Here is a 55,934-nt window from a genome sequence, read left to right on the forward strand (position 1 = left end):
ATCCACTGTGCCCTGGATGTCGGCATCGGCCTGGCGGCCTTGGATGACGCGGTAGCGTGGGCACGCACTGGATCGCGACCGGTGCGCGAAAGTGGCGTGGACCAGGCGCGCCACGACCCGTACATCCTGCACACCCTCGGCGATCTGGCCGCACGCATCCATGGCGCCGAAGCGCTGGTGGAGAAAGCCGCCGGGGCGGTCGACCTGGCCGCACGCACGCAGTTGCAGGGGCTGGCGCAGGGTGAGGAACTGGAAGCCATTTTGGTGAAGTCCTCGATTGCCGTGGCCGAAGCCAAGATCGCCTCAACCCGCGCCGCCCTCTTCGTGTGCGAGCGCCTGTATGAAGTCGGCGGCGCAGCCACCACCCAGTCGCGCTACAACTTCGACCGCCACTGGCGTAACGCACGCACCCACACCACCCATGACGCCCTGGCGTACAAGTACAAGGCAATTGGCGATTATTTGCTGAACGCGAAAGCACCGCCGATTGCGTTTACTTATTGAGCCCTGGATATGTTGAAGCTACCGATTTCCCTGCTGCTGCTGTCCGGCTCCGTGTCGGCCGCCGAGCCTTGGGACGACCTGGACGCGCAGATCAGCCAGGCATTGCCCGGCGTGATAGAGCTGCGCCACGCGATTCACCAACAACCCGAGCTGGGCAATCGCGAGTTCCACACCGCCGAGCGCATCGCCCAACGCCTACGGGAACTGGGGCTGGAGGTGCAGACCGGCATCGCGCATACCGGTGTCATTGGCATTTTGCGTGGTGGCAAACCTGGCCCGGTGGTCGCGATTCGCGCCGAACTGGATGCGCTGCCGCTTACCGAGGAAACCGGCCTGCCGTTCGCGTCGACAGTGCGCAGCAAAGATGAAGGCGCTGACTTTCGCAGCCGTGGCAAGGACGTCGGGGTGATGCACGCTTGCGGTCACGATGCGCATATGGCGATGGCGCTAGGGGTTGCCGAGGTGTTGGCGGCCCATCGCGAGCAGTTGCCGGGCACCCTCAAGCTGATCTTCCAACCGGCCGAAGAAGGGCCGCCGCTCGGTGAACAAGGCGGCGCGCAATTGATGATCAAGGACGGCGCGCTGCAAAATCCCGCGCCGGCGGTGATCTTCGGCATCCACGTAACTGCGGGTACGGCGGGGACTTTCACGCTCAGCCGGCAACGCACCACGGCGGCAGCCGACACCTTTGTCGCGCGCATCATCGGCCGCCAGACCCATGCGGCCTTCCCGTGGACCGGCATCGACCCTGTGCCCGTCGCCGCCCAGGTGATCCTGGCCTGGCAGACCATCCCCAGTCGCCAATCCAACCTCAGCCTGTTGCCGGCACCGGTGATTTCCGTGGGCCGTATCGAAGCCGGGGACCGCCACAACATCATCCCCGCAGAAGTGCGCCTGGAAGGTTCGATTCGCACCGTCAGCGATGAACAGCGCGAGGACGTGTTGCAGCGCATGACCCGCACCGCCGAGCACATCGCCGAAGCCTCGGGGGCCACCGCCAAGGTGGACTACCTGCCGGGGAATTACCGCGCCGGCTACAACAACACTGCATTGGTCGACCAGTTGATGCCGGTGCTGCAACAGGTGTCGACCACGCCAGTACGGATCGACAACGGCACTTACGGTGCCGATGACTTCGCTGAATACGCCCGCCAGGTTCCAGGGATTTTCATGCGTATGGGCGTGACACCGCCTGCGCTGGAGGGCAAAAACGTATGGCCTACCCATTCGCCGGGCTTCCAGGTGGATGATCCGAGCCTGGCGGTGGGGATCCGGGCACTGAGTCGGATGACGTTGAGCTACATGATTGACGCTCCTCGGTTGTCGCCCTAGGGTCCAGAACGTCGTATTCAGACCGCGCGCTGCGGTTATATCCATAGCAACAAAGGATATTGGTATATACCAGATCACTCCCTTATAAATCGCTTCCATCAAAAGACGTTGGACTGGAGTGGCAAGCGATGGTGTCGGTAAAGGTAATGCTCGAGTACTTCCATCCCTGGCCGAATTCGGCGGGTTTGTACCTGGCGCGGGAGCGCGGCTGGTATGAAGAGCTGGGCCTGGATGTGGAATTGGTGGTGCACGACCCCTACCGTGGCGACACCCTGCAGCACCTGCTGGCGGGTGCGGCGGATTTTGGCGTATTTCCCAGCAACCGCCTGCTGGTGCGCCGTGCCTTGGGCCAACCGTTGCAAGGCATCGCGGCGATCAACCATGCGGGCCTGGAGTCGATCCAGACCCTCACCGATTCGGGCATCCGTCGCCCGCGAGACCTGGTCGGCAAGCGCCTGGCCCTCAACCCGACACCACGTGGCCTGGCCATGGTGCACCACTTGGTGAGCCGCGACGGAGGTGACTTCGACGCGGTGATCCTGGTGGACAGCGGTGTGCGCGAACTGCGCCCCGAGCAGCTCGCCGAAGGTATCGCCGACGCCAGTTTTGGCGGTTACTGGGCCTGGGAAGCGTTGATGCACAGTCCCATCGAAGCGGCGCGGCGCGTGGTGTTGCCGGTGGACGACATCGGCGCACCGGCCTATCACAGCTACCTGCTCGGCACCCACGAACGCACCCTCGCCGACAAACCTGAAGTGGTGCGTGACTTCCTCGCGGCCACCGCCCGCGGTTACCTGGCCGTGGCGCAGGATCCGGCGATTGCCCTCGCCGCCTACGAACACACCACGCCGTATTTCCCGGCCGAATTGCTAAGTGCCTCGCTGCATAAAATCGCCCCGACCTGGCTGCATGAAGGCCGCTGGGGCGAGCAACGCCAGGCGCTGCTGGCACCCTACGCCGAATGGCTGCACGAGCATGCGGTGCTCGACGATCCGCAGGTGTGGCAAGGCGCAACCAGCAACGCTTATCTGCCCGAGGTGAGCGCATGAATCCCCAACGCACCGCTCACGGCCTGGGGCTGGAGCCGGTTGCCGCCGACTGGCCGGCCCTGCACGAAACCGACATCGCACACCTGCTGCGGGAGTACCCGCAACTGGGTCCGCTGCATAGACTGCATTGGCATAGCCCACGGCCGTTTTCCGCCGCCGGATTGATCACCACCGGTAACGCGACGCTGTTCGTCAAACGACATCACCAACGGGTGCGCCAAGCCGCGTGGCTGCAAGAAGAACATCAACTGATCGCCCACCTGCATCGTCGGGGCGCCCCGGTGGCGGCGGTAGTGCCGAATCGACATGGCGCGACGGCCACGGTGCAAGGTGAGTGGACCTATGAAGTGCACCACGTTGCCGAGGGCCTGGACCTGTACCGCGATGCGCTGTCGTGGTCGCCGTTCCAGAATCTTCAGCATGCCTTCGCCGCCGGCCAGGCGTTGGCCCGTTTGCATCAGGCCGCCGAACACCACGACGCGCCCCGACGCCAGACCCATGTGCTTCTGGCCAACGCACGGCTGATCGAACAGTCTGCGCCCCTGGAAGCCATCGCCAACATCGCCAGCCCTTACCTGGCAGGCAAGGATTGGCGAGCCCAACTCAGCGAACTGTTGTTGCCGTGGCACAACGCGTTGCACCCGTTGCTACGTGAACAACCACCGTTGTGGACTCACAACGACTGGCACGCCTCCAACCTGTTATGGAATGCTGACGGTAGCGTTTCGAGCGTGCTGGATTTCGGCCTGGCCGACCGCACCTTCGCCCTCTTCGACCTGGCCACGGCCATCGAACGCAACGCCGTACCGTGGCTGGAACTGGACACTGGCGGTGCGGCTCGCGCCGATCTCGACAGCGTCGATGCCCTGCTTACCGGTTATCACCAGGTGCGCCCACTGGGCGCGAAGGATTTACATACCCTCAGCGCCTTGCTGCCGTTGGTGCATGTAGATTTCGCGCTGTCCGAAGTGACGTATTACCAGGATGTGGTGGGCTCCACGGCCAGTGCAGATGTGGCGTACTACACCTATCTGCTGGGCCATTTGCGCTGGTTTGCCGGGCTGCAAGGGCAACGTCTGCTCGGCCATATCCGACGGAAAACCGTATGAGTATTCTGGTTGATCGCCAATGGCTGCAGGCGCATCTGGACGACCCTGGAGTAGTGGTGCTGGATGCCACCGTCGTGCTGCCCTCACCCGAGTTCGATGGCGATTACCGCGTCGATAGCGGTTACGACGGCTGGTTGCAGGCACATATCCCAGGCTCGCGGCATGCCGACCTCTTGACTGAACTGGCGGACACCCAGGCCAGTTTCAGCTTTGCCCTGCCGCGCCCCGAGGCACTGGTGAACGCCCTGGCAAACCTTGGCGCAGGCGAGGAAAAAGCCGTGGTCATCTATGACAGTGCCGACGGCTTCTGGGCCGCACGGTTGTGGTGGATGCTGCGTGGAGCAGGTATCGACGCCAGGGTGCTGGATGGCGGTTTCAACGCCTGGCGTGAAGCCGGTCTGCCAGAACACAGCGGCCCTGCCAAGCCGATAACGCCTGTGCACCCCTGGTCAATCAACCCACGCCCAGAGCTGTGGATTGACCGCGACGGCGTAGAAGCAATCGTCGCTGGCAACGCACCGGGACAACTGATCTGCGCCCTCGGCGCGGCCCTTTTTGAAGGTACCGCTGCCACCCGCTACGCCCGACGCGGGCATATCCCCGGCAGCCTTAACCTGCCGGCCCGCCTGCTGTTCGACGCCCACGGCCGCTACCTGCCCAAGGATGCCCTGGCCCTGGCGATTGGCCCCACGCTGCTGCACAGCGAAGGCCCTTTGATCCTGTATTGCGGCGGCGGTATCTCCGCGGCTGCCAACGCGCTGGCCCTGACCCTGCTGGGTCGCCAGGACATCGCGATCTACGACGGCTCCTTGCAGGAATGGGCCGCCGACGCACGTTTACCAATGACTACCGGAGCAGCTCCGGCCTGACGCCACTTTCGGCGAATTCGGCTTTTTCATCACGAACTGGCAACCCGTCCGTTGCGCAGCGCTGGGCCCCTTTGCGCCCGATAAAGGCGTACGGCAATGGCCGGCAGACCTTTGGAGCGCTCTTTATATGGCTACACCTTACCTTCACACGCTGCTTGCCCTGAGCATCACCCTCGCCGCTGCGGCGGCCCATGCCCAGGATGCGACGCTGGACACCGTTACCGTCGTCGGCCAGGAAACCACCGACTATCAGGCAAAAAAAGCCGCCGTGGCCGGCTTCGATAACGCGCCGTTGCTGGACACCCCGGCGTCCGTCGCCGTGATCACCGAAGCGCGCCTGAAAGACCAGCAGGCACGCCTGCTCAGTGAGGTGTTGAAGAATGACGCATCGGTGGGCGACAGCTATGCGCCGGTCGGCTACTACGAGAATTTCGTGATCCGTGGCTTCGCCCTCAACCCGGCCAGCAGCTACAAGATCAACGGTCGCACCATCACCGGCGAGCAGAACGTGGCGCTGGAGAACAAGCAGCAAGTGGAAGTGCTCAAGGGCCTGGCCGGTTTGCAAAGTGGCGTCTCCGAGCCCGGCGGACTGGTCAACTACGTGAGCAAGCGCCCGGAAAATGTGCGCTCGGTGACGGTGTCGACCAACGAACAGGGCGAGCGTTACCTGGCCACCGACATCGGTGGCTGGCTCGGCACCGAGCAGCAGGTGGGCGTACGCATCAACCTGGCCCACGAAGACATTCGCTCCTACGTCGACCACGCCGACGGCAAGCGCGACTTCGCCTCCTTGGCGCTGGACTGGAACATCAGCCCCAACGCCCTGCTGCAACTCAACGCCGAGTACCAGGACCGCGAGCAGCGCTCGGTGCCAGGCTATCAATTGCTCGGCGGCACCGACGTGCCGCATCACGTTTCGCCCAAGGACCTGCTGGCGTACCAGAGCTGGTCGAACCCGGTGGGCATCCGTTCCGTGAACCTCGACGGGTTGTTCGAATACCGCTTCAACGACGCCTGGAAGGCCAGCTTCAGCGCCTCTCGCAGCCGCGTGGTAATCGACGACTACAGCACCTTCGCCTGGGGTTGCTACGGTGCCGCCAGTTGCGCCAATACCGCTGTGCCCAACCACTTCAGCGCCGAGGGCGACTATGACATCTCCGACTACCGCAGCCCCGACGACACCCGCCGCAACGAAGAAGCACAGGCTGCACTCAATGGCCAGTTCGACACCGGTTTCCTCAAGCATGACCTGACCTTCGGCACCACTGCGTTCCGTCGCCTGGTGGACCGGCGCACGTCAGTCAACGAATACATCGGCGAAGGCAATATCTACCAGCCATCACCGGTACTGGAACCCTACGATGGCCCGCTTGGCCACACCTACCGGCGCCTGGACAGCCGCCAGTACGGCCTGTTCGCCAGCGACCGCATCAGCTTCAACGAGCAGTGGCAGACCATCCTCGGCGGGCGCCAGGTACGCCTCGATGAAGAGACTTACAACCAGGCCGGCGCCACCACTCGGCACACCCAGCGCAGCGTGTTCCTGCCCCAGGTGGCGCTGATCTATAAACCGCGCCCGGACACCTCGTTGTACGCCAGCTACAGCAAGGGCCTGTCCCTGGGTGGCGAGGCCGCGTGGTTCAGCAGCAACGCCGACGAGGTGCTGCCGCCGACCACCTCGCGCCAGCTGGAGGTGGGGGTCAAGCGTGACTTCCAGCGCCTGAGCCTGACCGCGGCGCTGTTCCAGATCACCCAGGATTTGCAATACAACCGACCGAACGACGACGGCACCACCACCTTCGTGCAGCAAGGCAAGCAGAAAAATGTGGGCCTCGAATTGTCCGCCAACGGCCACGTGACGTCCGACCTGCAAGTGTCAGCCAGCGTTGCAGCGATCCGCGCCCGGGTCAGTGGCAGCGGCACCGACGATTACGACGGCCACCAGGCAATCAACGTGCCCAAGCTGCGCGCCAGCCTGCACGGCGACTACAGCATTCCCGGCGTCCCTGGCCTGGCCTTGCTCGGCGGGGTGCAATACAGCGCGAGCAAATACGCCAACCGCGAAGCCACGGTGAAGGTCGACGACTACGCGGTGTTCGATGTCGGCGGTCGCTACAGCACCAAGGTGGGCGATTACGCCACTGTGCTGCGCCTGACTGTCGACAACCTGTTCGACAAACGCTACTGGCGCGATGTGGGTGAATCCGCAGGCGACGGCTACCTGTTCCTGGGTGCGCCGCGCACGGCGCGATTGTCCGCCACCGTCAATTTTTAAGGCCGAGCGTTACCCTGGCCGACCAGCTCAAGCAACAGGCGTTGCACCTGGAAAATTGGTTTTTGAGAGAACCCTATGTCGCCACTCGAAATCGTCGCCGTACTCTTCAACATCGCCGGGGTCTGGCTCACCGCACAACGGGTGCGCTGGTGCTGGCCCGTCAGCGTGGTCGCGGTGTTGTTGTATGCCTGGATCTTCTTCGATGTGAAGCTGTATTCGGACATGCTCCTGCAACTGGTCTTTGCCGTGCTGCAAGGCTATGGATGGTGGCGCTGGAGCACCGGCCGCGTTAACGCCGGCAAGGTGCGGGTGGAACGCCTGCCGCTTCAGGAAGCGTGGCGGCACGTGCTCGCGGGCATGATCGGAGCCGTGGCTCTGGGTACGGTGATGCACCACTTCACCGACGCCGCCCTGCCCTGGCTGGATTCGCTGCTCACTGCCTTCAGCCTGGTCGCCAGCCTATGGGCGGCGCGCAAGTACGTGGTCAGTTGGTGGCTGTGGATCGTGCTGGACGCGGCCTATGTGGGCTTGTTCCTGTACAAGGACCTGCAACTGACCGCTGCGCTGTATGCCGGTTTTGTGCTGCTGGCCGCCTACGGTTTGCGTGCCTGGCAACGTGACCTGCAGCAGCAGGAGCATATAACCAAAGTGTCGGTTCACAGCGTTTAATATCATTAAACACAAAGCGTTTATCACGTTTAAATATAAACAAACGCCCGGCTGTTCTTAGGCAGCAGACCCGCCCCCCGCGTGTCCCCCAACCTTTTTGCCCGCAGGAAGCACCATGTCCGATCCCACCCCGCTGTTATTCGGCCTTTATGAACAAGCCAGTGTCGGCTGCGGCGGCGCGCCCAGCCTGTGGACCCACCCGGCCGATGAACGGCTGAACATCAACACCCTCAAATACTGGTCGAACCTGGCCCGCACGGCGGATGAAGCTAACCTGGACTTGATGTTCTTCGGCGATGTGCTGGGCTTTTACGACGTATTTGGCGGCTCTGAAGCGATGGCATTGAAATGGGCCGTCGAAGCCCCCGCCAACGACCCGCTGACGATCATTCCGGCGCTGGTGGCCCTCACCGAAAAACTCGCGTTTGGCGTCACCGTCACCACCAGTTACGAGCACCCGTTCACCCACGCCCGACGCTTCAGTACGCTGGATCATTTGTCCGATGGGCGCATCGGCTGGAACATCGTCACCTCGTACCTGTCCAGCGCCGCGCGCAATTTCGGCCTGGAGCAGATGATCAAGCACGATGACCGCTACGAGCGCGCCGAAGAATTCCTGGAGGTGGTCTACAAGCTCTGGGAAGGCAGCTGGGCGGATGACGCCGTGGTTGCCGACAAACTCTCGCAGACCTACGCCAATGGCGCGCGGGTGCGCCCGATCCAGCACGCGGGTGAACATTACCGCGTGGCCGGCCCGCACCTCAGCTCGCCATCGCCACAGCGTACGCCGTTGCTGATCCAGGCCGGCTGGTCGGCACGCGGCCGGGAGTTCGCGGCCAAGCACGCGGAACTGGTGTTTATCGCCAAGTCCAACCCGCTGGATATCCGCCAGGGTCTTGAAGATATCTGGCGCCAGGCCGAGGCCCGTGGACGTCAGGCGGCCGATGTGAAGTCACTGACCGTGCTGCGTATCGTCACCGCTCCCACCGCCATCGAGGCACAGAAAAAATACGACACCCTGCAAAGCAACTATCACCTGCAAGCACAGTTGGTGAGCTATGCCGGCGACACCGGTATCGACATCAACCGCTACACCGACAACGAAGCGCTGTCGACCCACACCGAAGGCATGACCTCTTACGTGATGCGACCCGATGGCAGCGGCAAACCGTTGACCGCAGGCGAGGTGCGTCAACGCTTTGCAAATGTCACCCGTGGCAGCGACCTGATACTGGTGGGCACCCCGGAGCAAATCGCAGAAAAGATCGAGGAGCACGCACGAATCTCCGGTACCAGCGGCTACATGCTCAACCCGCTGATCAGCCCAGGTTCGTTGAATAACTTCGTAGAACTGGTGATCCCGGCCCTGCAAAAACGCGGGCTGTACCGCACCAACGCGCAAAGCGGCACACTGCGCTCGCGCCTCAGCGCTGATGGCAGCGATCGCCTGCCAAGCTCGGCCCATGGTGCTTCGTTCCGCTTTGCCTGAAGCCTGCGTGGGACCAGGTGACCTGCGCTAACAGGAACGGTAGAGTCCCCCCACGTCATGCCTGCACACGGAACCCCAGGATGCCTTTCGACCCAATTTCCCCGCACTACCAGCGTATCCGCGAACAGATCGCCAACGACATCGCCGCAGGTAGGCCCCAGGCCGACGAGAAATTCCCCTCTGAACGAGACATGATCGAACGCTTCGGCTGCACTCGCGTGACCTTGCGCCAGGCTTTGCAGCAACTGGAGGCCGAGGGCCTGGTATATAGGGAAAATCGCCGGGGCTGGTTTGTCAGCCCGCAGCGCATCCGTTACGACCCGACGCGCATCAGCGGTTTTATGGATTACGTCAGTGCCCAGGGTCGCACACCGCGCACCGAGTGCCTGCACGCCGAACTGCGCCCGGCTGGCCCGTGGCTGGCCAAGCGCATGGGTTTGGCTTCGGTGGACGAACCGGTGTTTTTCCTGCAACGCCGCCGCTGGATCGATCGTCGCCCGGTGCTGCTGGAATTCAACGCGCTGCTCGCCAGTTGGTGCCCAGGCCTGCTGGAAGCCGACCTCAATACCTCGCTGACCCAACTGCTGCGCGAGCGCTTTGCACGAGTGCAATCGCGTTGCGAGCTGGAGATGCACATCGGCACAGTGAATGAAGAACAGGCCGAACTGCTACAACTGTCGCCGGGTTCTACCAGTGTGTACCTGGAGCGTTTGAATTTCGGTGAGGACAACCGGCCGGTGGAATTCGACCAGGAATTCTGGCGCCCGGATGCGTTGTCGATTGTGATGGAAACTCGGTATCCGGGAACTCACTGAGACGTCAACACAGACGCCGCTGACAAGTCCCGTGTAGGGACCAGGTCGTGTGCACGCACAAGCTCTCATCAATCCTGTGCTGCACGTTCATGCATGGGGACTCTGCGCACAATCAACATTGCGATGAACAGCACACCGACTATCCCCACCGAGATCATCAATCCGTGCTCGCTGACATAGGACACTGTGGCGCCCGTGGCAATGGGACCTAATACGCTGCCCAAGGTGTAGAACATCGCAATGGCCGTCATGGCGGTGGACACTTGCTGTTCGCCGACCCGGTCTCCCGCCTCGATCACAGCCAGGGTGTTCATGCCACCAATGGCGCCGCCCCAGAGGAATACGACAATCGTCGCCAGCCAAGGAAGCGGCTGGCTGAACGGAATGGCCAGGGTGCCCAGCAACAGTATCAAGCCGCAGACTAATTGGCCGACTTTGTACGAAGTGCGGTCGGCCATCCAGCCGACCGGCAGTTGCAGGAGGGTGCCGCCAATTCCGAACGTCGATATCAGCAGGGTGGCGGCGGTCAACAGATAACCAGCCGAGAGGCTGTAGCCTGCAAGGAACGATACGGATGAGGTTTCCGAAAAGCCTGCGATAAACGCGCCACACAGTGCCGTTGGAATGATGCTGAACAACTTGCCATGGCGTTTTTCTGCCGGGGTTTGCGGTCGCGTATCGTAGTCCCTGAGGGTTAAGGCCAGCGCGCCGGACAACACCACGATCACGGCACAGGCGTAGTAAGGCGCGGCGCTCCCGACGCCGAATACAACCAACAGCAGCGGGCCGACAGCAATACCCAGGCCCATCAAGGTCTCATGTACGCCGATCGCCCGACCGCGCTCGTCTTTCGAGGCAACCGCGACAATCCACGTATCGCAGGCGATCCAGCGCAGGATCAAGCCGATACCGAGCACGAAGTTCAGCGAAAAAATCAGTGCCAAATGGGTTGTCAGGGTCATACCGATCAGCGCAGCAATCGTCAGCGTTGCGCTGAGGATATTCGTCTTGACCAGCCCCAGATGGGCCAGCAGACGCGGAACCCATTTGTAGAGCAGCAAGATCGCCAACCACGAGGCGCTGACAATCACCCCGATCTTTGCCGGTTCGACCCCTTGCTGCTCAAGCGAAAGCGACAGCAACGGAGTGACTGTACCGATCTGCACGATCTGCGACAGGGCCGAGAGGGTGTTTATCTTGGTGAGCGCAAACCAGCGTTGCTTGTCAGTGTACTCAATACTCGGATCTTCCATTCGTGAGCGACCTTGGTTGGACAGCGGTGAAGTGTTTGAACTGCCACGAGCAACGTTCACCTTCAGGCTTGTGAAGCAAGGCATAAATGATGTTTGAGTACACGCCGGCGGCCACTTGCAGACTGGTGGCCGTGTTGAATGGGGCAATCTGCCGCGCCTCGTCGAGACTAACGAACGAAACGTCCCAATAGGCCCCCATACGAACCAGTTTGTCAGATATAAACCTTAAACCATGTGTCCGAAAGTAAAATGGCATAATATGCCAATGCTCGAAAGATTCTGTTTGCCGAAAGCTGGAGCTCATTATGGCGACGCGAAACGTTGTGCTCACCCCTCACCAGGAACAGGTTATCCAGGACCTGGTGCAGTCCGGCCGTTATCAGAATGCCAGCGAAGTGATGCGAGAAGGTTTGCGGCTATTGGAGCAACGCGTCGCCGAAGATACCGCCAAAATTGAGGCCCTGCGTCAGGCGACCTCTATCGGCATCATGGACCTTGAGCAAGGGCGCTTTACTCAGTTGAACGAAGGGGATCTGGAGCACTACCTCGAGGGCTTGAGCCTGGAGGCAACCCTCCCCGCGCGCGAGAAACACTGAGCATGCCGCAGTATCGGATTTCCAACGCGGCGCGCGCCGACATTGTCGACATCCTCAGGCTCTCCCAGACGCAATTCGGCGATCAAGCACGCCAGCGGTATCAGGCGCTAATCCTCGCGGCGCTGCAAGCGATCGCCGACACGCCTTATCGCATTGGCAGCTACGAACGCGATGAGCTGGCACCGGGCCTTCGCAGCTATCACCTCATTTATTCACGCCAGCAAGCCAAACAGCCCCATGGGGCGGTCAAAAGCCCACGCCATATCGTGTTTTACCGTGTAGCAAATAAGGAGGTGATCGAGGTCGTCCGACTCCTTCATGACGCCATGGACGTGCAGTTGCACTTGCCTGATGACTGATCAGCGATCCGAGACACAGACATGACTGGCCAGGAACAACGAAGTTGAGACGCTCCCTCTGGCCCGCCCCACTCTGCCAGCCAACTTATTTCAGGACAGGTGCTGAAAGATAGCCCGGGCAACTTCGAATAAGGATATCGACTCATCGAACCACCAAGGATTTGCCGGATTCGGATTGGTCATCCGGTATACGGGGGTGCACTGAATGCCAGCCATGGCCACCGAGGTTCGCGTCAGAAATCGCAAATCGCGATCGCTTGCACACTCAGCGCAACTGGGGGCATGACTGGGGGCATAAATCGATTTTTTCAAGCTGAAAGTACTGTCCTAGAGCCCTGTCAAAATGTTTTTCGGCGACCCTGAGAGTCTTTAGGCGTCGTCTGGCAGGCTGTTCGGCTGATCATTTCTGCCTTTCCACAAACCATGAAGTTCCATTCACTTCCAGTGGATCGCTACACTGGGGGCACATCTGAGGGCATGCTTTGGATGGTTTGAAAAGGATGCCCCCAGCCTGAGGTCCAACAGTTCCCTTCTCGACTCATCATTTGCACGACAAAATAAAATCCATGCTGGCGTGACCTCACTTCAATTCAGGGCCGCCAAGCACTGTCGCACTTGAACTTATTTCCACCCCTTAAAATCCCTTCGATTACCCCCGCACAAACCGACTAATTCTTTCGAGCTCCTAGCGCGTTGGGATTTTACTGCTAGCTTCAAACGACATGTCCTACAAGAAATAGCGAATAAGGACAGCCTGTCAACCTGCAAAAGCGCGCTATCAGGTCCATCACCAGGGAGTTGGGGGAGTTGTCATGTTCAGGTCATTCTGTATTCCTACATTCGCGCTAGTGTCATCCGTAGTGCCGATGTTTGTGGCCCACGCCGAGAAGGCCAACAAGAGCAACAACCCTCTTAACCTCGCGCCGGGCGCGAATTTGCAGGGTTACTACACCCTCAAACTTTTCGACAGCAACGCCCACACCAATGACCTGCTGCTGCGAGGCACAAGGATGTTTTATGCACGCTCTGATTCGTAGTACCGGTTTCTGCCTATTCACTCTGGCCGCCGGCATACAGGCTCAGACTCTGGATACGCGCATCGGCCCGATCAGCATGGACGGTGAGCTGCCCGCCCATAGCGACATCGTCAAACTGTATGGCGAGCTGGATTTCCAGCAGGCCACCCAGAGTTTTCTCTGGGCCTTGCCGCTGGTGTCCTACGCCCAATGGCAGGATGAATTCAGCACCAAGCTTGGCGCGCGCAGCGGTGACCTGATGGTGCTGACCACCTACGAAGACAAGCTCGGTGTTATCACTGCCAACGCCACCACGCCTTACATTCTCGGCTTTGTTGACCTCAACGAGACCGGCCCGCTAGTGATCGAGCTACCGCCGGGCCCAACAGCCGGCGGCATTGGCGACTTCTGGCAACGGGCGATCATCGATATGGGCCAGACCGGCCCCGACCAGGGCAAAGGCGGCAAGTACCTGGTACTGCCTCCAGGCCAGCAGCCACCCGCCGATGCCGGCAAGTATTACGTAGCCAAGTCAGAAACCATGAATGTGTTGGTGGGCTTTCGCGTACTGGATCCGGACCCGGCCAAGGGCAAGGCATTGGTTGAGCAATTCAAGATGTACCCCTACGCCCAACGCGCTAACCCGGCCAAAACCCGCTTGCTCTCCCCTGGCGGCAAACCCTGGTACGGCACCCAGCCACAGGGCATGGCCTATTGGGAGCGTCTGCACGGAATTATCCAGAAGGAGCCGGTCAACGAACGTGACCGCTTCTATATGGCGATGCTCTCCAGCCTGGGTATCGAAAAGGACAAACCGTTCAACCCCAATGATCAACAGCGCCAGGCGCTGGAGCAAGGTGCGCAGATGGGCGAGTTGATCGCCAAGGCCAACGCATTCGCCAAGCGTTTCCCCCAGGCCCAGTACTGGAAAGACCGGCAATGGGACACAGTGCTAAACATTACTGAGCCTTCCCAGCGAGTGGCTTACTACGATCAGCTCTGGGAACGCAGCGCCTGGTTCTATGAGGCGGTGACCAACACCAAGGGCATGGTCTCCAAGACCCCGGGCCTGGGCCAGACTTATCTGGGCGCCTATACCGACAACAAGGGCCAATGGCTCGACGGCGGCCAGTCCTACACGCTGCACGTGCCAGCCAACCCACCGGCCAAACAGTTCTGGTCATTGACCGTGTATGACATTGCTAGCCGGTGCCTGATCGACAACCCGCAGCGTAAAGCGGACCTGTCGTCACGCCAGGACCTGAAGAAAAATGCCGACGGATCGGTAGATCTCTACTTTGGCCCTCACGCGCCAAAAGACTTCGAGAGCAACTGGGTGCAAACCCTGCCCGGCAAACACTGGTTCAGCTATTTCCGACTGTATGCCCCCACCGAGGCCTACTTCGATAAAAGCTGGAAACTCGATGACATCAGCCTGATTCAGTAAGGACGCAACAACATGATTCGAACACCGACGCGACTGCTGTTGGCGAGCCTCTCGATTCTCATGAGTACCTGCACCTGGGCCGACTTCACCGCAACCCCGAGTGAAGCCCGGGCCATCGCCAAGGAAGCCTACCTCTATGGCTTCCCGGTGGTAGAGATGTACAAGACCCTCTACACCCAGGCCGTCGACAAGACCGGACCGAACTTCAAGGCGCCGTTCAACCATATCGGCAATACCGCGCAGGTGTTCACGCCGAAAGACACTGCATTCGTCACGCCGAACTCCGACACGCCCTACTCCTTCGTCTGGCTGGACCTGCGCGCCGAGCCGGTGGTGCTGACTCTGCCGAAGATTGAGGATAACCGCTACTACTCGGTGCAGTTGATCGACCTCTACACGCAGAACTTCGGCTACCTGGGTACCCGCAGCACTGGCAACAACGGTGGCCACTACCTGATCGCCGGTCCCAACTGGACAGGTCAGCAGCCCAGCGAGATAGACCGTGTGGTGCACAGCGAAAGCAACATCGCCTACGCGCTGTACCGCACGCAATTGTTCGATGACAAGGACCTGGGCAAGGTCAAGCTGGTCCAAAGCGGCTACAAAGTCCAGACCCTCAGCCACTATGTGAACCAACCAAAACCCACTAAGCCGCCGAGGATTGCCTGGCCCAGGCCAACACCCAATATGAGCGACAGCATCCACTTGTTCCGCTACCTGAACTTCATGCTGGGTTACGCAGCCCCTCAGGACAGTGAGAAAGACGTGCTGGCGCGTTTTGCCAAGATCGGCGTCAAGGCGGGCAAACCGTTTGACCTCAAGGCCCTGACGGTTGAGCAACGCAAAGCCCTGGAAGATGGGATTGCCGACGGCAAGGCCGAGTTTGCCGCGTTCAAGAAAGACAAGGTCGACACCCATCAGGTGCCGAGCGGTGAATTGTTCGGCAGCCGCGATCACCTGCAGAACAATTACCTATACCGCTACGCTGGCGCCAACATGGGCATTTTCGGCAACTCCACCGATGAAGCTGCCTACCTCGGTTATTTCGTCGACAGTGAAGGCAAACCGGTCAACGGTGCACGTCACAGTTACACCCTGCACTTCGCCAAGGATCAGTTGCCACCCGCCGACGCGTTCTGGTCACTGACCATGTACGACGCCAAGACCAAGCTGCTGGTGCCCAACCTGAAGAAACGCTACCTGCTCAATTCGCGGATGTTACCCAACTTCAAGCTCGACGCGGATGGCGGCCTCACGCTGCTGGTCGCGCACCACGAGCCACCGAAAGCCGAACAAAGCAATTGGCTGCCAGCACCACCCGGTCCGTTCTACGCCATATTGCGCATTTACCTGCCTAAGCCTGAAGTAGGTAGCGGGCAATGGAAGCTACCACCGCTCACACCGATCAAATAGCGCCTGATCACATAGCACACCTGACATCAGGTATTTACAAGGAGTAGAGCCATGGTTTCACGTCGTCAACTGAGTGCGATTACCGCTGCCACGCTGGCACTGATGCCTGGGATAGGGTCTGCCGACAATGCCAGGGATTGGCAAAACACCCCGACGGATCTGAACATGGTCTTCGGCTACTACAACCGGCTGGATACCAACACACCGATCGACACCTCGCTGCCGATCACCGGCCTGTCGTTGAATGCCGATCTCTATCTGTTTCGTTACGCCCGTTCATTTGGCATTGACGGGCGAAACAGCGCGATCCAGTTCATCCAACCCTACGCCGATATTTCGGCGTCGTTCGACAACGCGCAATTCTTCAGCGGCACCAAGCACAACGGCGGTATGGGTGATACCCAGGTCGTGTTTGCCCACAACTTCTTCGGCGGTCCCGCCTTGACCGCCGCGGAATTTGCCAACTGGACGCCCGAGACATTCCTCACCGGCGCCGTCTGGCTGACGATGCCTACCGGCGATTACGACAAGGACCGCATCATCAACATCGGCTCCAATCGCTGGGTGTTCAAGCCAGAAATCGGCTTTGGTACTCCCATTGGCCCAACCTGGCTGGAAATCAACACCTACGTGTCGTTGTTCGGCGACAACAAGGATTACCACGGCGACAGCAAGCTGGAACAAAAGCCCCTGTATGCCATTGAAGGCCACTACAGCTACACCATCAACCGCGCACTCTGGGTCTCGCTGGACGCTACCTACAATCGTGGCGGCGAAAGCAGGATCGACGGCGACTGGCAGGACAACAAGCAGGAAAACGGCCTGCTGGGCACCAGCCTTGGCTTTATGCTGACGCCGCAGTTCGGGGGGCTGCTTGCCTACTCCGACACTGTTTCCGAGCGCACCGGCTCACCCGACGTGAACACCTGGACCTTCCGCCTGCAGTACGTCTGGTGAACACGCGCGTTTGTGCGTCCCTGTGCGCCGGCTTGCTCGGCAGCGTTGGCGTGAGCCTTAACAATATCCTCATGCTTTGAACGAGGTGCGCCATGCGCAGTTTTCATTGCACACGCGTTTTGTTGATCGGACTGATATTCGGTGCCCATACTGCGGCCTGGGCCGACGAACTTGAACCCAAGGCCGTGACAGCCCTGGAGCAGATGGGCGGCTACCTGCGCAGCCTGCAGCAGTTTCGCATCGACGCCCACAGCCATACCGACCAGGTGCTGGATAACGGTCAGACCATCGAATTCAGCCACCAGACCCGTCTCGCGGCGATGCAGCCGGACAAACTGCAAGTCTCGGTGGAAAGCGACGGTTCGCGCCGCAGTCTGTTCTACAACGGCAAGAGTTTCACGCTGTACGACAGCCGCAGCGGCTATTTCGCCAACCAGGCGGCCCCAGCAAACATCGGCGCGCTGCTCGATCAGTTGAGCGAACGCTACGGCATCGAGTTGCCCCTGTCGGACCTATTCCGCTGGAATCCCGGCACCGCCAAGGAGGTGGGCATCAGCAACGCCGTGCTGATCGGCAGCGAAACCATCGACGGCCAGGCCTGCACTCATTACGCCTACCGCCAGCCGGACATCGACTGGCAGTTGTGGATTCGCCAAGGCTCGCAGCCGCTGCCGTGCCGACTGGTGATCAGCCGCCGCGACACCGCCGAACATCCGCGGCACACCGTCAATTACCAGTGGCAGCTCAACAGGCCGGCCAAGCCTGCCGACTTTGAATTCACCCCACCGGCCGGCGCCCGTGCGGTCCCCCTGCAACAGTTGGAGCCTCAGGGAGAACAGCCATGAAAAGCACAGCGGCGGTGCTGACCGCGAGTTTGCTGCTGACGCTGTTCGACCCGTTGGCCGCCCAAGCGTGGCAACTGCGGGGCGGTGGCGGCGCGAGGACGTTTGTGGTGCCCCATGGCGGCGGCGGTTACCGGCCGCCGATGCCTGCACCGCACCCGATGCCCGCGCCCCGGCCGATGCCGCCATACCCGGAGCCGCATCCGCAGCCCCATCCTCAGCCAGGCCCGCACCCTGAACCAAGTCCACATCCATATCCAGAACCTGGCCCACATCCCTATCCGGGACCCGGGCCACAACCGGGGCCGAATCCTTACCCGATGCCGCCACCACCTCCGCCACCCCACGGGGATGACTGGTACCACCCGTGGGCCACCGCCGCCGTGATCGGCGCGACCACGGCGACCATCCTCGCCATCGGCACCCGCGTTGCCACGGTTCCGGTGGATTGCGTCTCGGTGATCGCCAATGGCGTGGCTTACCAGCACTGCGGGTCCACGTGGTACCAGCCGCAATACGTCGGCAGCTCCGTGCAGTACATCGTGGTCGCAGCGCCCTGGTGACCCACCGTTTCAAGGATGATTGTGATGACAGCGCTCGAAGATTTAACCGCCCTGCAAGCCAGCATCGCTGAAAGCGTACTCGGCCAGGACCAAGTGATCCGGCAGATCCTGATCGGCCTGCTGGCCAACGGTCACTTGCTGCTGGAAAGCCTGCCAGGGCTGGCCAAGACCCGCACCGTCAAGGCCCTGGCCCGGCACCTGGATGCGAAGATGAGCCGTATCCAGTTCACCCCCGACCTGTTGCCCTCAGACATCACCGGCGCCGAGGTGCTGCACCAAGTGGACGGCCAGAACCAGATCCGCTTCCAGCCGGGCCCCTTGTTCGGCAACCTGATTCTTGCCGATGAAATCAACCGTGCCCCGGCCAAAGTCCAGGCCGCCCTGCTCGAAGCCATGGAGGAACGCCAGATCACTGTGGCCGGCGCCAGCCATCCGCTGCCCGAGCTGTTTATCGTGGTCGCCACCCAAAACCCCATCGAACAGGAAGGCACCTACCCACTGCCCGAAGCACAGATGGATCGGTTCCTGATGAAGGTCCTGCTGGATTACCCCAGCGCCGAAAACGAAAGCCAGGTGCTGCGCCTGCTGCGCGAAGAAGAACAACACGTCGCCACGGCGACGACCCAGGGCTTCACCCTCTCGCCCGAGGTGATCTTCGCTGCCCGCAAGGAGGTCAGCGCGATCCAGGTGTCCCCCGCCATCGACCGCTACCTGATCGACCTGATCAACGCCACTCGCCATCCCGCCGATTACGACGCCGACCTGGCGCGCTGGATCAGCCTCGGCGCCAGCCCCCGTGGCGGCATCGGCCTGGACCGCGCCGCCCGCGCAGATGCCTGGCTGCAAGGCCAGGCCTTCGTCACCCCGGACAACGTACGCACAGTGGCGCATCCGGTGCTGCGCCATCGCCTGCAATTGAGCTACGACGCGGTGGCAGATGGCGTCACCGCCGATCAGGTGCTGGACCGCGTGCTGAATAAAGTGGCGATCCCGGCATGAACGCCGACGGCCTGGTCTACGTGTCCCTCGGCCAGTTGATGGCCTTGCAGTTCCAGACCCGTGGCCTGAGTTTTGTCGCGCGCCAGCCCCAAGGCAGCATCCTTGCCGGCAACCATGCCTCGAGGTTGCGTGGGCGCGGCTTGAATTTCGACGAACTGCGTCGCTACCAGCCCGGTGATGATCTACGTCATCTGGACTGGCGCGCGTCGCTGCGCACCGGAAAACCAGTGGTCCGAACCTTTACGGAGGAGCGCGACCGCCCGGCGCTGGTCGTGGTCGACCAGCGCATGTCGATGTTTTTTGGCTCGGTGCGTAGCTTCAAATCAGCCGTCGCGGCTGAGTTGGGTGCGTTGGCGGCGTGGATGGTGTTCAACGCTGGTGACCGGGTCGGCGGCCTGGTATTCAACGATGAGCGCATCGACAGTGTGGCGCCATTGCGCAGCCGCAAACGGGTCGAAACGCTCTGCAGCCGGATCGTAGAGCAGAACACCGCGCTGAGTGCCAGTAACCCGGACCATGAGGCCGACGGCAAACTCAACAAGGTGCTGCAACAATGCCTGACTCTGGCCGGGCATGATCACCTGATCTGCATCGTCAGTGACTTCGCCGGCGCCGATGACCGCACCCTGCAATTGATGAGGCAACTGTCGGCCCACAACGATGTGATCGCCCTGCAAGTCTACGACCCATTGGCGCTGAACGTGCCCGACACCGGGCACCTGATGGTCACCCAAGGCCAATTGCAGGTCGAGTTGGCCGTACAGAAACGCCAGGTACGCCAGCCCTTGGGCGACTTTCTCGGTGGTCGGCTCAAGGACGTCGCCAGCCTACTGCTACGCAGCCAGGTGCCGCTGTTGATGATCAGCACCGCGCTGCCTGCCATTGACCAACTGCGCGATGAATTGGGCCGACGCAAAGGAGCCCGGCGATGAACCCCAATGTGCCAAGTATCGAACAACTCAAGGAGATGGGTTTGCCTGCGCCGGTCAGTTACTGGCCGCATACCTGGGGCTGGTGGGCACTGCTAGGGTTGCTCGCGATTGCCCTGCTGGTGCTGGGCACCCGCGCCTGGCTGCGCTGGCGGCGCAATGCCTATCGCCGTGAAGCACTGGCGCGCCTTAAGGTGATCGAAGACCTGCGGGAATTGCCGGAACTGCTCAAGCGCGTGGCCCTGTCGATGCCGCTTGCGCCTAAAGCGCATCAACGCGTGCCGACCTTGAGTGGTACCGACTGGCAGGCATTCCTGCAGCGCCATGGTGGTGCGCCTGTGCCGGAGGATTTCAGCCGTCAGCTGGCGAGCCTGGCGTATGGCTCCGCTGATGTGTCCAGTGCACAGCGTGAAGAGCTGTTGGCCCAGTGCAAAGCCTGGGTGGAGCATCACCATGTGGCAGCTTGATTACCCCTGGCTGTTGCTCCTGCTGCCGCTGCCGTGGCTGGCGTACCGTTACCTGCCGGAATACCGCGAAGCCCGCAGCGCCGTGCGCGTACCCTTTTTTGCCAGCCTCAGTCGGGCCGTGGGCCAGACGCCGTCGGCCAGCGGCATTCGCAGCAATCGCCTGCAATTGCTGCTCAACCTGCTGGTCTGGGCCTTGCTGGTGCTGGCCACGGCCCGTCCGGTATGGATCGAAAAACCCATTGAACGCCAACAGCCGGTACGCGACTTGATGCTGGCCATCGACATCTCGCAGTCCATGGAAACCCAGGATTTTACCGACGCCAACGGTCAGAAAATCGACCGGCTGGCGGCGGTCAAGCAAGTGGTGCACGGCTTCATCCAGCGCCGCACCGATGACCGCATCGGCCTGATCCTGTTTGGCAGCGGCGCCTACCCCCAGGCACCGCTGACCCTGGACCACGCCAGCCTGTCGCTGCTGCTGGATGACAGCGGCATCGGCATGGCCGGGCCCAACACCGCGATTGGCGATGCCATCGGCCTGAGCCTGAAACTGCTGGACCAGGCCCATGAGCAAGAGAAAGTGCTGATCCTGCTCACCGACGGCAATGACACCAGTAGCGCGATCCCGCCCGACCACGCGGCGTCGATGGCGGCGGCCAAGGGTGTGGTAATTCATACGATCGGCATTGGCGATCCGGGCGCTTCAGGTGAGTCCAAGGTCAACCTGAGCGCCCTGCAACAGATTGCCGAAGCCACCGGCGGGCGGTATTTCCGTGCCGAAAACCGCGACACCCTGGACCAGGTCTACGCCACCCTGGACAAGATCACCCCTCACCAGGTGAAAACCCTGAGTCACCAGCCCAAACGTGACCTGTTCTGGATGCCACTGGCGGCGGCCATCGGGCTGCTCTCGCTGTATCACCTGATCGCCGCGTTGTGGCCACACCTGGGACTGCGCCATCGGGAGGTCCGCGATGGCGTTCAACCTCAGTGACTTCCACTTCCTGCGCCCGGCCTGGCTGCTGCTGGCGTTGCTTGGCCTGTTGCTGCCGCTGCTGTGGCGCCGCAGCAAGGACCTGCAACGACGCCTGCGGGGCAATATCGCACCGCACCTGTTGCCGCATTTACTGCTGACACCCACAGACCCTCATCGTCTGCGCCCAGTCCATCTGGTCAGCTCACTGCTGATTCTCGGCGCACTGGCCAGTGCCGGGCCTACTTGGGAACAGGACCGTCCCGACTTCCTGGAAAACCGCGCGCCGCTGATCATCGCCCTCGACCTTTCAACGTCCATGGACACCGCCGACGTGCCGCCCACCCGGTTTCAAGCTGCCAAGCACAAGTTGCAAGACCTGGTGCAGCGCCGTCAGGGTGCACGAACCGCGTTGATCGTATACGCCGGCAGCGCGCATCTGGTATTGCCGCCGACTGACGACCCGGCGCTGCTGGATAGCTTTATCCAGGCGCTCGCTACGGACCTGATCAGCAAGCCCGGGCGGGATGTCGCCGGAGTGATCGATCAGGCCAAGCGTTTGCTGGCGGCCGAAAAGGCCCCGGGTAGCCTGTTGCTGATCACCGACGGCGCTGACTTGGCGCAATTGCCGCAGCTCAAACAACACCTGACGGACAGCCCATTGCAGGTACTGGTACTGGCGGTTGGCGTGACCTTCGATGCCGGCGCCTTGAAGCAACTGGCCTCCGCCACCGATGCGCCGTTGGGCAGCCTTACCCTCAACGATGACGACTTGGACTGGGTCGAACTGCACGCCCAACAACATTTCCAGAACGCCGATGAACAACAGCGCAACCTGCAATGGAAAGACGCTGGTTACTGGCTGTGTTGGCCGCTATTGCTGTTGGCATTTTTCAGTGTGCGCCGGGGCTGGAGCCTGAACTGGATGGCAGTGCTAGTGCTGGGGGTGTTCCTGCAGCCTGCGCCCGCCGAAGCCAATGCCTTGACCGACGCGTTCTTCACCCGCGACCAACAAGGCCGCTGGGCCTTTGAACACCATCACTATCCCGACGCTGCAGCGCTGTTTGTCGACCCGTACTGGAAAGGTATCGCCGCCTACAACGCTGCTGACTACGACCTGGCCATGGCGACTTTTGCCCAACTCGACACCGCGCAAGCTGCGTTTTACCGGGGCAATATCCACGTACGCCGCTTCAAGTTCGACGACGCCATCGCAGCCTATCAACAGGCGCTGCAACAACAGCCGCAGTTCCCCGAAGCGAGTGCCAACTTGGCCCTGGCGTTGGCGCTGAAAAAGGACACCGAAAACGCCTCGGACAATGCCCCGGAGGTCAAGCCCGATGCGGTCAAGTTCGACAAGGCCGCCGGCAAGGGCAAGAGCAAGGCGGTCCAAACTGAACAGGCAAGCAACGATGCCTTGTGGTTGCAGAACCTGACGACTTCGCCGGCGAACTTCTTGCGGCGCAAATTCAGCCTGCAAGATCAGGGAGACCAGCCATGAACAGGCTTTGCTGGCTGTTGCTCGTTATCGCAGGCCCGTTGTGGGCTGCCGAACCGCAACTTAGGGTGCAAGCGCAACTGGTGCCCGGCAATAACGTGGTGGTGGGCGAGCAAGTGCAATTGCAGGTCGATGTGTTGACCGACAGCTGGTTCACCGCCGCCGCCAGCCTACCGCCGCTGCAACTGGCCGGCGCAAGGGTGCAGGCACCGGACAGTGAGTCGGAGCACGTGAACCAGGTGATTGAGGGCAAGACCTTCAATGGCATGCGTTACCGCTACCGCATCACGCCCGCCGTGGCCCAGGCCTTTAACATTCCGGCCCTGACTGTACAGTCCCAGCCCGGTCAGGCAAGCGCACTTTTGAGTGCGCAAACTGCACCGCTGTCATTCCAGGCCACTCAGCCGCCGGGGTTCGAACCCGGAGAAACTGTGTTGGTGGCCGATGGTTTGCGCCTGACCCAGGCGGTCTCCACAACACCGCTCAAGATCGGCGACACCTTCACCCGTACGCTCACCCTGCAAGCTGACAATACACCCGGTCTTTCCTTGCCACCGCCTGACCAGGCACAGGTAATAGGCCTGCGTTGTTACCCACAGTCACCGGTTATCAGCAATCTGGATGACGGACGCGGCAACATCAGCGGAGGCCAACGCATCGACCGGCATGTGTATCGCGTCGAGCAAGCCGGTCATTTCCAACTGCCCGCCATCAGCGTGAAATGGTGGGACAGCCGCAACCATCGCCTGCAAATAACGCGAGTGCCAGAGATCAACATCGAGGCACGAGCAGCTAACGCCTACACCCCGACGTTTTCCATCGCCGAAGACCTCAAGCAACTCGGCCAGCACAGCCGCTGGCAGTTGTCGCGGCACGGGCTGGCCTGGAGCGCAGGCTTCGTATTATTGGTGCTGGCGGCATACCTCGCACATGGCATTTGGCCACGCATTCTGCCGCTGTGGCGACGTGGCTGCGAGGCATTGCGTTGGCTGTTTCGTCGACTACGCTTGCTACCACTGAACCCCCGTCGCGAAAAGGATTTCCCATGACGTCCCTCCGTTCTGTCTTGCCACTTCTCCTGCTGTTCAGCCTGCCTGCCTTGGCGGCCGATCCGCTGCCCTCGTGGAACGAAGGCCCAAGCAAAAAGCACATAATTGAATTCGTCCAAGCGGTGACTACCGAAGGCTCCAAGGACTACGTAAAACCCGCTGAGCGCATCGCTGTATTCGATAACGACGGCACGCTATGGACCGAACAGCCAGCCTACTTTGAGGTGCTGTTTGCCTTCGACGAAATCAAGCGCCTGGCCCCCCAGCATCCCGAGTGGAAAACCACCCAGCCGTTCAAGGCCGTGATCGAAAACGATCATCAGGCTCTGGCCCAAAGCGGCATGGAAGGCCTGCTGAAAATCATCGGCGCAACCCACACCGGCATCACCACCGACGCGTTTATCGACAACGCCAAAACCTGGCTCACCCAGGCCCGTCACCCGAAAACCGGCAAGCCCTACACCGAGATGATCTACCAGCCGATGCTGGAGATGCTCGACTACCTGCGCAGCCAGCAATTCAAGACCTACATCGTCTCCGGAGGCGACACCGCCTTCATGCGCGCCTTCGCCGAGGTGGTCTACGGCGTGCCGCCGGAGCAGGTGATCGGCTCCAACTTTGTCACCGCGTTCCAGCTCAAGGACGGTGCTCCGCAGGTGCTACGCACCGCCAAGCTCGCCCATAACGACGATGGGCCGGGCAAACCGGAAAGCATCGACTCGATCATTGGTCGCCGGCCGATCCTGGCCTTCGGCAACTCCGACGGCGACCTGCAAATGCTCCAGTGGACGGCCGCAGGCACGGGCAAACGCTTCATGGGCCTGGTGCACCACACCGACGCCAAGCGCGAGTGGGCCTATGACCGCAATTCTCAGGTCGGGCGCCTGGACAAGGCGCTGGATGAAGCAAAGACAAAAGGCTGGAACGTGGTGGACATAGCAACCGAGTGGAACCGTATCTACCCTTTCGAGCCTGCTGTGCAAAAGCAGGTGCAATAAGAAAAGACGTCGCGATGGACTGTAATAAACGTTGGTCGCAGGCAATGCGACTCAAGCCGAGAAAGGAGCAAGTCAGATGACTCGCATACGCAAGTGGCTGCCGAAACTCGCCCTGGTGGCGGTATCGGTGATGGGGGTCTCGGCATCAGCCTGGGCCGCCGATAAGCCGAATATCCTGGTGATATTCGGCGATGACATTGGGCAAACCAACATCAGCGCCTATTCCATGGGCGTGGTGGGTTACAAGACGCCCAACATCGACCGTATTGCCAAAGAAGGCATGATGTTTACCGATTATTACGCGGAAAACAGCTGCACAGCCGGGCGCTCGTCCTTCATTACAGGCCAGACGCCGTTGCGCACTGGTTTGTCGAAGGTGGGCGCGCCAGGTGCCTCCGTTGGCTTGCAAAAACGTGATATCACCATTGCTCAGGCACTCAAATCACTTGGGTATGCGACTGGCCAGTTCGGCAAGAACCACCTCGGTGACAAAGACGAATACCTGCCGACCAATCATGGTTTTGACGAGTTTTTCGGCAACCTCTATCACCTCAATGCTGAAGAAGAGCCCGAGCGTCCGTATTGGCCTAAGGACGACGCTGAGTTCGTCAAGGCCAACTCACCACGCGGCGTGATCCACAGCTTTGCCGACGGCAAGATCGAAGACACCGGCGCCCTGACCACCAAACGCATGGAGACCATCGACGACGAAACCACCGCCGCCGCTCAGGCATTCATCAAAAAACAGGCCGAAGCCAACAAACCGTTCTTTGTGTGGATGAACACCACGCGGATGCACTTGTTCACGCACGTGCGCGAATCGATGAAGGGCCAGAGCGGTATGCCTGGCAATGAGTATGCCGATGGCATGCTTGAGCACGACGGCGACGTCGGCAAATTGCTACAAACCCTCGACGACTTGAAAATTGCCGATAACACCATTGTGGTTTACACCACCGATAACGGGCCGAACCAGTTCTCCTGGCCGGACGCGGCAACTACGCCGTTCCGGAATGAGAAAAACTCCAACTGGGAAGGCGCCTATCGCGTGCCAGCGATGATCCGCTGGCCGGGTAAAATCAAGCCTGCCGAGGTTTCCAACGAAATGTTTTCAGGTATGGACTGGTTCCCGACCTTGTTGGCGGCTGCGGGCGACACGGGGGTCAAAGACAAGTTGCTCAAAGGATGGGCACCGGTTGCGGGTGGCAACAACTTCAAGGTGCATCTGGATGGTTTCAACCAGCTCCCTTACCTGACCGGCCAGCAACCGAAAGGCGCGCGCGACGAGTTCTATTACTTCAACGACGACGGGGTGCTGGTGTCCGCGCGCTTCGGTAATTGGAAAGCCGTGTACTGCGAACAACGCGCGCCCGGAGGTTTCAAGGTATGGAGCGAGCCATTCGTGTGTCTACGGGTACCGAAAATTCTGAACTTGCGCATGGACCCGTATGAACGCGCAGACATAGTCTCCGATCAGTATTACGACTGGACCACCAAAAACGTCTATCTCGTAGCAGTGGCGGTGACCAAGTCGGCGAAGTTCCTCGAGACCTTTATCGAGTACCCGCCGAGCCAGAAACCGGCCAGCTTCAGCATCGATCAAATCCGCGCAGGCGTGGATGCGAAGATTGCCGAGAAGATGAAGGCTAACCCGGCGCAATAAAGTCGGGATCTGTTGGGAGGGAGTCAGCTCCCCCCAACACTTTTATCTGTATTTACTACAAGGCTCTACGCAATGTCGTCACGCACCGTCAGCAAACCTGCTGCACTGGCTCACACCTCCACCACCCTGATCCCCACTTTGCTGCTCTTCATCTCCGGCATGGCCGCGCTGGTGTACCAGGTGCTGTGGATCAAGCAACTGTCGCTGGTCGTGGGTGTGGAGGTGTACGCCATCACCACCGGCATCAGCGCATTTTTTGCCGGGCTGGCGTTGGGTGGCTTGCTGTTCGGACGCTGGGCGGATCGCCTGTCACGACCGTTGCTGCTGTACGCAATCCTCGAAATTCTTGTCGCCGTGCTCGGCGTGGGCGCCACTGTCGCCCTGAGCATGGCTGCCAGCCCGTTTGCCTGGCTGGAACAACAGATCGGCCTGCTGGCCTGGGTACTGCCGTTCGTACTGGTAGGCATACCGGCACTGCTGATGGGCGGCACCTTACCGGTGCTGGTGCGCTCGCTGGACATCGACCCAAAGGCTCTGGGCCAAGCCGGTGGCCGCTTGTATGCCGCCAACACCGCAGGTGCGATTGCCGGTACTTTGCTCACCGCCTTTGTGCTGATCGCCACGTTTGGCGTACGCGGCAGTGCCCTGGTGGCTGCGATGCTCAACCTACTGGCCGCCGTAGGTGCGCTGTTGTATGTGCGGCATCACACACCTGCGCCGCTGCCCCACACCCACACCGCCAAACCGGCGCGCCTGGCGCTGGTGCTGTATGCCATCGCCGGTGGCGTGGCCCTGGGGTACGAGGTGGTGTGGTCGCAATCCATCGTGCAATTCATGAGCACCCGAACCTATGCATTCGCCGTCGTACTAGCCACCTATCTGGCCGGGCTGTTTATCGGCAGCCAGTGGATGGCGCGCCGGGTAGCACGCATTCGTGACCCATGGGGCGTGTTCGGCCTGCTGATAGCCGGTGCCGGGCTGGTGGCCTTGCTGGAAATCGCCCTGCTGGGCCGCTGGCTGGTACTACTGCAAACCCAGGCCGAAGCCCTGGTGTTGAGCTTGGGCGGCGCCGAACTGCCGGGCATGAGCGCGCGTTTTGCGGTGGCCGCTCTGTGCATCGTGTTTGTGCCAACCCTGTTGCTTGGCGCGGCCTTTCCCCTGGCCCTGCGATTGAGCGTGGGCGGCGAGCATGTGGGCAGGGACGTCGGCGCTGTGGTGGCGTTCAACACCCTGGGCGGGATTATCGGGGTGATACTGTGTGGTTTTGTGCTGATTCCCTGGCTCGGGCTGGTACGTACCCTGGGCCTGCTCGCGGTGATCGCCGGTGTCGTGGGCTATATGGCCGTGCGCCGTGGTCACGGGGTTAAGAAAGGCCGGCGTCAGGCAGTGGTTGCCCTCGGCTTGCTGTCACTGGCGGTGGCACTGCTGACCCCGGTGGATCGCCTGGCCAAGCTGCTGCCCGGGGCACGTAATGCGAGCCTAGCGTTTTACCAGGAAGGTCGTGGCGCCACTGTCGCCGTGGTCACCCAGGGCGAGGGCGCCCGCAGCTTTCAGCGCCTGTACATTCAGGGCGTATCCAACACTGGCGACGCGATGCCGTCCCTACGCTACATGCGGATCCAGGCGCTGTTGCCGCTGCTGATCCATAACGGCGAGCCCCGTTCGGCGCTGGTGATCGGCTTTGGCACCGGGATTACCGCCGGGGCTTTGCTGCGTTATCCCGGGCTGGAACACCGTGTGGTCGCCGAGTTGCTGCCGTCGGTGATCCAGGCGGCGCCGCTGTTCAAGGGCAACTTCAATGCCGCCACTGATCCGGGCGTCGACGTGCGCCTGCGGGACGGTCGCCAGGAGCTGCTGCGCAACCCGCAGGCGTACGACCTGATCACCCTAGAACCGCCACCACCGTCGGCGGCTGGGGTGGTCAATTTGTATTCCCGCGACTTCTACCAGCTGGCCGCCCGGCGCCTGGAGAAAAACGGCCTGGTGGCCCAATGGCTGCCGCTTCCGACACAAAACATCGAGGACTCGCGGTCGCTGGTACGCAGTTTCCTCGACGTGTTCCCGTACGCGACGCTGTGGACCAGCGAGTTCCACGAGATGCTGCTGGTGGGCTCCAAGGAGCCCATCGAACTGGATGCCACACGGATTCGCCAGCGTTTTGAGCAACCGACCGTCAGCAGTGCGTTAGGTGACGTGGGCATTGATTCGGCAGCAACCCTGCTGGCCACTTGGGTCACCGATCGCCAAGGCCTGGAGCGCTTTGCCGGGAATGCACTGCCGGTTACCGACGACCAGCCGCGCATCGAATACGCACCATGGGTACGCAGCAAGGAGATCGCCCGGGTGCTCCCGGCATTGCTGGATTTACGGGTGCCGGCGCCGTTACTAAATGCCGCCCCGGCGTTTTCCCGCACCCTGGCCAGCGAACAACAACGCTTGATGCAGTTCTATCGCGCCAGTTTGCATGCCTATGACGGCGACCGCACTGCCTGGGGCCGGGACATTCAGGCGGTGTTGCAACAAGACAATGCCAACCCTTACTACCGTTGGTTTATTGGCCAATAACCAAGCAACGTCGCAGCAACTGGGTGACGACGACTCCCTGCCACCCACCGCTACGACGTGTTTGAGGCTTAGCGCTTTTTAAGCTTCAGATATGACTGATGCAGGTCCGATGCCCAGCCGTCGATGACGCTTTTCACGTCGTCCGCTTTCATTACCTGGGAGTCATTTGCCAACGGCTTGCCGGTGCCTTTACGCACGACCTGGGCGATCACCTTGCCACTGTCGCCATCTAGGAATTGGGCTTCGGTGCCCAGGGTGGTTTCCTGGTCACGAATCCCGGTACCGGTGCTCACCGCAGCGGCCACCAGCGCGACAGGAATGTACTCATACGGCTTGAGGCTCTCGGTCTTGCTGCTGACCGCAGTGATGGCCGCCCGCACCACAATCACGCCCGGGCCAGGCCCGTTGGCCAGTGGCAGCGACTTTTCCAGTTCCCGCTTGAGCGCCTGGTTGTAGCAGTTGTTGATGCCATGCAAGGTACTTTCAGGAATCTTGGTGGTGGCTTGCGGCTTGGGGTAGAACTGGGTGGGTTCGATGTACACCGAGGTATAGCGGCTCAGGTTCAGTTTAGGGTCCACCCAACGCATCACTTCCGCACCCGATGGCGACTTGGCTTCCTGCAGGTGGCTGTAGTCGGAGAGAAAACCGGAGTATTCGTCCGGCTGCGTAACCTTGCTGGAACACCCCACCACCCCGATTGAGGCGATGCACACCGTGCCGATCATTAGTCCTAGCTTCATCGTGGAACTCCCTGGCTGTCATCGAAGGAACGCTGAGCTGTAGGTATAGCCAACTCTGGAAAAATAACCCGCCGGGCGTTGCACGTTGCGGGGAATTTCACAGCATGGATTTGACAGGCAAGCGCCTAACGTCAAAGCTGCACGGAGCTTAAGCGCGCCATCAGAGCGTCAATGCATCGGACATCGGAAGTCGTAATGCCCAAGCCTGAAAATAAAGCCGTACCTCGCCGTGATTCGTCCAGCCGTTACCTGTATCCCGTAGTAATCGCTCTTTTGCTGTTGGCCATGGCCGGGATCTGGTTTTTCCTGCAGGCCAGTACGCCCAGGCTGCCGGTGCCGGCACCTGCGCCCGTGGTCAAACCGGTGGCGGTGGTGCCGCCTGCAAAAATGGTCGATGAGCAGCAGTGCCAAGGCTGCCACCAGGCCCAGGTCAAGGACTGGCAAGGCTCGCACCACCAACTGGCAATGCAGGCTGCCGCACCGGAGACTGTACCGGCTGACTTCAACGATGTGTCCTTCAGCAGCGAAGGCGAGACCACCCGATTCTCGCGCCGGGGCGACGAGTTCTGGGTCAACACACCTGGCGCCGATGGCAAGGCCGGAGACTTCAAGGTCGCCTATACCTTCGGCATCGCACCATTGCAGCAGTACCTGATTGAGGTCGGTGACGGGCGCTTGCAGGCCCTGGGCGTGGCCTGGGACACGCAAAAAAACCGCTGGTTTCACCTCTACCCCGGCCAGGGCGTGAACTTCAAGAACCCGCTGCACTGGAGCAAACCCAGCCAAAACGCCAACTTCATGTGCGTGGAGTGCCATACCACCGGTTACAAGCGCAATTTCGATGCGGCCAAGAACAGCTTCAACAGCCAATGGAACAGCCTGGGCGTCGGCTGCCAGGCGTGCCATGGCCCGGCGTCGAACCATGTGGCGTGGGCGGCGAAAAAAGGTGACCTGCTGCACGCAGGTTTCGCCGTGGACCTGAAAGACAAGGACGCCACGGTCGAGATCGAAACCTGCGCCCGCTGCCACGCCCGCCGTGCGCCGTTGGGTGACGGCTATACCGTCGGCAAACGCCTGATGGACGACTACCTGCCCAGCGTGCTGACCCGCGAGCTGTATGCACTGGATGGCAAGATCAAGGATGAAGTGTTCGAACACGGTTCGTTCGCGCAAAGCAAAATGGCCGACAAGGGCGTGCGCTGCAGCGACTGCCACAACCCCCACAGCGCCGAACTCAAGGCACCGGGCAATGGCGTGTGCCTGCAATGCCACAACACCGCGGGCAAAACTGCTGTGGCCACAGTGGACGGTCGCGGGCTGCAGGCCAAGAATTACGACTCCCCCGAACACACTCGCCACGCTGTCGGTGAGCCGGGTTCGTTCTGCGTCGATTGCCATATGCCCGGCAAGTTCTACATGGGCAACGACTTTCGCCATGACCACAGCTTCAGCATCCCCCGGCCCGGCGATAAGGTCAGTGAACAGTTCAAGCTTTGGAACAGCACTGTAGCCGAGCATGCACCGCGTTACGAAGAGAGCATGGCCTTGATCCGCGGTGGCCAGCCTGGCGCGGCGCAGGCGCTGTATGACCAGTTGGCACGCAACAACCTGCCGGCGATCCAGCGCGCGACATTGCTGGCTGAACTGTCCAACTACCCAAGTGAGCAAGCCCTGAAACTGGCCACCAGGGACCTCGCCAACCCGGCGTCGCAAGTGCGTGAGAGCGCGGTACGGGCGATCAGTGCGTTCCTGCCCCCGGCTGAACGGGTTGCGCTGTATGGGCCGCTGCTCCAGGACCCGGTGCTGGCGGTTCGAATCATCGCCGCGCGAGACCTGTTGAGTGTCTCTGCACAAGGCGTGGGGCCGGCCTGGGACAAGGCGATCGTGGAATACGAAAATGTGCAGTTGAGTTTGCTTGAGCGGGCCGAAGCCAATCTCAATCTGGCAATGCTGTATCAGGCCAGTGATCGGGGCGACAAGGTTGAAGCACAGTTGCGTGCGGCGTTGCTGCGCGACCCGGATTTCTTCCCGGCGCTGGTGACCCTGGCGCAATGGCTGGAGGCCAATGGACGTGCCCAGGAGGCGCGCACGCTGATATCGGACAACCTCAAGCAGCACCCAGAAGCGGCACTGTTGCAGCACACTCAAGGGCTGATGCTGATTCGGGCCGGGGACACGGCCAAAGCCATGCCGCATCTGCGTGAAGCGGTACGCCTGGAGCCGGCGAATCCTCAGTACAGCTATGTGCTGGCAGTCGCGCTGCATGACAGTGGGCGGGTGGATCAGGCCTGTGAGCAACTGGAAAAGCTGCTCACGCTGCAACCGTATAACCGCAATGCGCGGCTGTCGTTGATTCAGTATTACCTGGAGAACGGCAAAGAGCCCAAGGCGCAGGTGGTGATGCAGGCCTGGAAGAAACTTAACCCCGCAGATCCGGCATTGAAATGAACTTGGCACCTTATGCACGTGAATTCCGTACTCTTGGAACTGATTTTATTATCTCCAGAGTTCTGCGTTAGGGTCGGACGAATACTGGGCGATCTTTGTTCTGAATGCGTGTTTTGGCTGTCATCTTTGCCACGGCGTGCATAGCCACTGGCGGCAGGACAGCTCCGGCACTGCTGTCCGACAGGGTAACCAAGCAACCCGGTAACGCCCTGCTGCAATTTACTCAGGGGCTCGCCTTAGTGCGGGGCAATCAGCCGGATACCGCTCACTTCACTGAAATGCATCGATGGCCATACTGGAGCGCAGTCAGAGGCTCCCATCTCGATTATCAGCACATCACCTGCGAATGGGGGCAAAAGTGGGGGCAAACTAAAACTCTAACGGCGCAAAAATACCGCCCTAGAGCCCAGTCAAAATGTTCTTCGGAAGCTCTGAAAACAGGTGACGTGGCGAGCTGCAGCTTTCGGACGATTCTGTTGAAAACAGTCGGATTTTCCGCCCTCCTGAACTCACTCAACCTATCCAGGTTTTTTTCGGACCTTCATTGACCTTTATTACTCAGTTAGGGGCTTAGCGTGAGGTTTTTTGTTTATTGCAGGCGCACCTATCCTACGACCGGTGGCCCCTGAGGGGTAAACTTGGCCAGCCAGCGCCGTTACACCGAAGCGGCCAGCGTGAATTCATTGGTCGCACCGCTCATGCCACGTGGTCACTTCGGTTGAGTCCTTAACTCACCTCATTCAGCGCCTTGATCAGTTCTATCTTACGCATAGTCGAACGCCCGGCTATTCGGTGTTTACGAGCTCGCTCCATAAGCTCATTTTTGCTCATATCCTCTAATCGCTGATCAGTTCGCGGGGCACCCTGTCGTGTTGCTGCAGCTCGCCGGGCTGATGATTCTCGGGCTTTAGCCTTTTTTGCTTCGGTGGTTTTCTGCCCAGACCCACCCTTCAGTTCGCCGCCACCTGACTGTTTATTAACTGTTCCCCAAGCACGACGTGCTGCTTCATCTTCGGGAACCCCTTTAGCCTCGTAGCTATCTTCGATATGTTTCGCTTTGCGTTTTTGGTTATCGGTGTACTTGTCTTTATCCCCGCGCGGCATGATCGCATCCTCTTAGTGGCTGAGCACATTGCCTACATTTGTGGAGCATCCAACCCAACATTTTATTGTCGTCAAAGGGTTTTGGCCCAGCGGTTCATAACGGCCTGGGCCATCAATTATCGCTTACTGTCGTCCGACTTTCCTTCCTGCATCTGTACAGAGGACTTGGTACCGCTGGAGTTGTCTTTGGTTGCATTATCGGCGCTGTCAAAGCATCCATGAAGCATGAATACGCTGCAAAAGCCCAAGCACATACTCAACTTTTTCATGATCGTTTACCTACTAGCGAATTTGGCTGTTCATTTTATGCTGCTGGCTTGAGTACGACCTTCGTCCAGCCATCGTCACGTGCGTCGAAGTGCTTATAGGCATTTGGGCCCTCGGCGAGCTTGAGGCGATGAGAAATAATCTGAGAAGGTTTTGCGCGACCATGATGGATGAGCTCGGCCAAGCGACGGTTGTAGACTTTGACGTTAGCCTGCCCAGTTCGAATCTGCTGCCCCTTGAACCAGAAAGCGCCGAAATCGAAGGCCATCTTGCCTTCTTTGGCGAGTTCATTTTTAGCGCCGGGATCCTGAGGTACGAACACACCAACGACTCCGATACCCCCCGTCGCTTTTGTCGAGGCAACAAGGTTATTCATAGTGAGGTGATTGGCTTCATGACCGTGGCGGTCGCAGCATTGATAACCAACACACTCACAGCCTCGATCGGTGCCTTTGCCGTGAGTCAGATTTAAGATTTGGGCCACTGCCTCTTTCTCAAGCGAGTTGATGGGCGTAGCACCCATCTGAGCGGCGAGCTTTAAACGGTCGGGATGATTGTCGACCACGAACACCTGAGAGGCGCCCTTGATCATTGCTGAGTGGGCGGCCATTAAACCCACCGGGCCGGCGCCATAGATGGCAATGCTCTCCCCAGGAAGGAGGCCCGCCAGCTCGGTTGCATGCCAGCCCGTTGGGAAGATATCCGACAGCATGACGTAATCTTCTTCACGCTCTTGCGCGTCGTCGGGCAGCACCAGGCAATTGAAGTCGGCATACGGCACCCGTAGCAGCTCTGCCTGCCCGCCCTGATATGGCCCCATATCAGCAAATCCGTAGGCCGCGCCCGCACTACCTGGGTTAGCGGTCAGGCAGAATCCGGTCAGGCCTTTTTCACAGTTTTCGCAAAAACCGCAGCCGATGTTAAATGGCAGACATACGCGGTCTCCTACCTTGACTCGATCTACGCCGGCGCCTACTTCAACGACCTCGCCCAGATTCTCATGGCCAAAGACTCTGCCGGTTTCGAAAGAGGTTCGGCCTTCATACATATGCAGATCAGATCCGCAGATATTGGTGGCCGTCACCCGCACCAGAACGTCCGTAGGTTTTTCTATTTTGGCATCCGGCACATTTTGCACACTGACGTCACGGGGGCCGTTGTAAACGATGGCTTTCATTGCGTTCTCCCAGAGGCAAGACGAAAGGGATTTTTCGTCAGCACATGTTTAATCTGTCCGAGAGAGCAAATCGTATGTTCAAGAAATTCGAGGCATGTCTGACGAGCGGTACATTCTCAAAATCGCTCAAAAAATCTGAATTATTCGCCCTCGTATCCCTCTCTTTTTTATCGATAGAGATTGAGAGGTTGGCTTGAGTTATCTGGATTGGGTTCAGTGGCCCGCCATGGCAGTGACAGTGATCGCCGCGTGGCTTATCGGGTCTCAACGCCCCGCGAGAAGAATGGCCGGGTTCTTCTGTTTTATTTTGAGTAATGTCCTATGGGTCATTTGGGGGGCTTATGCGGAGGCCTACGCACTGATCGTGCTGCAGATCTGTCTTTGCTCGATGAACCTACGTGGGTTTAAAAAGAACTTTCAGAATCAGTAGGCGCGATTCATTCGGAGGCCTGGCGACCGCGCTGATTTTTCCTGAACCCACGAACATTCATGCCAAGCAAAATGCACTCGAGCACAATCAATCCGAAAGCATTTGTGTGCCATCCCCAGATAACCCATAGCGCGTTGCTGAGGATAAACCCCCAAAAGGCAATCATGCGCCGGCGCGGTTGTTGAGAACCGATATACCAAGCTGAAATGACAGTCACTATCATGGCGGGCCATTGCACCCAATCAATCAGATCCACAAGGTCACGCCCCACCCGAGGTCAGCGTGTGAACTCATGGACGGCTCGACACCCATGTCGGTATTGGGAGGCTGGTGGCTGTCCAGACAATACGTGCTCCAATCCTCTCAAGGTCTGCAACCAGTTGAACATCCTCGTGCGCCATCAAATGCTTGAACCCACCAGCGTTCTGATAAGCCTCGGCACTCAAGCCGAGATTGGCCCCATGGATATGGCGATGGTTCTCGATGAACGGGTACAACGCCAGGTATTGAGTGCGAACCGCCTCGCCGTATTCTCTCCAGCTGTCGACCTCAACTGTTCCACACACCGCGTCAGCGTCAAACTCAATCTGACGCGCTAGCCAATCGGGCGGTACAACGGTATCGGCATCCGTGAAAGCAAGCCACCGTGCACCAGCTTTCAGTAACTGCTCAGCACCTACAGCTCTCGTCTTACCCATGTTTTGAAAGGAGACACCAATCGACTGTACGCCCATCGCCGCGACCATTGCCTCCGTGCTATCTGAGCAGTCATCCAAGACGACAAGTATCTCGACCAACTGATCTTTTAGCGACGGGTGTTCAACCGCGAGGAGTACGGACTCAAGGCATTGGCTGATATAGCGTTCGTCGTTATGAGCAGGTATCACGATCCCTATCATCTTCTCTCCCTTACCTCGCGAAGTGTGCCCAGCAATCGACACCGCCCTGATAAGGAAGGTTTAAAGAATCTATCGTAGCGAGAGCAGCTCCATCTAAAGGAACGTTTCGGAGCGCCATTATCCTGCCAGTATTTACGCCGCGGCATTCTGAACTAGCCTTGTCGTGTTTAGGATTTTTAATCCGGAGAACTGATGGACACGCTAACCAAAGTGGAGGTCGAAGCAGCCCTTTCCGCTCGACTTCCTAACTGCGCAGTTAACTGTGCATTCAATCCCGACGGCAGCCTTTCGGTGACCGTGACGGCGCACGATGCTGATCAGTTCACCATCGCCAATATCAATCGCGCCCACTATCACGGGGAATCAGGAATCAATAGGCTCATACGGGAAATACTGGAAGAAATGGTCATATCGAGACAATCTTCCAGGCGTTCATCTGTAGGGTAATAAACAGGAATTCATATGCCGGACTCTACTGAAGCGACGATGCATTCAATCAAAATTGAATACCTAGTGGACACGCTGTTCGGAGTGAATCCACTCGCGAGCGAATGCAGGGCGCGCATAATGCGCAAAGCGTCTGGATTTCAGCTGCAACTCGCACGGCCGTGGCCTAGCCAGCTACAACATGCCCACACACTTACCTTCGAATGGGAGGGCGGCTCCTACCGTGGGCTGGTGCACCACACTGAAAAACTGCCCAGTGGAGAGCTGCTGCTGGACGTTGCCCCTCAACCTTAGTGGTGATGGCGAAGAAGTTGGAAATTGCGCCAGTTGTTGTTACGCCGAGGGATAGCGCTGCACGCCACTCGTCGAGGGATATGCACAGCGTTTAAACTTTATTTCCTGTTGCCCTCTCCCACTCTTTGTGGAGAAAAGTATTTGCTCCTGGATGAATCGATTCAATTGAATCCGACAGTGTGAACGCTGCGTGGAGATGACAATCATGAACCTGCGTCTACCCATGTTTTTGATGTTGTGCTTTACCTTTTCAAACGCCTTGGCTGCGGCGTGTGATGTCTACACGCACCCTCAGAGCGATCAGGTACCCGTGGTTGAACAGCACACCTGCTACACGTACGAAGGCGTGCCTTCCGACGCTATCGATTGGTCGTGCAGCAACGAAAACAAGGACATGATGAACACAAAAAAAACCAAGATCGCTCAATGCGCCGGCGACTATGCGGCCAGTTGCAAGGCAACACTCACACAGGAGGCACTTGCGAATCCTCATGCAACCGCCAAAGTTCCTGGCCACGCAGGCGCGATGCTTCCCAGCAACGCTGGGGTGGTGACTTATCACTATGCCGCACAGGACCTTAAGCAAGCCAAAATCGATTGTGAGAAAGACGGCGGGCAGTGGACGTGGCAATCAGCTCAATAACCAGATTTCAAATGGCGCATCCCATATGAACGGCTTTGAGAATGGTACAGCTGCGCCAATACCGCTTATGTTTAAGCGCGGTGATACGGTGCCCAATAACCCGGACCTGCCCGTACTTTTTTATTCAGAGGCACTGCCCAAGCCCTTCGACGACCCTGCGGCACTCTTTGAAGCAATGTTCGCCAGCCAAGGTTGGCCCCCTCAGTGGCGTGATGGGATCTACAGCTATCATCATTACCATACACAAGGGCACGAAGTGCTGGGTGTCGCAAGCGGCGATGCTCAGCTGATGCTGGGTGGCGAGCACGGTCAGGTTCTGAACGTGAGTACAGGCGATGTGTTGCTGTTGCCGGCAGGCACCGGGCATTGCAGCCTGAGCGCCAGTAAAGACTTTCTCGTAGTAGGCGCCTATCCGCCAGGCCAGCATGGGGATATTTGCCGCGAGGCGCCCACCCCGGCACAGTTGAGGAATATCGAACAGCTACCATTTCCTGATGAGGGGCCAGTAACGGGCGATCAAGGTGCCTTTCGCAGGCTGTGGGTCAGAGATCGCTAAGCGCCCTCACCCGCCATCGCTAGCTGGTGAAAATGCGGCAATGATTTCAGGGCATGGAGGGATGCCGCCAATTGGACCTCTTGGCGCGAGCCCATGAACCGTTCCTTTCGACTGAACACGCTCAGACTCCGCCCTATTCGATAGGCCCAGGCAAAACAAACAGTTCCAGGAGGTATCCCATCGATCACATCCGGACCCAGTATGCCCGTGGTCGCGATGGCTACATTTGCCGGACTGTCGTCCAGTGCCCCGAGAACCATCTCCCGAGCAACCTCACAACTCGTGAGATTAAAGGTATTTATGGTGTATGCGCGTACTTTTAATAGCCGCTGTTTCGCTTCTGACGAATAGACGACATAACCACTCTCAATACATGACCCACCTCCGTCGACCTCCGAAAGCAAAGTGATAATTTTTCCCGCGGTACAAGATTCGGCCGTCGTAATAACCAGTCGATTGCGTTTGAGGTACTCCACGATAGAAGCGGCGACAAACATGATAAGTGCTCCTGCGCGCGAGCGATTGCGCTATTACCCTGTTCCAAAAAACGACCTTTCAAATCAATCAATGTTCAAGCGAAAGTGTTTTGAACGTGCACGGCGTCAGGCTTTCCAACGTCTACAGAGTTGAACCTGACTTTCCCAAATTTCGCTTGAGAGAAGGCAAGAGGATGGAACCTACGACAATGATTACCAAAACAGCCAGAATGGCCAGGTCATGCTCCTTGGCGGCAACCTTTACCCTGTTAAGCGCCTGCGCTGGCAATGATTCTCCCTCGAACGTGGGGGCACCCGGTAAACCCACTGCTCCATCTACCCGAACCCTGGAAGCCGGGGCAGCCCTGCTCCAATCTCGTCCGCCTGTTGATGCATTGAACGCCTATCTGGACGGTTTTCACTTTTATAACGGCCATCCTGAGGTGCAGATGGAAGCGCATCACTACTGCGCGATTCTCAATGAAGAGGTGATTCAATGCGTGATCTACGACGGCAATCGCAAGGATGCAAAGTTGATGGGCGTGGAATACATCATCAGCGAGCAGTTATTCACCACACTGCCTACCCCTGAAAAGGCGCTTTGGCACAGCCATGTGCATGAAGTGAAATCAGGACAACTGGTCGCGCCGGGAATCCCCGAAGTGGCTGAGCACGCGTTGATGGAAAAACTGGTACATACCTACGGTAAGACTTGGCATACCTGGCATACCGATCTCAACAAACGCCTGCCGCTGGGCGCGCCGCAACTGATGATGGGGTTTACCACCGAGGGCCAGGCCGACCCTCGGATGGTCGCCGAGCGAGATAAGCGGATGGGTATCGACAGCACCGAAAAGAAGAAGACACGCATCGATATAGTTGCGCCACCCATCGCACCGGGTGCGGACGCATGGCAACAGGGCACCGTTATTCAGATCACCGATCCGACTGTAACGGCCCATCAGCACTGAAGGCACCACTCAGTCATTTGGATTGAACGATCATTTGCTGGCCCTTCTCTATCGCAAGACCAGCGATAGGAGGATGTCATGATGATTGATTCAGCAACCGGAATGAATCCTGGCGAACGATACGCAGTGGAGAGCCTGGAGCGAACAAGGAGCTTTTGCGGTTTTTTCCTGGATGGAAAATATTACCTGGGTCCCGAACTCTTGACGGCTGTCGGGTGGCTTGAGGGCCAGACATTTATTTACGACGAGCTCGACGCCTTAGGCGACCCGGTATTCCCCGACCGTGTCGCTGGCACGATTGAAAACCTTACCCTCGTGCTGGCCGACGGTGCCCGTTTGAAACTCCATCCGATACCTGTTCATGTGCCCGAGGATTTGCCTGCACGCGCGCCTGTAATGGGAAAAAACAATGGCCAGTTACACGGCAAAACGGTGGTGATCACCGGCGCCTCAAGCGGCATAGGTCGTGCTGCTGCTCACGCATTTGCAGAACAAAGTACCCGGTTAGTCTTGGCGGCTCGTGATGAAAAGGCGCTGGCAGAAGTGGTCGAGGAATGTGCTGTACGCGGCGCGCAGGCGATCGCCGTTAAGACCGATGTGACACATGGCGACCAAATGCGCGCGCTGGCGGAAAAGGCTGCAGCCTTCGGAAATGGCCGCATCGATATCTGGATCAATAACGCCGGTGTAGGGGCCGTCGGAAGCTTCGAAAACACGCCTTTGGAAGCACACGAACAAGTACTGCAAACAGACCTGCTCGGTTACCTGCGTGGCGCCCACGTGGCGTGGCCCTATTTCAAAGCCCAGAAAAGCGGGATTCTGATCAATACACTCTCGCTGGGAAGCTGGGTCGCCCAGCCTTTTGCCGCCGCGTATTCAGCCAGTAAATACGGTCTGCGTGGCTTGACCGAAGCACTGCGCGGCGAATTGGTCGGCTACCCGAATATTCATGTGTGCGACATCTATCCCGCCGTGATGGATACACCGGGCTTTCGCGATGGCGCAAATTTTACCGGCCATGCATTGACGCCGCCGCCACCGGTCTATGATCCGCGTCAGGTGGCGCGGGCGATGGTCGCTTGCGCGCTGCAACCGAGGAACAGCACCACTGTCGGTACCGCCGCAACCATCGCTCGAGTCGCGCATTTTTTGCTGCCCGCCTTTCCCCAGGTATCCGGCTGGCTCACCCGCACCGCCCTGCAACGGGCACCCCACTCAGCGACTTCGTCGGGCAACCTGTTTGGACCCGCCAGCGGTGAGCGCCGCATTGAAGGCGGGTGGCGGCAAACACGCCGTACACCGTATTGGTTGGTTGCAGCAAGCGCAGCGCTGTTACTCGGCGGTGTGGTCATTGCGCGCAAGCATTCAACAAACAACAAGCCGCATAACTGAAATTGGGGGGCAGCCGCCCCGTTTAAATGAGGTAAATCAGCATGTCTTACAACTTCCAAGGTAACGCGAGCGTAATGACTGCCTCTCGTCATTTGGGCACACCATCGGATGAATGTTTGAATGAGTCAGCCGAGATCCATTTGAGCAGCAGTGGAAAACCAACGATTGCGCGTTTGGACTTCGACAAGCCACTGGATTGGCCGGGTAATCCTAACTTTGTCGCAGTCCATTTACCCGATGGTTCCACCGTGAGTGGCGTCATCGTCGATATAGATCGGCCCACGGATGCGCCCGGCTGGGTCACGTTTACCGTAGATGATTGAGGTGTGATAAGCGCCGGAGCTCATCCATCGAATTGTCGGACAATTTTTTTGAATTTTTTTTGACGTCAAATATCTGTAACTCATGAGCATAAGGAGGTCTCATGAAAGATAACAATCTATTTACCATCGAGTATCAGCTTCACGGTGAACCGAAGTCCTTCATCGTGCGCGCGTCGCAAATGAACAATGCCGAGGCTTGGCATTGGGCCAGCTGCGATGCAGGTGTCGCCGTCATACCCAAATTTGGCCAACACACCCTCAAGCGCGTCTCTAAACCCATGGCGGAAAAATACGGCATTACCCATGTAAGCTGGAGCGCCGCGACGCAGGTACAGTGGGCGGAGGGTCTCGCATGATGAACAGCCAGACGCTTGGTTATACGATGAGACAAGCACGCGATGATGAGGTCGCGCGAAATAACGAGATGTTTTTCGAAGCCGATCGACTGGATGCGCAAGCGTACAAAATCATCGAGTCCTACAGCGGCGACGCGCAGACATGGGCGCGCTTCATCGAAGCGAAGAAAGCTGCAGATGCGCACCGCACCGCCGCTTACCAAGAGTGGATGCGCATTCACCGCGCCAAGCGAAGGTAGCTGACAGCCCTGTCGAAAACAGGGCTGACGCCCGGCCAGGTATCACGCCCCTGACTCAGGGTCTTTTGAAGGCCCGCCAGGGGCGACGCCGCCTTGATCGACGTCCGCCTCCCAGGGGCGGTTGACTGTCGGGTTCTCCGACTTGTCGTTACGCTTTGCCGTATCGGGACGCACCTTTTGCCCGGCATGCCCCGAGGTGTGGGGTTTGGATGGTTGGTTCATGACGCCTCCTCAATCACTGATATGCAGCACGACCTTGCCATGTACATGCTCATTGGCCAGATAATCCAGCGCCTGCACCGCGGCCTCCAACTCGAAAACCTTGGCGATGTAGACCTGCACATTACCGGCCTCGATCAATCCGGCGATCTCTGTCAGCTCCTCGCCACGTGGCGCCGCGGTAAACCGTGCGCCGGTCTTGCCGGCTGCCTGCGGATGGCTGGCGTCGGGCATCGTCAAGGTCGACACCAGTCGGCCCCCCTCCCCCAGCACTTGCCACGAACGCGCCTGGGTGTCGCCGCCGATCAAATCAATCACCAGGTCAAACTCCTTGCAAATGTCCTCAAAACGCTCGGTCTTGTAGTCGATCGCGCGGTCTGCCCCCAGCTCGCGCAAGAACGGCAGGCTGTCCGTGGACGCGGTGGCGTATACCTCGGCACCCTTGACCTTGGCAAACTGCACGGCCAAGTGGCCCACTCCGCCGGTCCCGCCATGGATCAGGACCTTCTGCCCCTGCTCGATCTGTCCGTGCTCCACCAGGGCCTGCCAAGCGGTATGGCCCGCCAACGGTACGCCAGCCGCGACCGGCCAATCCAACGCATGAGGAATACGCGCCAGATGCACCGCCGGTACCCGCGAATACTCGGCATAGCCACCGTCGGCGCCAATCATCGCAAACACCCGATCGCCCTTCTTGAAATCGCTGACGCCCTGCCCGACTTTTTCTACCAGGCCGGCGACTTCACGGCCGAGGGTCAGCGGGAGTTTGTCCTGCTTGACCTCCGGGTATTGGCCTTCACGAATCTTGTAGTCCACAGGGTTGATGCCCACGAAAAAATTCTTGACCAGCACCTCGCCTGCCAGAGGCTCCGGCACCTCGACGTCACAAAACCGCATGACCTCGGGGCCGCCAAACTGCTCAATCCTGATTGCTTTCATGTTACGCACCTCGTTGTCTGTTCAAAGCACACAGGGGTGTGGAGGACCGTCGATGTCCAGGGGTTCACTTGATGTCGAGCAACACTGACAAACGGCAGCTTCCACCCACGAATCCACTCGAACCTTTGCGTCTACCGGCCCGTCCCAACTGTATTCAGCCAAGACCCGGGAGTGCCTGATGCTTATCTACCCCAAAAGCCATTTCCAGCCCTATACCAACGCCTGCGGCGGTTGGGGTTCGGCCAAGTCGGTGATGCAGATCCTGTGGCGCGAACAAGCGCTGGCCAAGGCGCCCGCCGCGCTGTTCAAACAGAACAAGCCCGACGGGTTTGCCTGCGTCAGTTGCGCCTGGGCCAAGCCCGGCCATCCCCATGCGCTGGAGTTCTGTGAGAACGGCGCCAAGGCCACCGCCTGGGAACTGACGTCCCTCAAGACAGACCCGGCGTTCTTTGCCGAGCACAGCCTCAGCGACCTGCGTGCCTGGCCCGACTATGCGCTGGAGCAGCATGGCCGCCTGACCCACCCGCTACGCTACGACCCCGACACTGATCATTACCGGGAAACTTCCTGGGAAGAGGCCTACCGTGAAATCGGCGCCCAACTCAAGGCCATGGACCCCGACAGCGTGGTGTTCTATGCCTCCGGGCGGGCGTCGCTGGAAACCTCGTTTATGTACCAGTTGTTCGCGCGCGCCTACGGCACCAACAACCTGCCCGACAGCTCCAACATGTGCCACGAGAGTACCTCGGTAGGGTTGCAGGAAAGCATCGGCGTACCGGTAGGCACCGTGACCCTGGCAGACTTCGAGCACACCGATTGCCTGTTTTTCTTTGGCCAGAACGTTGGCAGCAATAGCCCGCGCATGCTGCATCAACTGCAAGACGTGCGTCGACGCGATGTGCCTATCATCACGTTCAACCCCCTGCGCGAGCGCGGCCTGGAGCGTTTCGTCAACCCGCAATCCCCCACGGAAATGCTTACGCCCGACTCGACCTTGATCAGCACCCAGTACCATCAGGTAGCAATTGGCGGTGACACGGCAGCGATTACCGGCATCGCCAAGGCGTTGCTGGAAATGGATGACCTCGCCACCGAGCAAGGCAGCCCGGCGGTACTCGATTACGACTTCATCGCCAGCCACACCGACGGCTTCGAAACCTTCACCACCTATGTCCGTGGCTGTGCCTGGCCACAGTTGGAGCACCAGAGCGGGCTGACGCGCGGCGCACTGGAAGCCGCCGCGACCGTGTATGCCCACAGCCAACGCGTGATGTTCGTCTACGGCATGGGGTTGACCCAGCATCGACACGGCGTGGCCAACGTGCAGATGCTGATCAACCTGATGCTGCTGCGCGGCAATATCGGCAAGGCCGGTGCCGGGATCTGTCCGGTACGCGGCCACTCCAACGTGCAAGGGCAGCGCACGGTGGGCATTACCGAAGACCCGAAAAAAGTACCGACGGAGTTGATCGAACAGCACTTCGGCTTCAAGGTGCCGGAGAAAATGGGCATGTGCACGGTGGATGCGTGCGAAGGGATTCTCAGCGGCCAGGTGCGCGGTTTTGTCGGCCTGGGGGGCAACTTTCTACGGGCAATTCCGGACACCTCGCGCATGGAGCCCGCCTGGCAAGGGTTGCACCTGAACGTGCAGGTCGCCACCAAACTCAACCGCACGCACTTGCTGCCAGCGCGTCACCAGTGGCTGCTGCCATGCCTGGGTCGCATCGAAATAAACCGGCAAAATGGCGTGGCGCAAACCTACACCACAGAAGACAGTACCGGCTGCATCCACAGCTGGCGTGGCAGCAGCGAGCCGGTCGGCCCTCATGTGCGCGCCGAAGCCAGCATCGTCGCCGGCCTGGCCATGGCCACCCTCTCCCACCCCTGCAACATCGATTGGCAGGCCTGGAGCACCGACTACGCCAAGGTCCGCACGGCCATCGGGCAGATCTACCCGCAGATATTTCACGACATGGAAAGCCGTATGACCGAGCCTGGCGGCTTCCATCGCCCGATTGCCGCCGCGCAGCGCAAGTGGCTGACCCCGAGCGGCAAGGCGCAGTTCGTCAAGCCCGTGACCCTGGCCGAAGATGACGACGTGAACCTTGCACAACCGGCACGGGATGTCCTGCAACTGATGACGCTGCGCAGCAATGATCAGTTCAACACCACCATTTACGGTTATGACGATCGCTTTCGCGGGGTCAGCGGCACGCGCGAGGTGATTTTCATGCACTGCAACGACATCGTGCGCCTGGGCTTCACGCCCGGCGCGCAGGTAATGTTGACCACTGCCATCGAACCGGAGGTCAAGCGCCAGGTCGGGCCATTCGAAATCATCGCCTACGACATTCCCGAAGGCTGCGCCGCCGCGTATTACCCCGAATGCAACCCGCTGGTGCCACTCTGGCACCATGCTGAACGCAGCAAGGTGCCGGCCGCCAAATCGGTGCCGGTGCGGCTCAGCGCGTCGCCGACTCACCCAGGATGAACACCACCAGTACCAGCAACCACAGCAGGTACACCCATCCAAACAGGCGTACCCAGCCGCGGTGCCGGTAAAGCCCTGAATAGAACAGCAACAACAGCAGGAACTGGCCGGCGGCGGCGAGCATGATCACGCCGCCGAACCCGGGCTGATAGCGAACGCACAATATTTGCACGGCCAGCAACAGCAGCAGCGCCCCATAGACTTTCAACGCGCCCGCCTTGCTCATCTCAACGCCCCACCAGGTAGAGAGTGGGAAACAACAGGATCCAGATCCCGTCAACCAGGTGCCAATACAGGCTGATCATTTCCAGGCGCATCGCGCGCTGGTGAGGCGTCAACCGGTCGCGCTTCAACGCGCTGTACAGCCACAGGGCCAGGCCAACGGCGATCAACACATGCAACCCGTGCAGCGCCGTGGCGATGAAGTACAGGTTCATGAACAGCTGCGCCGACGGCGCCCGCCAGGTTGAGTGATCGGTAAAGCCGGGCAGCACGCCTTCGTGGATCTCCAGGCCGTATTCAACACCCTTGCAGCCCAGGAACAACACGCCCAATCCGGCCGCACCCAGCAGACACCAGCGCACCCGGCGTGGCTCGCTGACGGCCAGGGTCATCAACAAGCTGCTGGTCAACAACAGGACTGTATTGCCTGTAGCCAACAGGTAATGCAGGCCCGCCACGGCCTCCGCCACCCCGTCCGGATGACGCAGCCGAAAGAACCACGCCACCATGATCAGGCTGCCGAACATCATCGCTTCGCTGGCCAGGAACAGCCACATGCCCAGGCGGGCGGCCTCGCGTTGCTGGGCCCAGGCCACGAACGGTTCGGCGGGCCTCTCGTCAGAGCGGATCACGGCGGGCCCCTGGGGAATAATCGTAGGCCTCGAAATCCACCGTCACCGGCGCTTCGAAGTTGTGCAGCGGCGGCGGCGAAGCCACGCGCCACTCCAGCCCGGCCGCCTCCCAGGGATTGATCGGCGCCCGCTCGCCCCAACGCAGGGAGCCGAGCAGGTAGAAAAACGGCAACACGTAGGCCAGCGCCAGGATCGAAGCGCCAGCCGACGACATCACGTTGAGGAACTGAAAGTCCGGGTCGTAACTGTGATAGCGGCGCGGCATGCCCAGGTAGCCCAGCAGGAACTGCGGGAAAAACGTCAGGTTGAAGCCGCAGAAAATCAGGATCGCGGTGATCTTGCCCCACAGTTGCGAGTAAAGCCGGCCGGTCATTTTCGGCCACCAGAAATGCAAGGCCCCGAAATACCCGGCCACGGCGGCGCCGACCATGATGTAGTGGAAGTGCGCGACCACAAAATAGGTGTCATGCGCATGCAGGTCGGCGGCCAGCAGCGCAAGAAACAGCCCGGTCACGCCGCCGACGATGAACAGCCCGATAAACGTCAACGCAAACAGAAACGGCGCATGCAGGGTCAAGTCGCTTTTGTACAGCGTGGCACTCCAGTTATAGGCCTTGATCGCCGACGGAATCGCCACCAGAAAACTCAGCAATGAGAACACCAGGCTGGCATACATCGACTGCCCGGCAACAAACATGTGATGACCCCACACCAGAAAACCGATCACCGCAATCGCCACGCTGGACCAGGCGACAAAGCGGTAGCCGAAAATGCGCTTGTGCCCTGCCGCCGTGATCAACTCGCTGACCACCCCCATGGCCGGCAGAATCATGATGTACACCGCCGGGTGGCTGTAGAACCAGAACAGATGCTGGAACAGCAGCGGGTCGCCGCCCAATTTAGGGTCGAACACACCGATGTTGAACAGGTGCTCGGCGGCCACCAGCACCAGGGTGATCGCCAGCACGGGCGTGGCCAGCACCAGAATGATCGAGGTGGCGTACATCGACCAGATGAACAGTGGCAAGCGCATCCACGTCATGCCGGGCGCGCGCAAGGTATGCACGGTGGCGATGATATTGACGCCGGTGAAGATCGACGAAAACCCGGCAATGAATACGCCGCAGATCACCGCCACCACATGGCCGTTGCTGAACATCGTCGACAACGGCGTGTAGAAGGTCCAGCCGGTGTCTACCCCGCCGAGCAGCAGCGCCAGCAAGGTGAACAGGCCGCCACCCAGCAGCAAGTACCAACTGAACAGGTTCAGGCGCGGAAAGGCCATGTCTTGGGCGCCGATCATGATCGGCACCAGGAAGTTGCCGAACACGCTCGGAATCGACGGAATCAGGAAAAACCACACCATGATCACCCCGTGCAGGGTAAACGCGCGGTTGTAGCCATCGGCGGTGAGCAAATCCCCTTCCGGCGTGACCAGTTCGATGCGGATCAGGCTCGCCGCCAGCCCCCCGGCAAAGAAAAAGAAGGTCACGGTGAGCATGTACAGCACCGCAATACGTTTGTGATCGCGGGTCAGCAACCATGACCGCAGGCCCTGTGCATGCAAATAGCTGGGTTGGCTCATTGGTGTTTCTCCGCAAGTTCGCGCAGGTAAGCGACAAGCCGCTGCACGGCCTCTTCATCCAACAGATTGCTGTAGGTCGGCATGATCGGCAGGTAGCCGGCTACCAACTGTTTTTGCGGCAACAGGATGCTGTCGCGCAGGTAGGCTTCATCAGCTTTTACCTGGCTGCCGTCGGCCAGTTGCACCGAACGGTTGAACACCCCGGCCAGCGGCGGCGCGTTGCCTGAGTCGTGGCAACTGGCGCAACCGTATTGGCGATACAGGGTCTCGCCCTGACGGGCAAGGTCGGCGCTGCTGCCGTTGTCTGCCAGCCAGTGCTCGTAATCGGCGGGGTTGAGCACCACCAGGCGCGCCAGCATTGCCGCGTGGTCGGTGCCGCAGTATTCGGCGCAATACACCTCGTAGGTGCCGCTGTGTTCGGCCTGGAACCACAGCATGCTGTAGCGCCCCGGCAACACGTCTTGCTTGATACGCAGGCTGGGGAAAAACAGGCTGTGGATCACGTCTTCGGAAATCATGGTCAACTTCACCGGGCGCCGGGCCGGCACGTGCAGGGTGTTGATCTCCCGCTGACCGCCCTGGTGCTGGAATTTCCACATCCATTGGCGCGCGGTGACCTGCACTTCCAGCGCATCCTCCGGCGGCGTGCGGGCGATGAAAAACAGCCGCGCCGACAACAGGAAGACCACCAGCGAACCTATGAACGGCAAGATGATCCAGGCCAGCTCGATAGGCAGATTACTTTGCGGGCGATGGTCGCGGTCGGCCGGACGGCCGCGCCGATAGCGCCAGATAAACACCCACAGCGCGACGAACACCGGCACCACGAACAGCGCCATCATGGCGGTGAAGCCGATCACCAGCCAGTCGACCGATACCGCGTAATCCGAGGCTTGCGCCGGCCACAGGCGCAGAAAGTGTTCGTTCATCGCGCCTCCTGACGTTCGCGCCGCACCGCCCGCAAAATCAGCAGGCCGAGCACCAGCACCGTGGCCACGCCTGCCACTTGTAGCAGCAGAATGATCCGGCTGCTGTAGGTGCCGCTCTGCGGGTCGTAGTGGTAGCACAGCAATAACAGTTGTTCCTTGATGGCCCCCAACTTGCCCTGCCCAGCCTCGGTCAATGCCAGGCGCAGGTCGCTGGGCTGATAGCCCAGGCCGTAGAGCCAGCGCGACAGGCGCCCGTCACCCGTTACCACCGCGACTGCCGAGCTGTGGGCGTATTGCTGCTGTTGCGGGTCGAAGCGATAGCCGAAGCCGATCGAGTCCGCCAGGGCCTCGCTGGCCGACGCATCGCCAGTCAGCAGATGCACGCCAGGTTCGTCAGCCAGTGCTGGCCAGTGCTGGCTGAGCTTGGCCAACTCTTCCCGGGCGGCGCCCACGTCTTCGCGGGGGTCGAAACTGAAGGCGATTACCTGGAAGTCACGGCCCAGGCGATAAGGCTGGTTGGCCAGTTGGCTAAACAAAGTCGAAAGCGCCGCTCCGCAGACGTTCGGGCAACGGTAGTACAACGGCACCAGCAATGTAGGCTGGCCCTTGAGCAGATCACCAAGACGCACGAGGCGGCCCTGTTGGTCAGTGAAGCGACTGTCGAGCGCCAAGGGTCGGCCGACGTGGGCCGTATCGATTCCGGCGGCGGTAAAGGGGTCGAATGGCTGCGCGGCGCCCGCTTGCGGCAGCCAACAGCACACCAATACGACGACCAGCAGCAGGCGCTCAATGCTCATCAGGCCAGCCTCGCTCCAGCAGCAATTGCCGGGCCTGTGCCAAGGGCAGGTGCACGATGTGATGCTCACGGTCGACCCAGCCATAACTGTCCAAGTGCAAACGCTGGCGGGCGATTTGCTGCTCACCTGCGTGCCTGGGATCGCCTTGCAGGCGTGGCTCAGGGGGTAGCAAACGCTGACGTTCCAGTGGGCTCATCGGCGGTTGTTGCACCTGTTGACGGTAGGCGCTCAACAACCAGGCCACGCCGCCCAGGCTCAGAACTATGGCCACACCCAGCAGCACCATTACCCGGGCGGCTTTTTTACCGTCAAAATCGTTGGGTTGGTATTCAGCGGTCATGACGCCTCCTTTGCCACTGCCGCCGCCAGATGGCGAACAAGCCTGTGGCATACACGCCCTGGCACAGCACCGCAGTGAGGAATACGCCGAGGGTAGCCTCGGGAAAAATAGACGGCAGGCTGATCCACATCGACTCAACAGCCCCCAACAACAGGATCGCGGCGCAGCCCCACGTCAACACATTCATTCGCCCGCCCCATGGCGACGCGAGTACCACCAGGCACACCAGTTGCCCGGCGACCAACAGCGCCGTCAGTGCGCCCCACCCACCCGTCTCGCGCACGCGGTACCAGGCTGTTTCATGCGCCAGGTCCACCGACCAGATAATCAGGTACTGCATGAACTGCACGTAGATCCAGAACGCCAAGGCGCTTACCAGCAGACCGCGCAACAGCACACACTGGCGTGCGGGCAGCAGCACCACGTTCCAGCACAACACACACAGCCCGGCGAAGGCCAGGCCGTCGAGCAGTTGCCGGGCAATCAACAACAGGCCGAACACGCTGGAGACAAACCCCGCCTGCAACGACATCAGCCAGTCCACGGCGGCCAGGCTCGCCACCAGCGCGTACAGGATCAACCCCGCCGCACTGCGCTTACCCACCCAGCCGTGCAACACCCAGGCAAGCCCGCCGTACACCAGAGTGCGTAACACAAAAAACCACGGCGATAACCACAGGCCACGAAAACCCGGAGCCGCCTGATCGAACCAGGGGTACACCCAGGGCATCGTGACCAGCACCGGCAACAGCATCGGGATGATCAACAACACGGCGCTTGCCCCCAAGCGGCTGCCGGGATCCAGCAAAGGCTGCCAGCGACCGCTGACCAGTGGCGTCAGCAACGCAAGCAGCAGGCAACCCAGCGTGACATTGCTGCCATTGACCGCTGCCGCCAGGGCGCCCGCACCGACCCAGGCAGGCTGCCAGACGCCAAGCACGCCAAGGCCGATAGCGGCAGCCAGTAGCCACCACCGGCTCATTGGCCAGACTCCTCGAAGGCCTGGCGCACAGTCGGCGGCAGCGTTTGCAGGTTGGCGTGCTGGCTCAACTGCAGCACACGCAAGTGGGCGACAATCGCCCAGCGCTCATCGGGCTGAATGCGCGACGCGTAGCCGTACATCAAGCCTTGTCCGTCGGCAATCACCTGCATCAATTGGTCATCGGAGGCGTTCAGCAAGCGCGGTTCGATAAACGACGGCGGTGCCGGAAAACCACGGCCCACCACCAGCCCATCGCCGAGCCCGCTCAGGCCATGGCACGGCGTGCAGAATGTTTGATAACCCGCCTCGCCACGTGCCAGCAAGTCCGCACTCAGGGCCGGCCGTTGGCGGGCCAGCGCTTCACGTTGCAGTTGCCCGCGCGCCACACTGCCGGCGGGAGGCTGGCGACTGCTGAGGCCATTGCCAAACAAGGCGCCGGCGCGCTGTTCGAGTACCTTGGCTTGGCGCGACATGTCATCGCAACCGCTGCACAGCAGCACCAGGCTCAATGCCCATGGCCAGGCATTCATGGCGCCACTTCCTGCACGCTCTGCGCGCGTTCGGCCAGCCAGGCATGGGTCTGGTGAGCGTCAAACAGCGGGTCGCGCGCATCGATAAACAAGAAGAACCCATCATCGCTGGCCGCTTCAAACCCCTCGACGCCGAACAACGGATGATGCAAGCGCGGCAGGCGACTGCACAGCAACAACGTCAACACCGCCGCCGTTGCTGCAAACACCACGGCAAACAGAAACGTCACCACGGCGAATGAAGGCAACGCCACCAAGGGGCGCCCGCCGATGTTCAAGGGATAGGCCCACACCGAACCGATCTGCATCACCAGCGCCAGGACGATGCCCAGCCCGGCCCCCAGGCAGGCCATGCGCCCTACTCGCTTGGCGTCGACTGCCAGTACCGGCTCCAAGGCTTGCAGCGCAAACGGCGCGAAGGCATCCAGCCGCCGATAACCCAGGCCCCACGCGCACACGGCGGCATCCACCAGGGGCTGGGGCGCCCGGAACCGCGCGAGTAAACCCAGGCACTCAGCCATCGCCGCGCTCCTGATGCAGCGCCTGCTTGACCTCGAACGCGGAGACCATCGGCACATAGCGCAGAAACAGGCTATAGGGCACCAGAAACACCCCGAAGCTGCCGATAAACAGCGTCCAGTCCCACAGGGACGGCGTGTAATCGCCCCAGCTGGAAACCAGCAGATCACGCATCTGCGGCGGGATCAGCAGCATGAAACGCTCGGCCCACATCCCCACCAGTACGGCCAGCGCCACCAGTGCCAATCGCGGCGGGCTTTGGCGCACGTTTCGCCACCAGAGCGCCTGGAGCACCCCGACATTGCAGACGATCGCCAACCAGAAACTCCAGGCATGCGCGCCGCTGATGCGCGCAAGCAACACCTCGATTTCATGGGCGTCACCGCTGTAGAACGGCATGAACAGATCGGCCAGGTACCCATAGGTGGTCATCCAGCCGGTGGCCAGCAACAGGCGTCCGAGCATGTCCAGATGGCGTGGGGTGATCAGGCTTTGGATGCACAGCAGCCAGCGCACGGCAATCGCCAGCAGCGCCACCAGGGCGAACCCGGAAAACACCGCCCCGGCCACAAAATAGGCGGGAAACAGGGTGGAATGCCAACCGCTCTGGGTGCCCATGGTCAGCAAAAACGAATAGCCGCTCGACACCGCAAACACCAGCGGAATCGCGAGGATCGCCAGCGCCCGCGTGGTGCGCCGCCACAGCGCCCAATGCCGTTGCGACCCGCGCCAGCCGAGCGCCAGCAAACCATAAGCTACCTGGCGCAGTGGCGTCCTGGCCCGATCACGGGCGCTAGCAAAATCCGGAATGGCGCCCACCATCAGAAACAGCACCGACACCGTGAGGTACGACAGGATCGCAAACATGTCCCAGGCCGTCGGGCTTTTGAATTGCGGCCATAACCCCATTTCATTCGGGTAGGGCATGGTCCAGTAGAACAGCCAGGGTCGACCCAAGTGCAGGATCGGGTACAGCGCGGCGCAGATCACTGCCATCAGCGTCATCAGCTCCGCCAGCCGGTTGAGGGTATGGCGCCAGGGCCGCTCGATCAGCAACAGCAAGGCCGAGATAAAGGTGCCCGCGTGGCCGATCCCCAGCCACCAGATGTAATTGAGGATGCCAAAGCCCCAATGCACCGGCTGATTATTGCCCCACATGCCCACGCCATTGCCCAGCAGCACAGCGACCGAGCCCAGGTACACCAGCAACAACACCAGGCCGACACCGAAGATCCAGCGCCAGGCAACGCGCCGGGGGAACTGCTGCAATGGCCCGAACACCTGCCGCGACACCTGCTGGTCGCTCAAGTCCTTTGGCAGGAAATGCCCGGTGGCGTGCAGCAGCGGCTCAGCCTTCATCGCCGGCGCCCTCCTCCTCGATGCGTGCCAGGTAACTGGTACGCGGCCGTGTGCCGAGGGCTTCCAGCAAGCGGTAATGGCGGGGATCGCGGCGCGCGAGGCTGACAGCGCTGGCGGGGGCGTTGATGTCGCCAAACTGGATGGCCTGGCTGGGGCAGGTTTGCTGGCAAGCGGTGACCACCGCAGAGGGGTCGAAATCGTCGCCGTGTTGCTTGTTGTCCGTGCGGGCGTTGCTGATGCGTTGGATGCAGTACGTGCATTTCTCCATCACGCCGCGCGAGCGTACCGTCACCTCGGGGTTACGTTGGGCCTGGATCGACGGCGCGGCGTCGGCGCTCCAGTCCAGCCAATTGAAGCGTCGCACTTTGTACGGGCAGTAAGAGGCGCACGTGCGTGTGCCTATGCAGCGGTTGTAGACCATCTGGTTCAAGCCATCGCGGCTATGCACGGTGGCGTTGACCGGGCAGCCGGTTTCGCAGGGCGCCTGCTCGCAGTGCATGCAGGGCAATGGCTGGAAGCGCGAACGCGGGGCCTCCAACGGCCCTTGGTAATAATGGTCGATGCGCAGCCAGTGCATGCTGCGCCCCTGGGCGACCTGCTCGGCGCCGACCACAGCAATATTGTTCTCGGCCTGACAGGCCACCACACAGGCATTGCAGCCGGTGCACAGGTCCAGATCAATGACCATGCCCCACTGCGGGCCGCTGTCGGCCACCGGGCTGTAGAGCGACGCGGGAATGGCCTGGGTCGCGAGTTGTGGTTTGGCGCGTGAGACCACACGGATGGGCGGTTCCTGCGCTTCAGGCAACCGGTGATGTGACTGGGTGGCCGCCAAGGGAAAGCGCTCGCCGGTGCTTCGTAGGGAGGCACTGACGGAGAATTGCTCAGTGGGCTTCACCGCGTAACCCAGGCCATCACCGACGCGCCCGGCGTGGCTGCGACCGTAGCCGGTGTATAAGGCAATGACCTGGTCGGCCTGCCCGGGTTCAACCCAGGCCGGTCCGCGCACGGTCTGCTCCGCCAGTGTTACCTCTATACCGTCGCCGTTGCTCACGCCCAACTGTTCGGCCAGGTGTGGCGAAAGCCCGATCACATTGGTCCAGGTCAGGGTGCTGATGGGCTTGGGCAATTCCTGCAGCCAGCCGGAGTTGGCGAAGCGCCCGTCCCACACGGTCGGGTCGGGACGGATGACGGCCTCTAATCCTTCGCCGACGTCGGCCGCCGCGAGGGCAATTGGCGTCATTTCCTCCACCTTGACTGGCGCTGGGGCCGGTTCAATCCAGCCATTGGCCAATGCCTCGCGCCATTGTTGCTGCGCGATATGCGCCCAGGTTGCGCGCACCAGCGCCAAGGCATCGGTCTCGGTTGAGTGCAGCAGCAATTCGAGGACCTGATGCAGGGTGCGCGTCGAATACATCGGTTCGATCAGCGGCTGGACGATGCACGCACTGCCGTCCGCCGCGCGGCCATCGCTCCAACCGTCCAGTGCGTGATTGAGCGGCAGGTGCCAATGGCACTGCGCGGCGCTTTCGTCGTAGTAAAGCCCGACATGCAAGCGAAATGGCACCTGGGGCAGCACATCTTGCAGGTAGGCATTTAGCACCGGATTGCAGTCGAGTATCAGCAAATGAGTCACCGCTTCCTGACTCAATTGCTCAAGCGAACCCCACGACTGATTGGGCTCGTAACCCAATAACCTCGGCACCTGCCAGTCCAACGCTTGGCCTGCGTGCCCCAAGCGCTGGTTAAGCTGCATGACCTGCGCCTGCAACGCCTCGGATGCCTGCTGGCTGATACCGATCAGGCCGCGCCCCGGGTGGGCCTTGAGCGCAGCTGCGGCGTCCTGCACCCACTGCCGTTGCGCCGGGTTCAGGCGCGGCGTTCCGGGCAGGTCCTGGCCCAGCGCCTGACTCAGCGCAAGCAGCAGGCT

57 protein-coding genes (2 of these 57 running past the window's edge) are annotated in these 55,934 nt (G+C 60.3%); 37 read left to right on the forward strand and 20 right to left on the reverse strand.

Translation table 11 applies throughout. The features are described 5' to 3' along the window. The 9 genes from BFP99_RS04935 to BFP99_RS04975 form a co-directional block, all read left to right on the forward strand. Positions 1–504 carry the 3' end of an acyl-CoA dehydrogenase family protein gene (locus BFP99_RS04935; protein ID WP_065946757.1) on the forward strand. It extends 681 nt beyond the left edge of the window, so the window shows 504 of its 1,185 coding nt (coding positions 682–1,185); its start codon lies beyond the left edge, outside the window; its stop codon occupies positions 502–504. A 9-nt stretch (positions 505–513) separates the two neighbouring features. Then, positions 514–1,836, forward strand: a complete 1,323-nt coding sequence (locus BFP99_RS04940) for an amidohydrolase (protein ID WP_065946758.1) — start codon at positions 514–516, stop codon at positions 1,834–1,836. A 128-nt stretch (positions 1,837–1,964) separates the two neighbouring features. Further along, positions 1,965–2,885, forward strand: a complete 921-nt coding sequence (locus BFP99_RS04945) for an ABC transporter substrate-binding protein (protein WP_065946759.1) — start codon at positions 1,965–1,967, stop codon at positions 2,883–2,885. Then, complete coding sequence (locus BFP99_RS04950) at positions 2,882–3,994, forward strand: phosphotransferase (protein WP_065927661.1); 1,113 nt, start codon at positions 2,882–2,884, stop codon at positions 3,992–3,994. Before BFP99_RS04945 ends, BFP99_RS04950 begins: the two co-directional genes overlap by 4 nt. Beyond that, on the forward strand, positions 3,991–4,863 hold the full coding sequence (locus BFP99_RS04955) for a sulfurtransferase (RefSeq protein ID WP_065927662.1): 873 nt from the start codon (positions 3,991–3,993) through the stop codon (positions 4,861–4,863). Before BFP99_RS04950 ends, BFP99_RS04955 begins: the two co-directional genes overlap by 4 nt. A gap of 127 nt (positions 4,864–4,990) precedes the next feature. Beyond that, positions 4,991–7,138, forward strand: coding sequence for a TonB-dependent siderophore receptor (locus BFP99_RS04960; RefSeq protein WP_065946760.1), 2,148 nt, complete (start codon positions 4,991–4,993; stop codon positions 7,136–7,138). A 75-nt stretch (positions 7,139–7,213) separates the two neighbouring features. Next, positions 7,214–7,807, forward strand: a complete 594-nt coding sequence (gene pnuC, locus BFP99_RS04965; RefSeq protein WP_065927664.1) for a nicotinamide riboside transporter PnuC — start codon at positions 7,214–7,216, stop codon at positions 7,805–7,807. A 115-nt stretch (positions 7,808–7,922) separates the two neighbouring features. After that, entirely contained in the window at positions 7,923–9,296 is a 1,374-nt protein-coding gene (locus BFP99_RS04970; RefSeq protein WP_065946761.1) for an LLM class flavin-dependent oxidoreductase, read from the forward strand. 80 nt (positions 9,297–9,376) lie between these two features. Beyond that, positions 9,377–10,111: a UTRA domain-containing protein gene (locus BFP99_RS04975; protein WP_027603366.1), complete on the forward strand. Its 735-nt coding sequence runs from the start codon at positions 9,377–9,379 to the stop codon at positions 10,109–10,111. A gap of 68 nt (positions 10,112–10,179) precedes the next feature. Here the strand turns inward: BFP99_RS04975 and BFP99_RS04980 are convergent, their stop codons facing one another. After that, positions 10,180–11,364, reverse strand: a complete 1,185-nt coding sequence (locus BFP99_RS04980) for an MFS transporter (protein WP_065927666.1) — start codon at positions 11,362–11,364, stop codon at positions 10,180–10,182. Positions 11,365–11,669: 305 nt separating this feature from the next. Between BFP99_RS04980 and BFP99_RS04985 the strand changes: the two genes are divergently transcribed. From BFP99_RS04985 to BFP99_RS05060, 17 genes are all read left to right on the forward strand, one after another. Next, positions 11,670–11,960, forward strand: coding sequence for a type II toxin-antitoxin system ParD family antitoxin (locus tag BFP99_RS04985; RefSeq protein WP_065927667.1), 291 nt, complete (start codon positions 11,670–11,672; stop codon positions 11,958–11,960). A gap of 2 nt (positions 11,961–11,962) precedes the next feature. Beyond that, complete coding sequence (locus BFP99_RS04990) at positions 11,963–12,319, forward strand: type II toxin-antitoxin system RelE/ParE family toxin (RefSeq protein ID WP_065927668.1); 357 nt, start codon at positions 11,963–11,965, stop codon at positions 12,317–12,319. 812 nt (positions 12,320–13,131) lie between these two features. Beyond that, complete coding sequence (locus BFP99_RS32680) at positions 13,132–13,356, forward strand: hypothetical protein (RefSeq protein ID WP_141690752.1); 225 nt, start codon at positions 13,132–13,134, stop codon at positions 13,354–13,356. Next, entirely contained in the window at positions 13,337–14,782 is a 1,446-nt protein-coding gene (locus BFP99_RS04995) for a DUF1254 domain-containing protein (RefSeq protein WP_065946762.1), read from the forward strand. Before BFP99_RS32680 ends, BFP99_RS04995 begins: the two co-directional genes overlap by 20 nt. A gap of 12 nt (positions 14,783–14,794) precedes the next feature. Next, positions 14,795–16,195 (forward strand): DUF1254 domain-containing protein, encoded by a 1,401-nt coding sequence (locus BFP99_RS05000; RefSeq protein WP_065946763.1) that lies wholly within the window; start codon positions 14,795–14,797, stop codon positions 16,193–16,195. A gap of 51 nt (positions 16,196–16,246) precedes the next feature. Next, on the forward strand, positions 16,247–17,152 hold the full coding sequence (locus BFP99_RS05005) for a transporter (RefSeq protein ID WP_065946764.1): 906 nt from the start codon (positions 16,247–16,249) through the stop codon (positions 17,150–17,152). Between the two features lie 92 nt (positions 17,153–17,244). Continuing rightward, positions 17,245–17,997: a DUF2092 domain-containing protein gene (locus BFP99_RS05010; RefSeq protein ID WP_065946765.1), complete on the forward strand. Its 753-nt coding sequence runs from the start codon at positions 17,245–17,247 to the stop codon at positions 17,995–17,997. After that, positions 17,994–18,557 carry a hypothetical protein gene (locus BFP99_RS05015; protein WP_065946766.1) on the forward strand — a complete coding sequence of 188 codons (564 nt, stop codon included), beginning with the start codon at positions 17,994–17,996 and terminating at the stop codon, positions 18,555–18,557. The genes BFP99_RS05010 and BFP99_RS05015 overlap by 4 nt, the downstream gene beginning before the upstream one ends. A 24-nt stretch (positions 18,558–18,581) precedes the next feature. Beyond that, positions 18,582–19,556 (forward strand): AAA family ATPase, encoded by a 975-nt coding sequence (locus BFP99_RS05020; RefSeq protein WP_065946767.1) that lies wholly within the window; start codon positions 18,582–18,584, stop codon positions 19,554–19,556. Further along, positions 19,553–20,488: a DUF58 domain-containing protein gene (locus tag BFP99_RS05025; protein WP_065946768.1), complete on the forward strand. Its 936-nt coding sequence runs from the start codon at positions 19,553–19,555 to the stop codon at positions 20,486–20,488. Before BFP99_RS05020 ends, BFP99_RS05025 begins: the two co-directional genes overlap by 4 nt. Next, the gene (locus BFP99_RS05030; RefSeq protein ID WP_065946769.1) at positions 20,485–20,952 is read left to right on the forward strand and encodes a DUF4381 domain-containing protein; all 468 of its coding nucleotides are present in this window, start codon (positions 20,485–20,487) and stop codon (positions 20,950–20,952) included. Before BFP99_RS05025 ends, BFP99_RS05030 begins: the two co-directional genes overlap by 4 nt. After that, positions 20,939–21,946 (forward strand): vWA domain-containing protein, encoded by a 1,008-nt coding sequence (locus tag BFP99_RS05035; RefSeq protein ID WP_065946770.1) that lies wholly within the window; start codon positions 20,939–20,941, stop codon positions 21,944–21,946. The genes BFP99_RS05030 and BFP99_RS05035 overlap by 14 nt, the downstream gene beginning before the upstream one ends. Next, complete coding sequence (locus tag BFP99_RS05040; protein ID WP_065946771.1) at positions 21,927–23,426, forward strand: vWA domain-containing protein; 1,500 nt, start codon at positions 21,927–21,929, stop codon at positions 23,424–23,426. Before BFP99_RS05035 ends, BFP99_RS05040 begins: the two co-directional genes overlap by 20 nt. Continuing rightward, the gene (locus tag BFP99_RS05045) at positions 23,423–24,472 is read left to right on the forward strand and encodes a BatD family protein (protein WP_065946772.1); all 1,050 of its coding nucleotides are present in this window, start codon (positions 23,423–23,425) and stop codon (positions 24,470–24,472) included. The genes BFP99_RS05040 and BFP99_RS05045 overlap by 4 nt, the downstream gene beginning before the upstream one ends. Next, positions 24,469–25,470, forward strand: a complete 1,002-nt coding sequence (locus tag BFP99_RS05050) for an HAD family hydrolase (protein ID WP_065946773.1) — start codon at positions 24,469–24,471, stop codon at positions 25,468–25,470. Before BFP99_RS05045 ends, BFP99_RS05050 begins: the two co-directional genes overlap by 4 nt. A gap of 76 nt (positions 25,471–25,546) precedes the next feature. Next, positions 25,547–27,133, forward strand: coding sequence for an arylsulfatase (locus BFP99_RS05055; RefSeq protein ID WP_065946774.1), 1,587 nt, complete (start codon positions 25,547–25,549; stop codon positions 27,131–27,133). Positions 27,134–27,205: 72 nt separating this feature from the next. After that, positions 27,206–29,698 (forward strand): fused MFS/spermidine synthase, encoded by a 2,493-nt coding sequence (locus BFP99_RS05060; protein ID WP_065946775.1) that lies wholly within the window; start codon positions 27,206–27,208, stop codon positions 29,696–29,698. Between the two features lie 68 nt (positions 29,699–29,766). Here the strand turns inward: BFP99_RS05060 and BFP99_RS05065 are convergent, their stop codons facing one another. Beyond that, complete coding sequence (locus tag BFP99_RS05065) at positions 29,767–30,438, reverse strand: DUF3313 domain-containing protein (protein ID WP_065946776.1); 672 nt, start codon at positions 30,436–30,438, stop codon at positions 29,767–29,769. A 195-nt stretch (positions 30,439–30,633) separates the two neighbouring features. On the opposite strand from BFP99_RS05065, the gene BFP99_RS05070 reads away from it, so the two are divergent. Further along, positions 30,634–32,886 carry a tetratricopeptide repeat protein gene (locus BFP99_RS05070; RefSeq protein ID WP_065946777.1) on the forward strand — a complete coding sequence of 751 codons (2,253 nt, stop codon included), beginning with the start codon at positions 30,634–30,636 and terminating at the stop codon, positions 32,884–32,886. Positions 32,887–33,612: 726 nt separating this feature from the next. Here the strand turns inward: BFP99_RS05070 and BFP99_RS31720 are convergent. After that, positions 33,613–33,990 (reverse strand): termination factor Rho, encoded by a 378-nt coding sequence (locus tag BFP99_RS31720; protein ID WP_074846721.1) that lies wholly within the window; start codon positions 33,988–33,990, stop codon positions 33,613–33,615. A gap of 304 nt (positions 33,991–34,294) precedes the next feature. Beyond that, positions 34,295–35,434 carry a glutathione-independent formaldehyde dehydrogenase gene (locus BFP99_RS05075; RefSeq protein WP_065946778.1) on the reverse strand — a complete coding sequence of 380 codons (1,140 nt, stop codon included), beginning with the start codon at positions 35,432–35,434 and terminating at the stop codon, positions 34,295–34,297. 226 nt (positions 35,435–35,660) lie between these two features. Between BFP99_RS05075 and BFP99_RS33530 the strand changes: the two genes are divergently transcribed. Then, positions 35,661–35,864 carry a hypothetical protein gene (locus tag BFP99_RS33530; RefSeq protein ID WP_045792439.1) on the forward strand — a complete coding sequence of 68 codons (204 nt, stop codon included), beginning with the start codon at positions 35,661–35,663 and terminating at the stop codon, positions 35,862–35,864. 7 nt (positions 35,865–35,871) lie between these two features. Here the strand turns inward: BFP99_RS33530 and BFP99_RS05085 are convergent, their stop codons facing one another. After that, a complete protein-coding gene (locus BFP99_RS05085) occupies positions 35,872–36,120 on the reverse strand; it encodes a hypothetical protein (protein WP_065946819.1) in 249 nt (82 codons plus the stop codon). 34 nt (positions 36,121–36,154) lie between these two features. Next, positions 36,155–36,763: a glycosyltransferase gene (locus tag BFP99_RS05090; RefSeq protein WP_065946779.1), complete on the reverse strand. Its 609-nt coding sequence runs from the start codon at positions 36,761–36,763 to the stop codon at positions 36,155–36,157. Positions 36,764–36,955: 192 nt separating this feature from the next. Here BFP99_RS05090 and BFP99_RS31725 point away from each other — a divergent pair, with 192 nt between their 5' ends. From BFP99_RS31725 to BFP99_RS05105, 3 genes are all read left to right on the forward strand, one after another. Then, positions 36,956–37,210: a hypothetical protein gene (locus BFP99_RS31725; RefSeq protein WP_083221135.1), complete on the forward strand. Its 255-nt coding sequence runs from the start codon at positions 36,956–36,958 to the stop codon at positions 37,208–37,210. A 499-nt stretch (positions 37,211–37,709) separates the two neighbouring features. Next, positions 37,710–38,147: a hypothetical protein gene (locus BFP99_RS05100; protein ID WP_065946820.1), complete on the forward strand. Its 438-nt coding sequence runs from the start codon at positions 37,710–37,712 to the stop codon at positions 38,145–38,147. A gap of 25 nt (positions 38,148–38,172) precedes the next feature. Further along, the gene (locus tag BFP99_RS05105; protein WP_065946781.1) at positions 38,173–38,703 is read left to right on the forward strand and encodes a cupin; all 531 of its coding nucleotides are present in this window, start codon (positions 38,173–38,175) and stop codon (positions 38,701–38,703) included. Here BFP99_RS05105 and BFP99_RS05110 read toward each other — a convergent pair. Next, a complete protein-coding gene (locus BFP99_RS05110) occupies positions 38,700–39,200 on the reverse strand; it encodes a CinA family protein (RefSeq protein WP_065946782.1) in 501 nt (166 codons plus the stop codon). The genes BFP99_RS05105 and BFP99_RS05110 overlap by 4 nt on opposite strands. A gap of 188 nt (positions 39,201–39,388) precedes the next feature. Between BFP99_RS05110 and BFP99_RS05115 the strand changes: the two genes are divergently transcribed. From BFP99_RS05115 to BFP99_RS05130, 5 genes are all read left to right on the forward strand, one after another. Then, entirely contained in the window at positions 39,389–40,150 is a 762-nt protein-coding gene (locus BFP99_RS05115) for an OBAP family protein (protein WP_065946783.1), read from the forward strand. Positions 40,151–40,231: 81 nt separating this feature from the next. Further along, positions 40,232–41,542: an SDR family oxidoreductase gene (locus BFP99_RS05120; protein WP_065946821.1), complete on the forward strand. Its 1,311-nt coding sequence runs from the start codon at positions 40,232–40,234 to the stop codon at positions 41,540–41,542. Between the two features lie 41 nt (positions 41,543–41,583). Next, positions 41,584–41,865 (forward strand): hypothetical protein, encoded by a 282-nt coding sequence (locus BFP99_RS31730; RefSeq protein WP_074846711.1) that lies wholly within the window; start codon positions 41,584–41,586, stop codon positions 41,863–41,865. Between the two features lie 101 nt (positions 41,866–41,966). Next, entirely contained in the window at positions 41,967–42,221 is a 255-nt protein-coding gene (locus BFP99_RS05125; protein ID WP_065946784.1) for a DUF6555 family protein, read from the forward strand. Further along, positions 42,221–42,460, forward strand: coding sequence for a hypothetical protein (locus tag BFP99_RS05130; RefSeq protein WP_065946822.1), 240 nt, complete (start codon positions 42,221–42,223; stop codon positions 42,458–42,460). The genes BFP99_RS05125 and BFP99_RS05130 overlap by 1 nt, the downstream gene beginning before the upstream one ends. Before the next feature lie 42 nt (positions 42,461–42,502). On the opposite strand, the gene BFP99_RS32685 is transcribed toward BFP99_RS05130, so the two are convergent. Both BFP99_RS32685 and BFP99_RS05135 read right to left on the reverse strand, forming a co-directional pair. Beyond that, entirely contained in the window at positions 42,503–42,682 is a 180-nt protein-coding gene (locus BFP99_RS32685) for a hypothetical protein (RefSeq protein ID WP_141690753.1), read from the reverse strand. 9 nt (positions 42,683–42,691) lie between these two features. Next, positions 42,692–43,618: an NADP-dependent oxidoreductase gene (locus tag BFP99_RS05135; RefSeq protein ID WP_065946785.1), complete on the reverse strand. Its 927-nt coding sequence runs from the start codon at positions 43,616–43,618 to the stop codon at positions 42,692–42,694. Positions 43,619–43,796: 178 nt separating this feature from the next. Between BFP99_RS05135 and BFP99_RS05140 the strand changes: the two genes are divergently transcribed. After that, a complete protein-coding gene (locus BFP99_RS05140) occupies positions 43,797–46,109 on the forward strand; it encodes an FdhF/YdeP family oxidoreductase (protein ID WP_065946786.1) in 2,313 nt (770 codons plus the stop codon). Here the strand turns inward: BFP99_RS05140 and BFP99_RS05145 are convergent. The 11 genes in view from BFP99_RS05145 to BFP99_RS05195 are tightly spaced (at most 1 nt apart) and all read right to left on the reverse strand, a layout consistent with a single transcriptional unit that may run on beyond the window. Next, positions 46,081–46,335 carry a hypothetical protein gene (locus BFP99_RS05145; RefSeq protein ID WP_065946787.1) on the reverse strand — a complete coding sequence of 85 codons (255 nt, stop codon included), beginning with the start codon at positions 46,333–46,335 and terminating at the stop codon, positions 46,081–46,083. The genes BFP99_RS05140 and BFP99_RS05145 overlap by 29 nt on opposite strands. 1 nt (position 46,336) lies before the next feature. Beyond that, a complete protein-coding gene (locus BFP99_RS05150) occupies positions 46,337–46,963 on the reverse strand; it encodes a cytochrome c oxidase subunit 3 (RefSeq protein WP_065946788.1) in 627 nt (208 codons plus the stop codon). Further along, a complete protein-coding gene (locus BFP99_RS05155) occupies positions 46,950–48,548 on the reverse strand; it encodes a cytochrome c oxidase subunit I (protein ID WP_065946789.1) in 1,599 nt (532 codons plus the stop codon). The genes BFP99_RS05150 and BFP99_RS05155 overlap by 14 nt, the downstream gene beginning before the upstream one ends. Further along, entirely contained in the window at positions 48,545–49,477 is a 933-nt protein-coding gene (coxB, locus tag BFP99_RS05160) for a cytochrome c oxidase subunit II (RefSeq protein WP_065946790.1), read from the reverse strand. The genes BFP99_RS05155 and coxB overlap by 4 nt, the downstream gene beginning before the upstream one ends. Continuing rightward, positions 49,474–50,274 carry an SCO family protein gene (locus BFP99_RS05165; protein ID WP_065946791.1) on the reverse strand — a complete coding sequence of 267 codons (801 nt, stop codon included), beginning with the start codon at positions 50,272–50,274 and terminating at the stop codon, positions 49,474–49,476. The genes coxB and BFP99_RS05165 overlap by 4 nt, the downstream gene beginning before the upstream one ends. Beyond that, a complete protein-coding gene (locus BFP99_RS05170) occupies positions 50,264–50,614 on the reverse strand; it encodes a hypothetical protein (RefSeq protein ID WP_065946792.1) in 351 nt (116 codons plus the stop codon). The genes BFP99_RS05165 and BFP99_RS05170 overlap by 11 nt, the downstream gene beginning before the upstream one ends. Next, positions 50,604–51,596, reverse strand: coding sequence for a hypothetical protein (locus BFP99_RS05175; RefSeq protein WP_065946793.1), 993 nt, complete (start codon positions 51,594–51,596; stop codon positions 50,604–50,606). Before BFP99_RS05175 ends, BFP99_RS05170 begins: the two co-directional genes overlap by 11 nt. After that, complete coding sequence (locus tag BFP99_RS05180) at positions 51,593–52,126, reverse strand: c-type cytochrome (protein ID WP_065946794.1); 534 nt, start codon at positions 52,124–52,126, stop codon at positions 51,593–51,595. The genes BFP99_RS05175 and BFP99_RS05180 overlap by 4 nt, the downstream gene beginning before the upstream one ends. Then, the gene (locus tag BFP99_RS05185) at positions 52,123–52,647 is read right to left on the reverse strand and encodes a DUF3341 domain-containing protein (protein ID WP_065946795.1); all 525 of its coding nucleotides are present in this window, start codon (positions 52,645–52,647) and stop codon (positions 52,123–52,125) included. The genes BFP99_RS05180 and BFP99_RS05185 overlap by 4 nt, the downstream gene beginning before the upstream one ends. After that, a complete protein-coding gene (gene nrfD / locus BFP99_RS05190) occupies positions 52,640–54,004 on the reverse strand; it encodes an NrfD/PsrC family molybdoenzyme membrane anchor subunit (protein WP_065946796.1) in 1,365 nt (454 codons plus the stop codon). Before nrfD ends, BFP99_RS05185 begins: the two co-directional genes overlap by 8 nt. Next, positions 53,994–55,934, reverse strand: partial view of a TAT-variant-translocated molybdopterin oxidoreductase gene (locus BFP99_RS05195; RefSeq protein WP_065946797.1) — the 3' portion only. The gene runs 933 nt beyond the window's last position; the window shows 1,941 of its 2,874 coding nt (coding positions 934–2,874); its start codon lies beyond the right edge, outside the window — the gene reads right to left on this strand; the stop codon is at positions 53,994–53,996. Before BFP99_RS05195 ends, nrfD begins: the two co-directional genes overlap by 11 nt.

Origin of the sequence: Pseudomonas sp. 1 R 17 (assembly GCF_900067035.1) — a bacterium.
Taxonomy (GTDB): domain Bacteria; phylum Pseudomonadota; class Gammaproteobacteria; order Pseudomonadales; family Pseudomonadaceae; genus Aquipseudomonas; species Aquipseudomonas marginalis.

Bases quoted from the DNA above. Each gene is read 5' to 3' on its own strand.
- BFP99_RS04990 (WP_065927668.1), top strand. From the start codon at position 11,963: ATGCCGCAGTATCGGATTTCCAACGCGGCGCGCGCCGACATTGTCGAC.
- BFP99_RS04960 (WP_065946760.1), top strand. From the start codon at position 4,991: ATGGCTACACCTTACCTTCACACGCTGCTTGCCCTGAGCATCACCCTC.
- BFP99_RS05180 (WP_065946794.1), bottom strand. From the start codon at position 52,126: ATGAATGCCTGGCCATGGGCATTGAGCCTGGTGCTGCTGTGCAGCGGT.
- BFP99_RS05110 (WP_065946782.1), bottom strand. From the start codon at position 39,200: ATGTTTGTCGCCGCTTCTATCGTGGAGTACCTCAAACGCAATCGACTG.
- BFP99_RS05125 (WP_065946784.1), top strand. From the start codon at position 41,967: ATGAAAGATAACAATCTATTTACCATCGAGTATCAGCTTCACGGTGAA.
- BFP99_RS04950 (WP_065927661.1), top strand. From the start codon at position 2,882: ATGAATCCCCAACGCACCGCTCACGGCCTGGGGCTGGAGCCGGTTGCC.
- pnuC (WP_065927664.1), top strand. From the start codon at position 7,214: ATGTCGCCACTCGAAATCGTCGCCGTACTCTTCAACATCGCCGGGGTC.
- BFP99_RS31720 (WP_074846721.1), bottom strand. From the start codon at position 33,990: ATGCCGCGCGGGGATAAAGACAAGTACACCGATAACCAAAAACGCAAA.
- BFP99_RS05050 (WP_065946773.1), top strand. From the start codon at position 24,469: ATGACGTCCCTCCGTTCTGTCTTGCCACTTCTCCTGCTGTTCAGCCTG.
- BFP99_RS05075 (WP_065946778.1), bottom strand. From the start codon at position 35,434: ATGAAAGCCATCGTTTACAACGGCCCCCGTGACGTCAGTGTGCAAAAT.
- BFP99_RS04985 (WP_065927667.1), top strand. From the start codon at position 11,670: ATGGCGACGCGAAACGTTGTGCTCACCCCTCACCAGGAACAGGTTATC.
- BFP99_RS05120 (WP_065946821.1), top strand. From the start codon at position 40,232: ATGATTGATTCAGCAACCGGAATGAATCCTGGCGAACGATACGCAGTG.
- BFP99_RS05070 (WP_065946777.1), top strand. From the start codon at position 30,634: ATGCCCAAGCCTGAAAATAAAGCCGTACCTCGCCGTGATTCGTCCAGC.
- BFP99_RS05130 (WP_065946822.1), top strand. From the start codon at position 42,221: ATGAACAGCCAGACGCTTGGTTATACGATGAGACAAGCACGCGATGAT.
- BFP99_RS04970 (WP_065946761.1), top strand. From the start codon at position 7,923: ATGTCCGATCCCACCCCGCTGTTATTCGGCCTTTATGAACAAGCCAGT.
- coxB (WP_065946790.1), bottom strand. From the start codon at position 49,477: ATGAACGAACACTTTCTGCGCCTGTGGCCGGCGCAAGCCTCGGATTAC.
- BFP99_RS05020 (WP_065946767.1), top strand. From the start codon at position 18,582: ATGACAGCGCTCGAAGATTTAACCGCCCTGCAAGCCAGCATCGCTGAA.
- BFP99_RS05055 (WP_065946774.1), top strand. From the start codon at position 25,547: ATGACTCGCATACGCAAGTGGCTGCCGAAACTCGCCCTGGTGGCGGTA.
- BFP99_RS05140 (WP_065946786.1), top strand. From the start codon at position 43,797: ATGCTTATCTACCCCAAAAGCCATTTCCAGCCCTATACCAACGCCTGC.
- BFP99_RS05000 (WP_065946763.1), top strand. From the start codon at position 14,795: ATGATTCGAACACCGACGCGACTGCTGTTGGCGAGCCTCTCGATTCTC.
- BFP99_RS05090 (WP_065946779.1), bottom strand. From the start codon at position 36,763: ATGATAGGGATCGTGATACCTGCTCATAACGACGAACGCTATATCAGC.
- BFP99_RS05030 (WP_065946769.1), top strand. From the start codon at position 20,485: ATGAACCCCAATGTGCCAAGTATCGAACAACTCAAGGAGATGGGTTTG.
- BFP99_RS04955 (WP_065927662.1), top strand. From the start codon at position 3,991: ATGAGTATTCTGGTTGATCGCCAATGGCTGCAGGCGCATCTGGACGAC.
- BFP99_RS05175 (WP_065946793.1), bottom strand. From the start codon at position 51,596: ATGAGCCGGTGGTGGCTACTGGCTGCCGCTATCGGCCTTGGCGTGCTT.
- BFP99_RS05010 (WP_065946765.1), top strand. From the start codon at position 17,245: ATGCGCAGTTTTCATTGCACACGCGTTTTGTTGATCGGACTGATATTC.
- BFP99_RS05005 (WP_065946764.1), top strand. From the start codon at position 16,247: ATGGTTTCACGTCGTCAACTGAGTGCGATTACCGCTGCCACGCTGGCA.
- BFP99_RS31730 (WP_074846711.1), top strand. From the start codon at position 41,584: ATGTCTTACAACTTCCAAGGTAACGCGAGCGTAATGACTGCCTCTCGT.
- BFP99_RS31725 (WP_083221135.1), top strand. From the start codon at position 36,956: ATGGACACGCTAACCAAAGTGGAGGTCGAAGCAGCCCTTTCCGCTCGA.
- BFP99_RS32685 (WP_141690753.1), bottom strand. From the start codon at position 42,682: ATGAACCAACCATCCAAACCCCACACCTCGGGGCATGCCGGGCAAAAG.
- BFP99_RS05015 (WP_065946766.1), top strand. From the start codon at position 17,994: ATGAAAAGCACAGCGGCGGTGCTGACCGCGAGTTTGCTGCTGACGCTG.
- BFP99_RS05185 (WP_065946795.1), bottom strand. From the start codon at position 52,647: ATGGCTGAGTGCCTGGGTTTACTCGCGCGGTTCCGGGCGCCCCAGCCC.
- BFP99_RS05115 (WP_065946783.1), top strand. From the start codon at position 39,389: ATGATTACCAAAACAGCCAGAATGGCCAGGTCATGCTCCTTGGCGGCA.
- BFP99_RS05145 (WP_065946787.1), bottom strand. From the start codon at position 46,335: ATGAGCAAGGCGGGCGCGTTGAAAGTCTATGGGGCGCTGCTGCTGTTG.
- BFP99_RS05065 (WP_065946776.1), bottom strand. From the start codon at position 30,438: ATGAAGCTAGGACTAATGATCGGCACGGTGTGCATCGCCTCAATCGGG.
- BFP99_RS05165 (WP_065946791.1), bottom strand. From the start codon at position 50,274: ATGAGCATTGAGCGCCTGCTGCTGGTCGTCGTATTGGTGTGCTGTTGG.
- BFP99_RS05170 (WP_065946792.1), bottom strand. From the start codon at position 50,614: ATGACCGCTGAATACCAACCCAACGATTTTGACGGTAAAAAAGCCGCC.
- BFP99_RS04980 (WP_065927666.1), bottom strand. From the start codon at position 11,364: ATGGAAGATCCGAGTATTGAGTACACTGACAAGCAACGCTGGTTTGCG.
- BFP99_RS32680 (WP_141690752.1), top strand. From the start codon at position 13,132: ATGTTCAGGTCATTCTGTATTCCTACATTCGCGCTAGTGTCATCCGTA.
- BFP99_RS04995 (WP_065946762.1), top strand. From the start codon at position 13,337: ATGCACGCTCTGATTCGTAGTACCGGTTTCTGCCTATTCACTCTGGCC.
- BFP99_RS05045 (WP_065946772.1), top strand. From the start codon at position 23,423: ATGAACAGGCTTTGCTGGCTGTTGCTCGTTATCGCAGGCCCGTTGTGG.
- BFP99_RS05035 (WP_065946770.1), top strand. From the start codon at position 20,939: ATGTGGCAGCTTGATTACCCCTGGCTGTTGCTCCTGCTGCCGCTGCCG.
- BFP99_RS04940 (WP_065946758.1), top strand. From the start codon at position 514: ATGTTGAAGCTACCGATTTCCCTGCTGCTGCTGTCCGGCTCCGTGTCG.
- BFP99_RS05025 (WP_065946768.1), top strand. From the start codon at position 19,553: ATGAACGCCGACGGCCTGGTCTACGTGTCCCTCGGCCAGTTGATGGCC.
- BFP99_RS05100 (WP_065946820.1), top strand. From the start codon at position 37,710: ATGAACCTGCGTCTACCCATGTTTTTGATGTTGTGCTTTACCTTTTCA.
- nrfD (WP_065946796.1), bottom strand. From the start codon at position 54,004: ATGAAGGCTGAGCCGCTGCTGCACGCCACCGGGCATTTCCTGCCAAAG.
- BFP99_RS05105 (WP_065946781.1), top strand. From the start codon at position 38,173: ATGAACGGCTTTGAGAATGGTACAGCTGCGCCAATACCGCTTATGTTT.
- BFP99_RS04945 (WP_065946759.1), top strand. From the start codon at position 1,965: ATGGTGTCGGTAAAGGTAATGCTCGAGTACTTCCATCCCTGGCCGAAT.
- BFP99_RS04975 (WP_027603366.1), top strand. From the start codon at position 9,377: ATGCCTTTCGACCCAATTTCCCCGCACTACCAGCGTATCCGCGAACAG.
- BFP99_RS05040 (WP_065946771.1), top strand. From the start codon at position 21,927: ATGGCGTTCAACCTCAGTGACTTCCACTTCCTGCGCCCGGCCTGGCTG.
- BFP99_RS33530 (WP_045792439.1), top strand. From the start codon at position 35,661: ATGGCAGTGACAGTGATCGCCGCGTGGCTTATCGGGTCTCAACGCCCC.
- BFP99_RS05135 (WP_065946785.1), bottom strand. From the start codon at position 43,618: ATGAAAGCAATCAGGATTGAGCAGTTTGGCGGCCCCGAGGTCATGCGG.
- BFP99_RS05155 (WP_065946789.1), bottom strand. From the start codon at position 48,548: ATGAGCCAACCCAGCTATTTGCATGCACAGGGCCTGCGGTCATGGTTG.
- BFP99_RS05060 (WP_065946775.1), top strand. From the start codon at position 27,206: ATGTCGTCACGCACCGTCAGCAAACCTGCTGCACTGGCTCACACCTCC.